Annotated in this window: 51 protein-coding genes (2 of these 51 cut by a window edge); 40 read left to right on the top strand and 11 right to left on the bottom strand. The window is 62.8% G+C overall.

What is annotated here, in order from left to right; translation table 11 throughout:
* From ACFFWD_RS43500 to ACFFWD_RS43365, 28 genes are all read left to right on the top strand, one after another.
* A protein-coding gene (locus tag ACFFWD_RS43500; protein WP_376975602.1) for a type II and III secretion system protein family protein crosses the window boundary here: on the top strand, positions 1-655 show its 3' portion. It extends 923 nt beyond the left edge of the window; only the last 655 of its 1,578 coding nucleotides appear in the window; the start codon falls outside the window, past its left edge; the stop codon is at positions 653-655.
* 11 nt (positions 656-666) lie between these two features.
* Positions 667-1,032 carry a hypothetical protein gene (locus ACFFWD_RS43495; RefSeq protein ID WP_376975600.1) on the top strand — a complete coding sequence of 122 codons (366 nt, stop codon included), beginning with the start codon at positions 667-669 and terminating at the stop codon, positions 1,030-1,032.
* Entirely contained in the window at positions 950-2,668 is a 1,719-nt protein-coding gene (locus ACFFWD_RS43490) for a pilus assembly protein TadG-related protein (RefSeq protein ID WP_376975599.1), read from the top strand. Before ACFFWD_RS43495 ends, ACFFWD_RS43490 begins: the two co-directional genes overlap by 83 nt.
* A 56-nt stretch (positions 2,669-2,724) precedes the next feature.
* Entirely contained in the window at positions 2,725-3,237 is a 513-nt protein-coding gene (locus tag ACFFWD_RS43485; RefSeq protein ID WP_376975598.1) for a TadE/TadG family type IV pilus assembly protein, read from the top strand.
* Positions 3,237-3,863, top strand: a complete 627-nt coding sequence (locus ACFFWD_RS43480; RefSeq protein ID WP_376975597.1) for a TadE/TadG family type IV pilus assembly protein — start codon at positions 3,237-3,239, stop codon at positions 3,861-3,863. The genes ACFFWD_RS43485 and ACFFWD_RS43480 overlap by 1 nt, the downstream gene beginning before the upstream one ends.
* 5 nt (positions 3,864-3,868) lie before the next feature.
* Positions 3,869-5,035 carry a CpaE/TadZ family protein gene (locus tag ACFFWD_RS43475; RefSeq protein WP_376975596.1) on the top strand — a complete coding sequence of 389 codons (1,167 nt, stop codon included), beginning with the start codon at positions 3,869-3,871 and terminating at the stop codon, positions 5,033-5,035.
* Positions 5,036-5,165: 130 nt separating this feature from the next.
* Positions 5,166-6,545 (top strand): TadA family conjugal transfer-associated ATPase, encoded by a 1,380-nt coding sequence (locus ACFFWD_RS43470; RefSeq protein WP_376975595.1) that lies wholly within the window; start codon positions 5,166-5,168, stop codon positions 6,543-6,545.
* A 7-nt stretch (positions 6,546-6,552) separates the two neighbouring features.
* Positions 6,553-7,512: a type II secretion system F family protein gene (locus ACFFWD_RS43465; RefSeq protein WP_376975594.1), complete on the top strand. Its 960-nt coding sequence runs from the start codon at positions 6,553-6,555 to the stop codon at positions 7,510-7,512.
* 62 nt (positions 7,513-7,574) lie between these two features.
* Positions 7,575-8,441, top strand: coding sequence for a type II secretion system F family protein (locus ACFFWD_RS43460; RefSeq protein WP_376975593.1), 867 nt, complete (start codon positions 7,575-7,577; stop codon positions 8,439-8,441).
* A 59-nt stretch (positions 8,442-8,500) separates the two neighbouring features.
* Positions 8,501-8,995, top strand: a complete 495-nt coding sequence (locus ACFFWD_RS43455) for a tetratricopeptide repeat protein (protein WP_376975591.1) — start codon at positions 8,501-8,503, stop codon at positions 8,993-8,995.
* 97 nt (positions 8,996-9,092) lie between these two features.
* A complete protein-coding gene (locus tag ACFFWD_RS43450; protein ID WP_376975590.1) occupies positions 9,093-9,575 on the top strand; it encodes a pilus assembly protein N-terminal domain-containing protein in 483 nt (160 codons plus the stop codon).
* A 474-nt stretch (positions 9,576-10,049) separates the two neighbouring features.
* Positions 10,050-10,562: a TnsA endonuclease N-terminal domain-containing protein gene (locus ACFFWD_RS43445; protein WP_376975589.1), complete on the top strand. Its 513-nt coding sequence runs from the start codon at positions 10,050-10,052 to the stop codon at positions 10,560-10,562.
* Positions 10,559-12,232, top strand: coding sequence for a TnsB C-terminal domain-containing protein (locus ACFFWD_RS43440; RefSeq protein WP_376975588.1), 1,674 nt, complete (start codon positions 10,559-10,561; stop codon positions 12,230-12,232). Before ACFFWD_RS43445 ends, ACFFWD_RS43440 begins: the two co-directional genes overlap by 4 nt.
* Positions 12,223-13,122 carry a TniB family NTP-binding protein gene (locus ACFFWD_RS43435; protein WP_376975587.1) on the top strand — a complete coding sequence of 300 codons (900 nt, stop codon included), beginning with the start codon at positions 12,223-12,225 and terminating at the stop codon, positions 13,120-13,122. Before ACFFWD_RS43440 ends, ACFFWD_RS43435 begins: the two co-directional genes overlap by 10 nt.
* A complete protein-coding gene (locus ACFFWD_RS43430) occupies positions 13,109-14,638 on the top strand; it encodes a TniQ family protein (protein ID WP_376975585.1) in 1,530 nt (509 codons plus the stop codon). Before ACFFWD_RS43435 ends, ACFFWD_RS43430 begins: the two co-directional genes overlap by 14 nt.
* A 484-nt stretch (positions 14,639-15,122) precedes the next feature.
* Positions 15,123-16,493, top strand: a complete 1,371-nt coding sequence (locus ACFFWD_RS43425; protein ID WP_376975584.1) for an ABC transporter substrate-binding protein — start codon at positions 15,123-15,125, stop codon at positions 16,491-16,493.
* Positions 16,494-16,607: 114 nt separating this feature from the next.
* The gene (locus tag ACFFWD_RS43420; protein WP_376975975.1) at positions 16,608-17,537 is read left to right on the top strand and encodes a carbohydrate ABC transporter permease; all 930 of its coding nucleotides are present in this window, start codon (positions 16,608-16,610) and stop codon (positions 17,535-17,537) included.
* Positions 17,534-18,493, top strand: coding sequence for a carbohydrate ABC transporter permease (locus ACFFWD_RS43415; protein ID WP_376975583.1), 960 nt, complete (start codon positions 17,534-17,536; stop codon positions 18,491-18,493). The genes ACFFWD_RS43420 and ACFFWD_RS43415 overlap by 4 nt, the downstream gene beginning before the upstream one ends.
* Positions 18,494-18,561: 68 nt before the next feature.
* Positions 18,562-18,690 (top strand): hypothetical protein, encoded by a 129-nt coding sequence (locus tag ACFFWD_RS43410; RefSeq protein WP_376975582.1) that lies wholly within the window; start codon positions 18,562-18,564, stop codon positions 18,688-18,690.
* A 4-nt stretch (positions 18,691-18,694) separates the two neighbouring features.
* Positions 18,695-19,792 (top strand): ABC transporter ATP-binding protein, encoded by a 1,098-nt coding sequence (locus tag ACFFWD_RS43405; protein ID WP_376975581.1) that lies wholly within the window; start codon positions 18,695-18,697, stop codon positions 19,790-19,792.
* Positions 19,785-20,810, top strand: a complete 1,026-nt coding sequence (locus ACFFWD_RS43400; protein WP_376975580.1) for an ABC transporter ATP-binding protein — start codon at positions 19,785-19,787, stop codon at positions 20,808-20,810. Before ACFFWD_RS43405 ends, ACFFWD_RS43400 begins: the two co-directional genes overlap by 8 nt.
* 7 nt (positions 20,811-20,817) lie before the next feature.
* Complete coding sequence (dhaL, locus tag ACFFWD_RS43395) at positions 20,818-21,438, top strand: dihydroxyacetone kinase subunit DhaL (protein WP_376975579.1); 621 nt, start codon at positions 20,818-20,820, stop codon at positions 21,436-21,438.
* Positions 21,435-21,827 (top strand): dihydroxyacetone kinase phosphoryl donor subunit DhaM, encoded by a 393-nt coding sequence (dhaM, locus tag ACFFWD_RS43390; RefSeq protein ID WP_376975577.1) that lies wholly within the window; start codon positions 21,435-21,437, stop codon positions 21,825-21,827. Before dhaL ends, dhaM begins: the two co-directional genes overlap by 4 nt.
* A gap of 35 nt (positions 21,828-21,862) precedes the next feature.
* Positions 21,863-22,168, top strand: a complete 306-nt coding sequence (locus ACFFWD_RS43385) for an HPr family phosphocarrier protein (RefSeq protein WP_376975576.1) — start codon at positions 21,863-21,865, stop codon at positions 22,166-22,168.
* Between the two features lies 1 nt (position 22,169).
* Positions 22,170-23,786 carry a phosphoenolpyruvate--protein phosphotransferase gene (ptsP, locus tag ACFFWD_RS43380; protein WP_376975575.1) on the top strand — a complete coding sequence of 539 codons (1,617 nt, stop codon included), beginning with the start codon at positions 22,170-22,172 and terminating at the stop codon, positions 23,784-23,786.
* Positions 23,779-24,204 (top strand): hypothetical protein, encoded by a 426-nt coding sequence (locus tag ACFFWD_RS43375; protein ID WP_376975574.1) that lies wholly within the window; start codon positions 23,779-23,781, stop codon positions 24,202-24,204. The genes ptsP and ACFFWD_RS43375 overlap by 8 nt, the downstream gene beginning before the upstream one ends.
* A gap of 23 nt (positions 24,205-24,227) precedes the next feature.
* Entirely contained in the window at positions 24,228-25,211 is a 984-nt protein-coding gene (gene dhaK, locus ACFFWD_RS43370) for a dihydroxyacetone kinase subunit DhaK (RefSeq protein WP_376975573.1), read from the top strand.
* A gap of 337 nt (positions 25,212-25,548) precedes the next feature.
* Positions 25,549-26,280 carry a hypothetical protein gene (locus tag ACFFWD_RS43365; RefSeq protein WP_376975572.1) on the top strand — a complete coding sequence of 244 codons (732 nt, stop codon included), beginning with the start codon at positions 25,549-25,551 and terminating at the stop codon, positions 26,278-26,280.
* A gap of 112 nt (positions 26,281-26,392) precedes the next feature.
* Here the strand turns inward: ACFFWD_RS43365 and ACFFWD_RS43360 are convergent, their stop codons facing one another.
* From ACFFWD_RS43360 to ACFFWD_RS43320, 9 genes are all read right to left on the bottom strand, one after another.
* Positions 26,393-27,979: a class I SAM-dependent methyltransferase gene (locus ACFFWD_RS43360; protein ID WP_376975571.1), complete on the bottom strand. Its 1,587-nt coding sequence runs from the start codon at positions 27,977-27,979 to the stop codon at positions 26,393-26,395.
* Between the two features lie 5 nt (positions 27,980-27,984).
* The gene (tssH, locus tag ACFFWD_RS43355; RefSeq protein WP_376975569.1) at positions 27,985-30,624 is read right to left on the bottom strand and encodes a type VI secretion system ATPase TssH; all 2,640 of its coding nucleotides are present in this window, start codon (positions 30,622-30,624) and stop codon (positions 27,985-27,987) included.
* A 104-nt stretch (positions 30,625-30,728) separates the two neighbouring features.
* On the bottom strand, positions 30,729-31,787 hold the full coding sequence (gene tssG / locus ACFFWD_RS43350; RefSeq protein ID WP_376975974.1) for a type VI secretion system baseplate subunit TssG: 1,059 nt from the start codon (positions 31,785-31,787) through the stop codon (positions 30,729-30,731).
* A complete protein-coding gene (gene tssF / locus ACFFWD_RS43345; protein ID WP_376975568.1) occupies positions 31,751-33,718 on the bottom strand; it encodes a type VI secretion system baseplate subunit TssF in 1,968 nt (655 codons plus the stop codon). Before tssF ends, tssG begins: the two co-directional genes overlap by 37 nt.
* Before the next feature lies 1 nt (position 33,719).
* On the bottom strand, positions 33,720-34,226 hold the full coding sequence (gene tssE / locus ACFFWD_RS43340; protein ID WP_376975973.1) for a type VI secretion system baseplate subunit TssE: 507 nt from the start codon (positions 34,224-34,226) through the stop codon (positions 33,720-33,722).
* A 219-nt stretch (positions 34,227-34,445) separates the two neighbouring features.
* Entirely contained in the window at positions 34,446-34,931 is a 486-nt protein-coding gene (locus ACFFWD_RS43335) for an Hcp family type VI secretion system effector (protein WP_376975567.1), read from the bottom strand.
* Between the two features lie 51 nt (positions 34,932-34,982).
* Positions 34,983-36,485 carry a type VI secretion system contractile sheath large subunit gene (tssC, locus tag ACFFWD_RS43330; protein ID WP_376975566.1) on the bottom strand — a complete coding sequence of 501 codons (1,503 nt, stop codon included), beginning with the start codon at positions 36,483-36,485 and terminating at the stop codon, positions 34,983-34,985.
* Positions 36,486-36,502: 17 nt separating this feature from the next.
* Positions 36,503-37,030 (bottom strand): type VI secretion system contractile sheath small subunit, encoded by a 528-nt coding sequence (tssB, locus tag ACFFWD_RS43325; protein ID WP_376975564.1) that lies wholly within the window; start codon positions 37,028-37,030, stop codon positions 36,503-36,505.
* Between the two features lie 127 nt (positions 37,031-37,157).
* Positions 37,158-38,471, bottom strand: a complete 1,314-nt coding sequence (locus ACFFWD_RS43320) for a type VI secretion system protein TssA (protein ID WP_376975563.1) — start codon at positions 38,469-38,471, stop codon at positions 37,158-37,160.
* Positions 38,472-38,803: 332 nt separating this feature from the next.
* Here ACFFWD_RS43320 and ACFFWD_RS43315 point away from each other — a divergent pair, with 332 nt between their 5' ends.
* The 9 genes from ACFFWD_RS43315 to ACFFWD_RS43275 are packed head-to-tail and all read left to right on the top strand — an operon-like array spanning position 38,804 to position 52,405.
* The gene (locus ACFFWD_RS43315; RefSeq protein ID WP_376975562.1) at positions 38,804-40,675 is read left to right on the top strand and encodes a type VI secretion system Vgr family protein; all 1,872 of its coding nucleotides are present in this window, start codon (positions 38,804-38,806) and stop codon (positions 40,673-40,675) included.
* 5 nt (positions 40,676-40,680) lie between these two features.
* Entirely contained in the window at positions 40,681-41,244 is a 564-nt protein-coding gene (locus tag ACFFWD_RS43310; protein WP_376975561.1) for a DUF6931 family protein, read from the top strand.
* Between the two features lie 12 nt (positions 41,245-41,256).
* Positions 41,257-42,624: a type VI secretion system-associated FHA domain protein TagH gene (tagH, locus tag ACFFWD_RS43305; protein WP_376975560.1), complete on the top strand. Its 1,368-nt coding sequence runs from the start codon at positions 41,257-41,259 to the stop codon at positions 42,622-42,624.
* Positions 42,625-42,672: 48 nt separating this feature from the next.
* A complete protein-coding gene (tssK, locus tag ACFFWD_RS43300) occupies positions 42,673-44,010 on the top strand; it encodes a type VI secretion system baseplate subunit TssK (RefSeq protein WP_376975559.1) in 1,338 nt (445 codons plus the stop codon).
* Entirely contained in the window at positions 44,007-45,539 is a 1,533-nt protein-coding gene (tssL, locus tag ACFFWD_RS43295) for a type VI secretion system protein TssL, long form (protein ID WP_376975558.1), read from the top strand. Before tssK ends, tssL begins: the two co-directional genes overlap by 4 nt.
* Positions 45,540-45,582: 43 nt before the next feature.
* Positions 45,583-49,119 (top strand): type VI secretion system membrane subunit TssM, encoded by a 3,537-nt coding sequence (gene tssM, locus ACFFWD_RS43290; protein ID WP_376975557.1) that lies wholly within the window; start codon positions 45,583-45,585, stop codon positions 49,117-49,119.
* Positions 49,116-49,817, top strand: coding sequence for a type VI secretion system-associated protein TagF (gene tagF, locus ACFFWD_RS43285; RefSeq protein ID WP_376975556.1), 702 nt, complete (start codon positions 49,116-49,118; stop codon positions 49,815-49,817). The genes tssM and tagF overlap by 4 nt, the downstream gene beginning before the upstream one ends.
* 6 nt (positions 49,818-49,823) lie before the next feature.
* Entirely contained in the window at positions 49,824-50,600 is a 777-nt protein-coding gene (locus ACFFWD_RS43280; RefSeq protein ID WP_376975554.1) for a PP2C family protein-serine/threonine phosphatase, read from the top strand.
* On the top strand, positions 50,597-52,405 hold the full coding sequence (locus ACFFWD_RS43275; protein ID WP_376975553.1) for a serine/threonine-protein kinase: 1,809 nt from the start codon (positions 50,597-50,599) through the stop codon (positions 52,403-52,405). Before ACFFWD_RS43280 ends, ACFFWD_RS43275 begins: the two co-directional genes overlap by 4 nt.
* A 9-nt stretch (positions 52,406-52,414) precedes the next feature.
* Here ACFFWD_RS43275 and ACFFWD_RS43270 read toward each other — a convergent pair whose 3' ends face one another.
* Both ACFFWD_RS43270 and ACFFWD_RS43265 read right to left on the bottom strand, forming a co-directional pair.
* The gene (locus ACFFWD_RS43270; RefSeq protein WP_376975552.1) at positions 52,415-53,443 is read right to left on the bottom strand and encodes a DUF4424 domain-containing protein; all 1,029 of its coding nucleotides are present in this window, start codon (positions 53,441-53,443) and stop codon (positions 52,415-52,417) included.
* A 49-nt stretch (positions 53,444-53,492) separates the two neighbouring features.
* Positions 53,493-53,774: a hypothetical protein gene (locus ACFFWD_RS43265; RefSeq protein WP_376975551.1), complete on the bottom strand. Its 282-nt coding sequence runs from the start codon at positions 53,772-53,774 to the stop codon at positions 53,493-53,495.
* A 159-nt stretch (positions 53,775-53,933) separates the two neighbouring features.
* On the opposite strand from ACFFWD_RS43265, the gene ACFFWD_RS43260 reads away from it, so the two are divergent.
* The 3 genes from ACFFWD_RS43260 to ACFFWD_RS43250 all read left to right on the top strand — a co-directional run.
* Entirely contained in the window at positions 53,934-55,658 is a 1,725-nt protein-coding gene (locus ACFFWD_RS43260) for a hypothetical protein (protein WP_376975550.1), read from the top strand.
* A gap of 111 nt (positions 55,659-55,769) precedes the next feature.
* Positions 55,770-57,539 (top strand): caspase family protein, encoded by a 1,770-nt coding sequence (locus ACFFWD_RS43255; RefSeq protein WP_376975549.1) that lies wholly within the window; start codon positions 55,770-55,772, stop codon positions 57,537-57,539.
* 22 nt (positions 57,540-57,561) lie between these two features.
* Positions 57,562-57,671, top strand: the 5' portion of a protein-coding gene (locus ACFFWD_RS43250; protein ID WP_376975548.1) for a DUF4384 domain-containing protein. 529 nt of this gene lie beyond the right edge of the window; 110 of the gene's 639 nt are visible here — the first part of the coding sequence; the start codon lies at positions 57,562-57,564; the stop codon falls past the right edge of the window.

Here is a 57,671-nt window from a genome sequence, read left to right as displayed (position 1 = left end):
CAACCTGGTCGCGCTTTCTGGCGACGAGGCGAGCTTCCTCGCGGGTGGCGAATTCCCTGTGCCGGTGGCCTCGACCACGCAGAACGGCATTCCGACCATCACCATCCAGTTCAAGAAGTTCGGTGTTCAGCTCAGATTCACCCCGACGGTGCTGACCCGCGGCGTCGTTAACCTGAGGATCGAGCCGGAGGTCAGCGAGCTCGATTTCACCAATGCGGTGACGATCTCGGGCACCACCATTCCGGCGCTGACGACGCGCAATGCGAAGACGACGCTGGAGATGCGCGACGGCCAGAGCTTTGCGATCGCCGGCCTGCTGTCGGGAATTAACACCAACAACATGTCGCAAGTGCCGTGGCTTGGCACCGTCCCGGTGCTGGGTACGCTGTTCCGGAGTACGTCCTACCAGCAGAAGGAGACCGACCTCGTCATCATCGTGACGCCGCGACTGGTCGCTCCTGCGGTTCCGGGCCAGCGTCTGGCGACGCCGCTCGACTCCCGCCTGCCGGGCAACGACGTCGATTCCTTCCTGCTGGGGCAGCAGGAGGTGAAGAAGGAATACAGCGACTATGTGGCGAACGGCGTCGGCATCAAGGGCCCCTACGGCCACATCATTCAGCCTGAACTCGCCCAGCCCAAGGTCAACAAGCAATAAAGGGGATTGCAATGCTTGGTCGTCTGCTCTTTGGCGCCGCTGTAATGACCCTGATGGGAAGTTACCAGGCCCATGCCTTTGACGAGTTCGAACGCTACTTTCAGCGGAAGGACACGGTGACGTTCAGCGCAGGCGATGCAAAGGAAGTCAATGCGCGTGCCCACATGCTGACGCCGTGGCCGCCCGGCGTCTACGACCGCCGGATCTTTGCCAATGGATCGCGCATGGCGCGGTCTGTCGAATGCTACGAGGCGGGCCCACAGCGGCAGCAGGGTGGGAATGGCCAGACGGCCGGTGCCGGCGGCACCATCATCAACCTCAATACCGGAAGCGGCAATCAGCAAACCGGTGCATCAGGACAACAGGGCGGCTGCTAGTCAGCCGGGCGCGGACAACGGAAATCAAACGGGGGGACGAAAGGATTTAGACAGGACGCAGATCATGTTCAGCGTAGCGTTGTCCCGTCTCGGCAAGTTTGCAGCCCGGCTCTGGAAAGACACCGACGGCATCATCTTGCCCTATGTCACGGTGATGCTGACCGTGTTCCTCGGCATGGGCGCGTTGGCGATCGATGCGACCCGATTCATGAGCTTGCAAACCCAACTGCAGAAGGCCGCCGACGCCGCCGCGATCGCTGCGGCTGAAGAGCTGGACCGTCTCTCCACATCGACGGCGAGGGCGAACAGCGCGGCAATCTCGCTGGTGACCAACAGCCCGTTGTTTGCATCCGGCAACGTTGCGATCTCGACCGTCAAGTTCATGAGCAGCCTGCCCGCGAGCGACAACACGGCCATCTCAAGCTATCTGTGCTCCGGCAGCACTTGCAGCCAGGCCAATTCGGTGGCGGCGCGGTTTGTGGAAATCACCGTGGTGCCGGTCACGATGCCGACGATCTTCCCCGTGAGCTACCTGTTCGGAACAGCCAGCAATTCGGTCACCTCCGGCGCTCAGGCCGTTGCAGGCTCGGACGGCGTGAGCTGCGCCGTCACCCCGATCTTCATCTGCAACCCGTACGAACAGCCCGGCGATACCTACGACCAGGCCACCAAGCGGCTCGAAGACGCGAACGCGAGCCCGACGACAAAAATCCAATTGATCCGAATGGCCGCTAACACCAATGGCGCCTCGGGGACCTGGGGGCCGGGAGATTTCGGCTACCTTGTGCCCTTCCCCGGCCAGCTTCCCGCAGACACCAACAAGTGCTTTTCGTCGGCCGGCAGCTCGATCGGTCTCGCCATGGCCTCGTCGAGCCCACTGACCTGTGTTCGCCAGAACGGCATCAACCTGCAGCCCGGCAACGCCACCGAAGCGTTGCGGGGCCTGAACACGCGGTTCGGCCAGTACAGCAACAATTCCTCGTCGGCGTGCAAATCGGCATTTCCGCCGGATACGAATGTGCGGACCGGCTTTGTCGACGGCCATGGAAGCGCCGGCTGGTGCAATGGGAATCCCGACGGCACCAGCAGCAACTGGCCGCCCGGGCAGGTGGGCGTTAACGGGCTCGGCGCGCTGCCGGCCGATAGCTGTCTGCTGGGCGGCGGATCATGTTCGCCGATCGCGAATCTGGGCGCCGCGCAATGGGATTGCGCGACGTACTGGAGCGTCAATCATCCGTCGAGCCACGCCGCGCCGGCGGGCTGCACAGGCACGGCAAGCATCAGCCGGTACGCGACCTACCAGTATGAGATCAGCAACAACTACCTGGCGGATCCCAACACGGCGGGCACGACCGGGGGCGCAGCGACGGGTGAAACCGGCACACCGCTATGTCCGGGCACGACCGGCGTGGCCGGCCGCCGGATCATGGACGTAGCAATCGTGAATTGCGGCTCCAGTCCCGTTCCGATCCAGAGTAACGCGACAAACGTCCCGGTCGCTGCGTTCGGTGAATTCTTTCTCACCGTCGCGGTTCCGACCGCAGGCACGTACAAGCCCTATGCCGAGTTCACCGGTCTGATCTCGCGCGGCAGCGGCGGCGGCAAGCTTTTCGACGAGGTGCAGCTTTATCGGTGACGTTCCGGTCCCGACAGCGAGCCTTCGCGTGATTTGAAGATGAGAGTTGGCTGGGAATGGCAATGAGGATTTCAGGAATCTGGCGCAACGAGGACGGCTCCGCTCTGCTCGAGGGGACCGTCCTGATGCCGTTCCTGATGACGCTGATCCTCGGAACTCTGGATTATTCCTTCTTCTTCTATCAGCAGCATCTGGTCGCGGGGGGCGTGCGTGATGCGGCGCGCTATTTGGCGCGGACATCCAACCCCTCGTCGAGCACATCGCAAACCACTGCCCAGAATCTCGCGACAACTGGCTCGCCAACCGGCGGGAGCTACCGGAGAGTGAATGGATTCGACCCCGGCAACGTTGCCATCAGTATCAGTTACGTCGGGAACGCCTTGAATGCGACAACCCATCTCAGAGCCTACCGCGAGGCGCCGCCCGAATGCGGCGGACCGGACCAGATCGCGATCATCAACGTCACCGGCAGCTTTCCTTACGCGTCTTTCGGCTTTCTCACCTATCTCGGATTGAGCTCGCCGACGGTAAGTGTGACCCACTCTGAACGATGCATAGGATTGAGCTGATGCGTCGCCTGATTCAGAGAGCGTGCAGCGAGACGGACGGGGGTGTTCTCGTCGAAACCACGGTCATGATGACGATCCTGTTCGTGTTCATATTGGGATCGGTCGATTTCCTGATGGCGATGTACCAGTGGAATGCGGCGACAAAGGCCGTTGAGATCGGCGCGAGAATTGCTGCGGTTTCGGATCCGGTCTCCAGCGATGTGTCGTCGATCACAGGGCTTGGCAGCGGACTAAATCCCGGCGACCCGATGCCGGCATTCACGCGCACCTGTAACGGCGCGACGTCGACCTGCACGGGCGGTACTTTCAGCCAGGCTGCGCTGAATACCATCGTCTATGGGCGGGGAAGCGCGGCCTGCGGAGACTCGACATCCGTCTACACGACGGGGATGTGCGACATTTTCAGCCGCATTCTTCCGGCCAATGTCGTGATCACCTACACCCAATCCGGGCTGGGCTATGTCGCCCGTCCGGGCGGACCGGTTCCCACGATCACCGTGTCGGTGCAGAACCTGCCATTTCAGTTCTATTTTCTGGGCGGGTTCATGGGCATGGCCAATACCCAGATCCCAGGACTCACCACCTCAATCACCGGCGAAGATCTGTCGTCCAGCGCCCCACCGTAATTGCCATGCAGATTTATTTTCTATCCACCGAGCCGGAGACCGATGACGCCAAGGAGCTGGAAGGCCGTTTACGAAGGAAATGGCCGGCCCTGCAGAAGATCGCGACGCTTGACGCAATCCGTGGCCGAGCGAAATCGAATCATGACGGCCATGACCAGAACTTCATCATCATTCCGGTGCTGCAGGGATTCACCTCGTTCGACCGGATCATCGAGGTCACGGACCGGCTGGAGAGCGGTTTCTTTCTGATTTTTGTGAGCGCGGAGATCGCCGCGTCCCACTACAAGCGACTTGTTCGAGGCGAGCGGGCCGACTGGGCGTCTCTCAAGGAGGCGCCGGAAGAGATCGAGGAGATCATCCTCGGTAACCAGCCGGGTGCATTGCATCACAGCGCTCCTGCGCCAGCGCACAAGCCGTTGGTCGCGGCTTTCGTTCCGAGCGCGGGTGGCGTTGGAAACGCAACCCTGGCGCTCGAATGTGCGGTTTGGCTGAAGCACGACAAGAAGACGAGGGACCTCAGGATTTGCGTGGTCGACCTGGAGATACAGACGAGCCATATCTGCGATTATCTCGACATCGAGCCTCGCTTGCGACTTGACGAGATCGTCGACGTGCCCGAGCGGCTCGACAAGCAGCTCTTCGACCTCTTCATCAGCCGTCACTCCAGTGGTGTCGATGTTCTTGCGGCTCCACGAAAAAGGGCCAACGACATCCAATTGAACATGAGCGCCTTGGATGCCTTGTTCGAGATGATCGCCGCGAGCTACGACATCGTGATCCTCGATCTGCCAACGTCCTGGTGCAGCTGGACCCCCAGCATCATTTCGGCAAGCGACGTCATCATCGTGACGGGGCTGAACACGGTTCCCGGACTGCGTCAGGTCGCCGACACTCTAGCCTCGGTGAGATCCGCTCCTTCAGCCGACAGTCAGATTGCCGTCGCGCTCAACCGCTGCGAGGCGGGACTTCTAGGCGGCGTCGTGCGCAGCGACCACATCCACAAGGTTATCGGTAGTGAGGAAGTCCTCACCGTGAGGGAGGATACGAAGACGGCGATCGCGAGCGCCAATACCGGCATTCCGATGGCGGTCGGGCAACCGTCGAGCAGGATCAGCAAGGACATCCGGGCCCTGGCGGAGCTCATCGCAAGATCACGCCAGCCGGCTCATTGATGTCCGTCGGAAACAAATGAGGGCTTTGCTGCAACAGTTAACCTGAAGATTAGATTTCTATCAGTTAATTGTTGCGGCGCCTTGAGAAAGCAGCAAGACTAAGGTTCAATTACATATTTGGTAGTTCGCTATGAGCTTCTTTTTCAATGGGAATGCTCCGCGTCCGCCGCCGAAGGAAGCGCCAGAGCCGCTGGCGACCCTGGACGGAGCCGAACTGTATCGCGACCAGATTGCATCGCGGCCGGCACTTATCGATGAGCGGGTCAAGCTTCACGCCCGGATCATCGATGAGTTCAACTTGCTCTCGCTGGAGAAGCTTCCACGCGACGATCTGACGAGGGAGGTTCGTACCTATCTCGTCGAATACGCGCGTAAGGAAAAGCTCGCGCTCAACCAAAGGGAACTGCAGACCCTCGCTGATGAAGTCGTCGACGAGATGGTGGGGTTCGGTCCGATCGAGCCGTTGCTCAAGGATCCGACGATCAACGATATTCTGATCAACACCCACAAGCAGTGCTTTGTCGAACGGTTCGGCAAGCTCGAGAAGACGTCGGTGCACTTCAAAGATGAGGCGCACCTCATCCGCATCATTCAAAAGATCGTGGCGGGCGTCGGTCGCCGTGTCGATGAATCGTCGCCGACCGTCGACGCACGCTTACCTGACGGATCCCGCGTCAATGTTGCTATTCGGCCGGTTGCGGTCGACGGTCCCCTGGTGTCGATCCGCAAGTTCTCCAAGCGGCCATTCTCGATGGAGCGGTTGCTGGAGGTCGGTACACTGCGTGCGCCAATCGCGGACCTGCTCCGCGCAGCGGTTCGGGGCCGGATTTCGCTCGTCATCTCGGGAGGCACTGGCAGCGGAAAGACGACGATGTTGAACGCTCTCTCCAACTATGTGCCGGACGACGAGCGTATCATCACGATTGAAGATGCCGCGGAGCTGCAGCTGCAGCTGACCCATGTCGGCAGAATGGAAACCAGGCCGCCCAACGCGGAAGGGAAGGGGGAGGTGCGTCAGCGTGAGCTGGTCAAGAATGCGCTGCGCATGCGCCCCGATCGCATCATCATCGGCGAGTGTCGCGGCGAAGAGGCATTCGACATGCTGCAGGCCATGAATACCGGCCACGAAGGTTCGATGACGACGGTGCATGCCAACAGCCCTCGCGATGCGATCAAGCGGCTCGAGCAGATGGTCGGCATGGCCGGCATGCAGCTCAATCCTCTCGGCGTACGCAGCCAGATCGCCTCGGCGATCCGCCTGCTGGTGCAGCTCCAGAGGCTGGCCGACGGCCGCCGCCGCCTGACGAGTGTCAGCGAGATCACCGGCATGGAAGGTGACATCGTGCAGTTGCACGAGATCTATCGCTTCCAGAAGGAAAGCACTGACGATCAGGGCAATATCCATGGCTCATTCCGCGCGACAGGCATACGGCCAACCTTCCTTGCCGACCTGAAGCATATGGGGCTGGACCTTCCGGCGACGTATTTCGATCCGAGCCGGTCGCTATGAGAGGCGGATGATGGGAAACGAGCTCTGGCTGGTCTATGCACTTGTATTCGGCGCGGTGCTGCTGGCCGTCCAGAGCCTCTATGCGTTGCTGTTTCGAGAGCGGCAAAACAAGGCCGCGATCAATCGACGATTGATCCTGTCGGTTGAGCACAACAACCCTGCCGAAGTGCTCAACATCCTGCGGCGCGAGCGCGGGCTGGATATTCTTTCAAACGTCTTGCCGTTGAGAGGACTTAAGAGCCTTCTCGTTCAGAGCGCCGTGAGAGTAAGCGTCTTCACACTGTTGTTCGCATTCTGCATTCTTGCAGCCCTGTTCGGTACACTCGTCTTTATTCCGATCGGCTCGCTCTTAGTCGCCGTCGGTGTCGCCATGGTCATGGCGGCCGCCTGTATCTACGGCTGGCTGAACATCGCACGCAGTCGACGGATCGCCCGTTTCGGTGAGCAATTGCCTGACGCACTCGACATCATCGTGCGCGGACTTCGCGCGGGGCATCCGTTCCGGGTCTCGTTGGCGCTTGTCGCACGAGAAATGCCGGATCCCGTCGGGACTGAATTCGGGATCGTTGCGGACGAAATCATGTTTGGTCTCGAGCAATCGGTCGCAGTCGACAACATCTATGCCCGGGTCGGGCAACGCGACCTGTTGTTCTTGTCAACCGCCATCAATGTGCAGCACCAGACGGGCGGAAATTTGGCCGAGATTCTGACACGCCTTTCTCGCCTGTTGCGCAGCCGTTCCAAGCTGCGTCTCAAGATTCGTGCGCTCAGCTCGGAGGGCCGCCTCTCCGCGATTGTGCTGTCGCTCGCACCGTTCATCTTGTTCGGAGTGGTCTCGATGATGATGCCCGACTATTTCAGCGCGGTTCGCAATCATCCCATCGTGCCGCCTGTGATCGGCCTGGGAGCGTTGCTCTTGATTATCGGAAACTTTGTGATGTACCGGATGGTGAACTTCAAGTTCTAGCGATGACACCCGATCTTCAAATCACCCTCGTGGCATTCCTGGCATTCGGTGCGGTGACGGCCGTGGCCTTCGTGCTCGGCCAGAATCTCGCCACGCGTGCGCGGGTGCGCAGTCGTATCGTCGCTCCCCTGCGGGCGACCGACACGTCGCGTGGCTCTGTCCTGGGTTGGAATTTCGATCATCTGGTCGAGAACTATTTCGACGAGAAGAAGTTTGGCGTTGAGGGGTCGATCCGGGCGAAGCTGCGCCGGGATCTGGTTCGAGCCGCATTCTTCAATCCCAACGCCCTGAACTACTACATCTTTGCAAGGCTCGCTTCGGTCGTCGTCATCACGGGCTCTGCCTATGTGCTCGTCGCAATGCTGATGGCAGAGTACTCGTGGCCGATCAAATTTCTGGTCGTTGCCGTCGCCATGGCCGTGGCCGTCCTTGGTCCCGATGCGTTCATTTCGCGTCGCCAGCGGATCATGCAGGACCACTATCGGTTGGATTTCCCCGATTTCCTGGATCTCATCGTCGTCTGCATCGACGCTGGGTTGAGCCTCGAGGCCGCGGTGGACAGGGTGGCGCCGCAGGTGACCGATCAGAACCGCGCGCTAGGCACCAATCTGATGTTGCTGGGCGCCGAAGTCCGCGCCGGACGCACGACGATGGATGCGCTCGATTCATTGGCCGATCGCCTCGGCATCGATGAGGCCCGGTCGTTCTCCGGAATGCTGCGGCAGTCCATCGAGCTTGGAACCGATGTCGGAGATGCGCTCCGCGTCTTCGGGGACGAGATGCGCGACCGGCGGCTGTTGCGCGCCGAAGAGCGTGCCAACCAGCTGCCGGTCAAGATGGTGCTGCCGCTCGGTATGTTTATTTTCCCGGTCATTCTGATGACCGTCTTGGTGCCAGCCATGCTGAGATTGCTTTCGGTGATGCAGTAGGTGCGGTGGGGTAGGGGTTGAATTGCGTGGGGACGAACATGCGTCGTAAGATGAACTCGATGGTGCTGATCTCGCTTGCGGCGCTGGGGCTGGCCGCCTGCCAGACAACAGCGGAAGATGCGGTGCCAACGACCGCAACGATTCAAGAGCCGCTCGACGCCAAATATTATCCGTCGGATGAGCCGCTAAAGCTCGGATTGGAACATTTCGGCCGTGGCGATTATGGCCTCGCGGAGCGCTACTTCCGCGACGCGGTCGAGAAGTCCCCGCGCGACGCCACTGCTTGGGTCGGCCTTGCGGCCAGCTACGACAGGTTACGTCGGTTCGATCTCGCGGATCAGGCCTATGCGCGAGCGATCAAACTGACGGGACCGACGATCCAGGTTCTCAATAATCAGGGATATTCGATGCTCCTGCGCGGAAACCTGAGAGCGGCTCGGAAGATCTTCCTGAAAGCTTACGAGTTGGACCCGACCAATCCGACGGTCGTCAACAATCTGGAGCTTCTCAATTCGAGCTATCGTTATGTTCAGCGGGAGCCGGCGCAGCTGTGATCGATCTCGTCGACAGGGTTCCGAAGGACAATGTCGTACCCGCATCTCATGTCAGATGAAGTGACGCAGTTAAGGTTCAGCGGAAAGGGATTTGATTATGCTGAGGCTCCTCGTTCTGACCACGATTGGCTGTCTGTTTGTCCTGCCTGCCCGCGCCCAGGATGAGCCACCCAGCAGGATCCAGATGCGCCAGGGTGGTCAGCAGATCGTGCGATTCAATCAGGCCGTGACTGCAGTCTCGGTCGGTGATCCCGAGGTGGCCGACGCGTTTCCCAAGAGCGACAAGACCATTCTGATCATCGGCAAGAAGGTCGGGACGTCCGACATCATCGTTTTCCAGAACGACCGCGATATCTATTCGGCGACCGTGTCAGTCGGCGCGCCGCAGACCAACAAGGTGACCGCGCACGCAAAGCCGGACTTGCACCAATATTACGCTTACCAGTGCAATCCGGTTTGCGAACGCATCCAGGATCAGTTTGAAGGTGCGCCGCGACCGGCGCCGATCATCGTTGAAGGCGGTAGGCCAAACGTAAATATCGCAGTGCCGCCCCAGGGCGCTCCGACAGGCAGCCGCTAACTCGCGGCGCTTTGTCCGTACGAACGTTCGCGATCAGGTGTCAGATCGAGGCCGAACTCCTGCGCTTGCCTGCGCCTTGTCGTGTTCATCGACGATCCCCTGAAGCGCGGCGGATCATCACTGGCTTTACATCGTAGCAAATGACCCGATGACCGCGACGTCCAGGCGACACCGCGGTCGCCAATCCGACGCCGCTGCTCGTTCTCGTGACGAGCGTAATGCCAATTGTCGGTGTGCCAGGTTTCGTGAATCGGCTGGCGAGCGGACCTGAGTCCGACCAAGGACTTGCGTGCATAGAGTTCGTTCCATGTTTGTGAACTGATCCCAAAATGTGCGAGGATTGCGTACTGAGTCGTTTTCCAGATGGAGGGCGATTTGCGGCGCATTCCGCTGAGCCGGCGGTCGCATGTGACCGGATTCCAGTCGCTGACGACTGGAGTGACGGAGCACGAGAGCGCGCTGGAGCGGGATTTTGTGACGCTCGCGAGCTTCATTGATGCTGGCGCGGTCATAACGGCGCAGCCGGTGACAATCCGCTTTGAACATGACGGTCGGCAGCGCCGATATACGCCGGACTTCCGGGTCATCTGGAGCGATGGCCGCACCGATATCGTCGAGATCAAATATCGGGCTGACTTGCGCGCGGGATGGCGCAGGCTCCGGCCAGCCTTTGCAGCTGCTCGGGCCTGGGCGCGCAGCAACGGTGCGAGATTCAGGATCGCTACGGAGCGCGGCATCCGGGGTCCGCACCTTGAAGCCGCAAAGCGTTTGCTTCCGCTAAGGAGCGTGCCGGTTGACGCGGTGCTTGCGGAGCAAGCGATTAGATATGCCCGCGCCCACTCGATCAATGTCGGCCAGCTTGTCGACGTGCTGCCGGCCTCGCGCGAGGCCAGCCTCGCAGTGGTTTGGCGACTGATTGCGCGCGGCGCGTTCGTCGTCGATCTCACCAAGCCGATTACGGCCGAGACACAGGTCACGGTCCCATGAGCGCGCCCGAGCTGTCCATGGTTGATGCGGCAGCCTGGGACGAGGCCCGTCGTTGTTTGCCGGTCATCCGTCGCTTGGCGGAGAATTCGATGCGCAAACGAAGCGACATCGTCGGAGCCGCGGCTGAACTTGGCTATGGACCGACCCACGTATATGCGCTGCTGCGACGCTACCTGGCCGATGCACGGCTCACCAGCCTGTTGCCGCGTCGCCGCGGCCCCGAGCGAGGCATATCCCTGCTTGATCAGGAGGTCGACGCCCTGATTAGCGAGGTGATCGACAACTTCTATCTGACGCGTCAGCAGCCGCGGATCGCTGACCTCTTTGATGAGGTCAGACGCCGCTGCATCGCAGCCGGCTTGGTTCCACCGAGCCGTAAGGCAATTACCGCGCGTCTGCAAGCGCGTCGTCCGCGAGACGTCGTGGCAAAGCGTGAGGGCTGCAAGGCCGCCCGTGATCGCTACCTTCCCGCATTGGGATCCCTTGAGGCCCACTGGCCCCTGTCGCTGATCCAGATCGACCACACGCTGGTCGACGTGATCGTGGTCGACAGCGTGACCCGGATGCCGATCCAGCGCCCATGGCTGACGCTTGCGATTGATGTCTGCACGCGCTGTGTTGCTGGATTCCATCTGTCGTTGGAGCCGCCGTCTGCGACGTCGGTCGCGCTGTGCTTGAGTCATGCAGCCCTCTCCAAGGAGAGCTGGTTGGCTGAGCGCGGCATTGACGCAGTCTGGCCGGTGCGCGGCATCCCCGAGCGCTTGCATCTCGACAACGCCAAGGAGTTCCGATCCGAAGCCTTGAAGCGCGGCTGTCAACAGTATGGCATCGCCATTGATCACAGGCCGGTCCGGACGCCGCATTACGGAGGGCACATTGAGCGGCTGATCGGCACCATGATGGGTAAAGTTCATCTGCTGCCGGGAACGACATTCTCCAATGTGCAGGCGAAGGGCGATCTGAACCCCGACAAGGCGGCTGCCATGACGCTCGATGAAGTCGAGCGCTGGCTGGGCCACGCAATCGCTGGCGTCTATCACTGCGATCTGCACCGGGGCATCGGCATGACGCCGCTGGCTGCCTGGAAGCGCGGTACACTTGGCGACGCCACGACGCTCGGCCGCGGCGAACCAACAGCGGTGGCCGATCCTCGCCGCTTCCTGATCGACTTCCTGCCGATTGCCCGCCGCATGATCCGGCGCGATGGCGTGGCGCTGAACTCGATTGCTTACTGGGCCGACGTGCTCAGCACCTGGATCGGACATCCGGAGCCAATGATCATCCGCTATGATCCGCGCGACCTCAGTCGCATCTATCTGCTCGGCCCGGACGGTACCTATTATGACTTGAGCTACCGCGATCTGCGGCGCCCGCCCATTAGCCTGTGGGAGCACCGCTTGGCCCTGAAGCGACTGCGCGAGGACGGCCGGGCTTTGGTCGACGAGACCGCGATCTTCCGCACAATCGAGGCTATGCGCACGATTGCCAACGACGCGGTCCTCGCCAGCAAGACGGCACGACGGCAGCGCGAGCGACGCAAGAGCATTGTGACCGCCAGCCAACGTTCCGATCTGCTGCCCGTCGAAATTGACGAGACGGATGCCTTCCGGCAGGTCAGCAAAGACCTGCAACCGCACGAGCAGATGTTCCCTGTGGAGGAATGGGAATGAGCGAGAAGTATGCGCATCTTCGTCCCTCGACGCGGCTATTTGCAGATGAAGATGCTGCCTCGCGGATACGGCGGATCCGCACAGATCGATGGATCGGCTACGCACGGGCGGAAGCCGTCCTGGCGGCGCTTGAAGACCTCTTGAGCTTCCCGAAGCGATTGCGGATGCCCAATCTTCTGTTGATCGGTCCGACCAACAACGGCAAGACGATGATCGTAGAGAAGTTCCGGCGAACACATCTGGCGGCCGTCGGAGAACCTGCCGAGGGCCCGGCGCTCATTCCCGTGTTGAAGGTGCAAATGCCGTCGGGTCCAGACGAAGGCCGCTTCTTCGGCGCGATCCTCGATGCGCTGGGAATGCCGTTCGGCCCCCGCGATCGGATCGCCGCCAAGCAGGACGCGGCCGTCCACCTCATGCGCGCCACCAAAGTACGGCTGCTGGTGATCGATGAACTGCACAATCTGCTGTCCGGCACGGTGCTGCAGCAGCGGCGCCTGCTCAACGTGCTTCGCTGGCTCGGCAACGAACTGCAGATCCCGTTGGTCGGGGTCGGCACGGCGGAAGCGCTGCGCGCGATCCGGAGTGACGAACAACTGGCCAATCGCTTCGAGCCTTGGCCGCTACCGCTATGGACCGACGATGAAGAGTATCGCCGTCTGTTGACCACGCTGGAGGCGGTGCTCCCACTGCGCAAGCCATCGCATCTGACGGATCCGGCCATGGCAGCCCGCATCATCTCGGCTGCCGAAGGTGTGCTTGGCGAGATTATTGCGATCGTCATTCGCGCCGCCGTTAAGGCAGTCGAGACGGGTACGGAAACGATCTCCGCGCGAATGATCGAGCGTGCAGGCTTCATCCGGCCCTCCGAGCGTAGACGTGTTGCGATCTGATCTGTTTGTCGTCACGGCGTTGCCGCCAGCTCCGGCGACGACCGGACTCTTGCCCGTGCACATTGCTCCGCAGAACGGTGAGGCCCTGGCATCCTGGATTTTGCGGCTGAGCGCTACTCTGAGAATGTCGCCGCTGGCGCTGGGCCGGAGGGCTTTTGGCATCGACGCCGACGTCGATGCGGAATGGTGGCGACGTCCGTCCATCGAAACGCTGGCGCGGATTGCAAAAAGGACCGGCATCAGCATGCATGCACTTACAGCGATGACATTTATCGGCTCGGCGAGCGCCCGCGACGACGAGGCCCCACAGCGGTTGTGCAGCAGGCACGGCTGCGCCCTGTCTTTGCCTCGCAATCCAAGTGACCGCCGGGTGAATATTTGTCCGCAATGCCTTGCTGAGGACCGGCGAGGCTATTTGAGACTGCTCTGGATGAACGGATGGGCGGGCATCTGCCCGCGGCATCGGACCGTCCTGGCGGGACGTTGTCCATCTTGTTATTGCGTACTCCGCGCCTCTGGTCTTAATGCTCGCCAACCGGTTGACCCAAGCATCTGCCGGCGATGCGGCGCAACGCTCGCAGGCGTCGCGGGCGACGGCGCGCATCAAGCGGCGCTGCGACTTCAGGAACTCCTTGTCGCGTGCAAGCAATTGAACCGAACAGAGCTCCCCGGCCTTGGCGCGCTCGACTGGTCGACCACGATGGCACTGGTCGATGTGCTTCTCGGCATGGTCTGGATCGACATCCCGGGAAGGTACCGCGATCGGCTGTTTGCTCGCATCGCTAACGACTTCGGCCTTAGCAAACACAATAATATTGTGTGGGCCTCGAACTACGGCGGATTGGCGATCCTTGCCTGGCTGCTCGAGGACCTCCCGACACGCCTCCCGGCCACTATCGCGATTCTGCACGCCCCTCGGCTCGATCGCCTGCTCACTCGTGTGCCCGACCTGTCCTCCGAGATCTGCGAACGGCTGCGCGTGATCCTGACGCGGGCAAATGCTCCTTCGCCAAGAGGACCCTGGAGTTGGCGCAGTTGGATCATAACTCTTCCGGAGACTGGAAATGAATTGCGCGACCGAGCTCTCCGCGAGCGTTACAGATTGCGTCGTCAGCGTTTGTTCGCCTTCGCGGCGGTCCGCGACGGAACGCCGGTCGAGGTTGCAGCGGAGAGCGTCGGCGTCACCAGGCAAACGCTCTGTCGCTGGCTGCACCACGCTACAACGCACGGCCTGGAAGCTGCGCTGGAGCGTCCTCGATGCCGGTCGCAACTGAGCGGAGCGCAAGCCGAGGCGTTGGGAACATGGATCGCTGCTGATCGCGCGCGTCAACGTCGCGGCGCAGTTATCAGTGCAGCGCTGACCCAGTTCGGCATCATTCTCAGCCCGGACCAGGCGTCCAGATTGCTTCGCGTCCATCGCGCCAGGCCGGGGCGGCGTCACCGTCCATGGAAGCCCAAGCCGCAGAGAGCTACGCAGGTCGCAGGATCTACTCATGATCCAGCTCCTGGTTCGTGAATCCAGTTCGCGAATCCTGGAGCCGTTTCGCGAAACCTTGCACCAGTTCGCGAAACCTCGCGCACCGACACCAATTTGCCGCTCCCGAACGGGACCAGAGCTGAATGCTGTTTAGTTGGTACGTTTAATAAACATTCGATAAATCAATGACTCATGCCATCGAATCCAGGCCGCCCTGCCGTTCCCGGACGCTTCGAGATGATGGTCTAGCTGTAGTGCAGCGATATCGTGGGATCACGGATTGGCGCGCGTGCTCCAAATTCCACTTGACGGCTTCGGGAAACTGACGTCTGATGTTTAGTAATAAACTAAACTGAACATCGCGCCGGGAGGCGCCCCCAAGGACCGTCACGATCGCGGCTGTGCGCGATCGCGCTTTCCCTTGATCAGGTCACCTCCAGCCCATTCGGGCTTCGATGCTTCAACCGCTTCCGGATCAGGCGCTCCGGACGCTGCGAAAAACGCGTCAAGAGAGGGAAGGCACATGCGAAAAACTGCGACAGGAATGTTGTCGAGATGGGCAGGCGGAGCGCTTGCTCTCTTCGCGGGCGTCACCTTGTCTGCCGTCACGAGCCAGTCGGCTTCGGCAGCGGGCAAGCAACTCACGCTCTGTTGGGCAGCCTGGGATCCGGCCAACGCGCTGGTCGAGCTTGGCAAGGACTTCACCAAGCAATCGGGCATCGAGATGAAGTACGAGTTCGTCCCCTGGACGAGTTACGCCGACCGCTTCCTCAACGAGCTCAATTCGCACGGCAAGCTTTGCGACATGATCATTGGCGACAGCCAGTGGATTGGCGGCGCCGCCGAGAACAAGTGGTACGTCAAGCTCAACGAGTTCTTCGAGAAGGAGAAGATCTCGATGGACGATTTCGTGCCGGCGACGGTGGTCGGCTATTCGCAGTGGCCGAAGAATTCGCCGAATTATTGGGCGTTGCCGGCAATGGCCGATGCCGTCGGCTGGACCTACCGCAAGGATTGGTTCTCCCGGCAGGACATTCAATCCGCCTTCAAGGCGAAATATGGCCGCGACCTTGCCCCGCCCAAGACCTACGACGAGCTGAAGCAGATCGCCGAGTTCTTCCAGGGGCGTGAGATCGACGGCAAGAAGGTCTATGGCGCCTATATCTTCACCGAGCGCGGCTCGGAAGGCATCACCATGGGCGTGACCAACGTGCTCTACAATTACGGCTTCAACTACGAGAACCCGAAGAAGCCGTATCAAATGCAGGGTTTCGTGAATTCCGCTGATGCCGCCAAGGGGCTGGAATTCTACAAGGATCTCTACAAGTGCTGCACCGCGCCCGGCATGACCAACGCCTACATGCAGGAGGGCTTGGACGCCTTCAAATCCGGCCAGGTGGCGATGCAGATGAACTGGTTCGCCTTCTTCCCCGGCCTCTACAAGGACCCGAATGTCGGCGGCGACAAGATCGGCTTCTTTGTCAATCCGGCTGGTCCGAAGGCGCACTTCACCCAGCTCGGCGGGCAGGGCATCTCGGTCGTCGCGACGTCGGAGCACAAGGATGATGCGCTCGCCTACATCAAATGGTTCGCGCAGCCTGCCGTGCAGCAGAAGTGGTGGCAACTCGGCGGCTATTCGGCGCTGAAGGCTGTGGTCGATGCGCCCGACTTCCCGAAGAGCGCGCCGTTCGCCGCGCAGTTCCTCGAATCGATGGCGATCGTGAAGGACTTCTGGGCCGAGCCCTCCTATGCACAATTGCTCCTCGATATGCAGAAGCGAGTGCACGACTATGTCGTTGCCGACAAGGGAACGTCACAACAGGCGCTCGATCTCCTGGTCAAGGACTGGACTAAGGTCTTTGGCGAGCAGGGCAAGAAGGTCGCCGCCGACTAGCCGGTGGACCGCAGCGCGGGACGACGTGGTTTCCCCGGACATCCATTGTCCGGGGAAACCGGAACAGCCAGCCAGGACAAGATGACCACGATCATTCAACCCGACCAAGCCTCGATGAACCGCGCCCAGGCATCCACCGCTTCCGCGCGTGGGTGGCAGCGAGGGCTGTCGGACCGCAGCATCGCCTGGTTATTCGTCGCTCCGACGATCGCGCTGTTGCTGGCCATCAACATCTTTCCGCTGATCTGGATGATCCGGCTGTCGTTCACCAGCCTGAATCTCAGCATGTCCTATTTGCCGCTCCGCTTCGTCGGATTGGACAACTTCTCTGATATTCTCACTGACGAGGACGTCTGGCAGCGGCTCCAGACCACGGCGCGCTTCGTCATCTGGTCGGTGGCGCTGCAGGTGGTCGTGGGTTTCGGCCTCGCGCTCCTGATCAATCGACAGTTTCGTTCGCACAGCTTCTGGACCACCATCATCCTGCTGCCGATGATGCTGTCGCCCGCGGTTGTCGGCAACTTCTGGACCTTGCTGTTCCAGCCTCAAATCGGCCCGTTCAATTATCTCGTCAGCCTGATCACCGGCGTGCCGCCGAGCTCGTTCAGCATGACTGGCGAGGTAGCGCTCGCACCATGGACCATCGTGCTCGTCGATACCTGGATGTGGGCACCGTATGTGATGCTGATCTGTCTCGCCGGCCTGCGCTCGATCCCAGACTACATCTATGAGGCCGCAGAGGTCGACCGCGCCTCGTCGTGGCGGCAATTCTGGTCGATCACGCTGCCGATGACCGTTCCGTTCCTGATGCTCGCGGTCTTGTTCCGCGCGATCGAGAACTTCAAGATGTTCGACATGGTCAACCTCTTGACCTCGGGCGGACCGGGCTCGACGACCGAGCTGGTGTCGATCACGCTCAAGCGCGCCGCGTTCGAGAAGTGGCGCACAGGCTACTCATCCGCGCTTGCCATCATCCTGTTCGTGACGGTGTTCGGTGCCGCCAATATCTACGTCAAGGTCCTCAACCGGGTAAAACAACGATGACCGCGCTCGCCAAATCAACCGCGCATTCGATCGTCGAGGCCTCGCCGCGCGCGAAGGCCATGGCCGGCACGATTGTTATTCTCTATGCCCTAATCTCCATCTTGCCGCTGCTTTGGATCGCCGCCACGGCGTTCAAGTCCCAGAGCGATGCGATCGCATACCCGCCCAAGGTGATCTTCCAGCCGACGCTGGAGGGCTACGTCAACTTGTTCACGGTGCGGACGCGCCAGACCCCGGATTTCATCGCAAATCTACCGCCGGCGACCACCTGGTACGACAAGCTCGTGCGCCAGCGTGACATGGTGATCGCCGGTCCCTCGAAGGTCGTGCCGCGGTTCGTCAATTCGCTGATAATCGGTTTCGGCTCGACGTTCCTGGCCGTGTTTCTCGGAACGCTGGCGGCCTACGCGTTCTCGCGCTTCCGGATCCCGCTGGCCGATGATCTCCTGTTCTTCATCCTGTCGACGCGCATGATGCCGCCGGTAGCGGTCGCCATTCCGATTTACCTGATGTACCGGCAGCTCAATCTGACTGACACGAAGCTCGGCATGATCCTGCTTTACACAGCAGTCAATGTGTCGCTGGCGGTCTGGCTGCTCAAAGGATTCATCGACGAGATTCCACGTGAATATGAGGAAGCGGCGCTGGTCGACGGCTACACGCGGCTGCAAGCGTTGCGCAAGGTGGTCCTGCCGCAAGCGGTGACGGGGATCGCCGCGACTGCGATCTTCTGCCTGATCTTCTCCTGGAACGAGTATGCGTTTGCAGTGCTGCTGACCAGCGGCGAGGCACAGACGATGCCACCGTTCATTCCATTCATCATTGGCGAGGGCGGCCAGGATTGGCCGGCCGTCGCGGCGGCAACGACGCTGTTTGTCGTGCCGATCGTTCTGTTCACCATCCTGTTGCGCAAGCACCTGTTGCGCGGGATCACCTTCGGAGCGGTGCGGAAATGAGCAGTTACACGATAGGTACGGGCCGATTGTCGCGCTGGTTCCGCCGCGGGCCCTGGGAAACGTTAGCCATGACGCTGATTGCGGGTGGGATCGTTATGCTGGTGCAACCGTTCTCGATCGACCTCTACAGCTATTCCTTCGTGACGATTCTGGCCGGGACGCTCGGCTTCGTCGTCGTGAGCCATTTTCCGGAGTAGGGCGATGGCTGAAATTCGCGTCGAGAACCTACGCAAGTCGTTCGATCAATTCACCGCCGTGCAAGGCTCGAACTTCACGATCCCGGACGGTACATTTTTCGCGATGCTCGGACCATCCGGCTGCGGCAAGACGACGACGCTACGCATGATCGCAGGCCTCGAGCTGCCGACCGACGGCCGGATCCTGCTTGACGGCGAGGACGTCACGTTCGATCGCGCCGCGGCGCGCGATATCGCCTTCGTGTTCCAGCTCTTTGCGCTCTATCCGCACATGAATGTGGCGGGGAATATCGGGTTTCCGCTGAAGTGCCAGGGCATGAGCCGACAGGACATCCGCGCCCGCGTAGCAGAGACGGCGCGGCTCTTGCGGATCGAGCATTTGCTGGCGAGCAAACCGTCAAAACTGTCCGGCGGCGACCGGCAACGCGTTGCGCTCGGGCGCGCCATGGTGCGGCGGCCGAAGGCCTTCCTGATGGACGAGCCGCTGGGCGCGCTCGATGCCGAGTTTCGTCACTTGATGTGCCGCGAGCTGCGCGATCTGCACGATCGGATCAACGCGACGACGATCTACGTGACCCACGATCAGATCGAGGCGATGTCGATGGCAGACACCATCGCAGTCATGAACGGCGGCCGGGTGGAGCAGATCGGTTCGCCGCAGGAAATCTACGACCGGCCCGCCAGCATGTTTGTCGCTGACTTCATCGGTTCTCCCGCGATGAACTTCCTGAAGTTCGAGGGTGGATTGCGGCGCGGCGATCGGTCGATCAACTTCCACGATGCCAGCATCCGCGTGCCCGAGGTTTGCGAGGACCGTGCGGCCGGCCCGCTGGTGCTCGGGGTGCGCCCGGAACATATCCGCTTTTCCGACGACGCGCCGCTGCGGGGAGAGGTTTTCGGTGCCGAGTATCTCGGGACCACCCAGATCGTGACCGTTGACATGGCCTACGGCCGGGTTGCGGCACGACTGCCGTCCAGCCTGTCGGTTCGAACCGGCGAGACGGTCGGGCTGACGTTCCGTCCTGAACGTCTGGCGCTGTTTGACGCTGCGAGCGGCTCCGCCATCCAGACCGCAAGTTTGGGAGATGCTACCAATGGCTGATGTCACCTTACGCAACGTCAGCAAGCGTTTTGGCGCCATTGAAGCGGTCCGGGACCTTTCTCTGTCGATCAACGACGGTGAGTTTGTCGTCTTGCTGGGGCCGAGCGGTGCCGGCAAAACCACGACCTTGCGCCTGATCACCGGGCTCGAGCAGCCGGATAGCGGGACGATCCTGATCGACGGTCAGGATGTCACCCGCGAGCCTCCCGGCGCCCGCGATATCGCGTTCGTGTTCCAGCAGTACTCGCTATATCCGCATTTGAGCGTCTACGACAATTTGGCGTTTCCGCTGCGCTCGCCGGCGCGGCGCGTTCCGGAGCCGCTGATCAAGAAGCGCGTCGAGCAGACCGCGGAGCTGCTCCACATCTCGAGCAAGCTGAAGAATTCCGCGACCCGGCTGTCGGGTGGCGAGATGCAGCGGGTCGCCATTGGCCGCGCGCTGGTGCGCGATCCCGCCATCTACCTGATGGACGAACCGCTGTCGTCATTGGACGCCAAGCTGCGCGCCGAGCTCCGGCTGGAGCTGAAGCGGGTCCAGCTCGAGCTCGGCGCAACCATCCTCTACGTCACCCACGATCAGGTCGAGGCCATGACCATGGCCTCGCGGATTGGCGTGATCAGGGATGGACAACTTCTCCAGCTCGGCTCGCCGCGCGAGATCTACGAGCGGCCCGCAGACCGTTACGTGGCATCGAGGCTCGGAACCCCCCCGATCAATTTCCTGCCCGCGCAGCTTCTTTCTGATGTGCCGACACCGCAGGGAACGGAGACGGTTGGCATCCGCACCGAGCACCTGAAAATCGGCAAGCGTAACGGCGGCCGGCTGGTTGGACGCGTGCATCGCGTCGAACATCTCGGCGAGCAGAATCATGTCCATCTCGCGTATAAGGGCGAGATGTTGGTGACGCTTGCCGATCCCCATCAGGCATTGGATGCCGGCCAGGATGTCGAGCTCAGCCTGCTTGATCCGCTCTATTTCGACGCGGCGGGAAAGAGGATTTCCGCCACGATGCGATGAGGTTCCGATGACAATGCAACCCGATACATTCAAATCCCTCGTCAAGGTCGCGGCCGAGCAGGTGGTCGCCTGCGCACCGGAATTGACGGTGCTCGATCAGGCGATCGGCGACGGCGACCATGGCACTAACATGAAGCGCGGCTTCGAGGCGGTGCTGAGCAAGCTCGACGCAATCGGCGAGATGCCGCTGAACGAAGCCTGCAAGACCATTGGGCGGACGCTGGTGATGACCGTCGGCGGCGCGTCCGGGCCGTTATACGGCTCCTTCTTCCTTGCCGCGGGTGATGCGCTGTCGCAAAAAAAACTCCCGGAGGATCTCGCCGAAGTATTCGCCACCGGCGTCAACGCGGTGAGCGCACGTGGCCGTTCGCATGCCGGCGAGAAGACCATGCTCGACGTGCTGGTGCCTGTCCTGGAGACGCTGAAGGCGGATGCCGGCCGGCCCGACCTGATCGAGCGCGTCCGGACCGCCGCAAGTGAAGCGGTCGCGCGAACGGTGCCGATGCAGGCCACCAAGGGCCGCGCGTCGTTTCTGGGCGCGCGCAGCGTCGGGCACATCGACCCTGGCGCGCGATCGAGCTGCGTGCTCCTGCACGCCGTTTGCAACAAGCTGGAGGGCCGGCAATGAGCGACATGGTCGGCATTGTGATTGTTTCGCATTCGAAGGATATCGCCAAGGGCACGGCCGACATGGTGCGGCAGATGGTCGGCAGCGAAGTCAAGGTGGCGTTCTGTGGCGGTAACCCCGATGGCGGCCTCGGCACCAGCGTTCCCTTGATCATGGATGCCATCAACAGCGCTTGGTCGTCGAAGGGGGTTGCGATTCTGGTCGATCTCGGCGGCGCCGAAACGAACAGCGAAATGGCGGTCGAGATGCTGGAGCCGGAACGGCGCAAATTGGTCGTCGTGTGCAACGCGCCGATTGTGGAGGGCGCCGTGATGGCGGCGACCGAGGCGGCAGGTGGCAGTTCGCTGGAGATGGTAAGAGCGGTTGCCGAGGAACTGACTGCCGGCTGATGCGCGCGGGCGGGAAACGATGATTGGATATGGATATGCTTGAGACCACCGCAAACGGCCCATTCGTCACCGGCAAAGTGCGGCTGGTGCATGCCGCCGGCATGCACGCGCGCCCGGCGGTGAAGTTGACTAAGCTCGCGAAGCGGTTCCAGGCCCAGATCTCCGTCCGTGCATCGGAGACCGCCGACTGGATCAATGCCAAGAGCGTCGCCAAGGTCATGGCGCTGCGCGCGCCACGGGATGCGACCATCGAGATCAAGGCGCTTGGCGAGGATGCAGAGGCGGCGGTGGCTGCGATCATCGATCTGGTCACTGCCGATTTCCCGGAGGCAGGTGGTTAGGATGCGCGCGGATATTGCAGGGATGCTCTTTCGCGGCAGAACCGCCTCGATCGGCTTTGCGCGTGGGCCCTTCATCCGTCTCAGCGCCGCCAAGAACCGAACGCGCATCGCGGGCTCGCCGCAGGACGAGGCCAGCGCGCTTCGTGACGCCATCCGGACCGCGAGCGAGCATATCGCCGAGCTCGCATCCGCCGCCGGCGGCGAGGCCGCGCAGATCCTGGAATTTCAGGTGGCGCTTCTGGAGGACCAGGAGTTTCTTGATCCGGTGTTCGCAGCCATCGGCGAGTGGACTTCTGCCGATACAGCCTGGTCGGCTGCCCTCGACGAGCAGATTGCGGACTATAGCGCCGCGTCTGACGAGTATCTGCAGGCGCGTTCGTCTGACCTTGCCGACTTGCGCGACCGGGTGCTGGGGGCGTTGGGCGGCGATGAGGACCAGACGCCGAAGATTCCCGGCGATGCCGTGATCTGCGCCGACGACCTGCCGCCGTCACGCTTCCTCGAGATCGACTGGTCCGGCGGTGGCGGGTTGGCGCTGCTGCAAGGTAGTCCGACGAGCCATGTCGCAATGCTGGCGCGCGCCCGCGGGATACCGATGGTGGTCCAACTCGGTGCCGTGCCGGATGCCGCAATCGCGATGCTTGATGGGGAGGGGGCGACGCTGGAGCTCGATCCGGACGCAGCGCGCATCGGCCTGTTCGAGCGGCGGCGCGAGGCCCATCGCAAGAGCCGTGCGTCCGCGCGCGCGATCCTGCGCAAGCCGGCGGCGACCTGGCGTGGGGAGCGGATCAGGCTTCTGATCAACATCCAGCGCGTCGAAGACCTCGAACATGCCGACGCGAAATTTGCCGACGGCGTCGGACTGATGCGGACGGAGTTCCTGCTCACTGGTCCCGACGGCATGCCCGACGAAGAGACCCAGTATCGCGCCTATGATGCGGTGTTGCAGTGGGCCGGCCAGCGCCCCGTGACCATTCGCACCTTTGACGCCGGCGGCGACAAGCCCGTCGCAGGCTTTACGCCGGATGGCGAGGCCAATCCGTTCCTGGGCGTTCGCGGCTTGCGGCTATGCCTTGCCCGACCGGACATCTTCAAGGTGCAGCTGCGGGCGTTGGCGCGCGCGGCCGTGCGCGGCAATCTCAAGGTGATGTTTCCGATGGTCACGGTGGCGGCGGAGCTCGAGGCGGCACGGGCCCTGTTTGCCGAGGTCGTGGGAAACTTGCAGGCCGAGGGCGTCAGCGCGATGCTTCCGGAGCTTGGAATCATGGTCGAAGTGCCGGCCGCGGCGATGGCGCTTGCGAGCTTCAGGGCCACATTCTTCTCGATAGGCTCGAACGACTTGGCGCAGTATGTCCTTGCATGCGACCGCTCCAATGGAGCCCTCGGCACACTGATCGATCCGCTTCATCCGGCCGTTCTGGAGCTGATCGCGCGAACCGCAGAGCATGGCCGGCACGCGCGAGCGGGCGTGAGCCTGTGCGGGGACATGGCGAGCGATCCGCGCTTCATCCCTGCGCTCCTGCAATGTGGCCTGCGCGAGCTCTCGGTCAATCCGTCCGCATTGGCTCAGATCAAGCAGGCGATCGAACGCTTGAGCAGCGGAGGCAGCGGTGAGTGAAGCGGCCGCGGATGAGGCCGGCGAGGCCGGCGCGGTTGCGGCCTACAAGCGCATCTTCAAGGATGTGCTGGACAGCCGGCCGTCCGGCATGCGCATCCGGCTTGCGCACGCCATGGGCAAGAATCGCAGCTTCGTCAGCCAGATTTCCAATCCGGCCTATCCGGTGCCGATCCCCGCGCAGCACCTCAACACGATCTTCGACGTATGCCATTTCCCGCCGCAGGCGAAGACGGCATTCCTGCGCGCCTATGCCCGCGCGCATCCGAGGCGAATTGGCCGGCTGGCCCAGGGCCCGCACGAGCGCATGCTGACGCTGCATCTGCCTGATCTTGGCAGCGCCAAGAAGAATGCGCAGCTCGACGCTCTGCTGCAGGAATTTGCCCGGCGGCTGATTGCGCTCATGCAAGACGAAAAATAGCTCTTAGGTCCGGGGAGGGACGCGTGAAGAAGTTCATCAATTCCGTTGACAGCATGCTGGCGGAAAGCCTCGACGGCTTTGCCGCAGCCCACGCCGATATCGTGACGCTCGGGGCCGAGCGGAAGTTCGTGCGCCGCAGCCAACCCAATCGCGAGAAAGTGGCCCTGGTGTCGGGCGGCGGCAGCGGCCATGAACCGTTGCATGCCGGTTTCGTCGGCAAAGGCATGCTGGATGCCGCGTGCCCCGGCCAGATCTTCACGTCGCCGACGCCGGACCAGATTGTCGAAGCCGCTACCGCCGTCGGTGGCAAGCCGGGCGTGTTGTTCATCGTCAAGAACTATGCGGGCGACCGGATGAATTTCGAGATGGCCGCCGAAGTGTTCGAGGGACCGGCGGCAAGCGTCGTCACCAATGATGACGTTGCCGTCGACAAGTCGACCTACAGCGAGGGGCGGCGCGGCGTCGCCGGGACGCTGGTGGTCGAGAAGATCGTCGGCGCCGCCGCCGAAAAGGGGCTTGATCTAAATGGCTGCGTCGATCTCGCCACGACGGTCAACGCCAGGACCAGGTCTATCGGCGTTGCTCTGACGAGCTGCACGGTTCCGGCTGCCGGCACGCCGACGTTCTCGCTCGGGGAGCACGAGATGGAGATGGGCGTCGGCATTCATGGCGAGCCGGGGCGCCGGCGTGTCACGCTGACAAGCGCCGTCGATATCGCCGAGCAGATGGTCGGTGCGATCATCAGCGATTTCGAAAGCAAGGTGTCGGGTCCCGCCTTGCTGCTCGTCAACGGCTTCGGCGGCACGCCGTCGCTTGAGCTCTATTTGATGTACAACGCGGCTGCCCGCCTGCTCCGTAAACAGGGCATCGCGGTGTCCCGCTCGCTGGTCGGCCCCTATGTGACGTCGCTCGAAATGGCCGGGTGCTCGATCACGGTCACCATGCTCGACGACAAGCTCACGGCGCTCTGGGACGATCCGGTGCATACCGCGGCGCTCAGGTGGTGAAGGTGTAGGAAGCCGAACGTGCAGCTTCTTTGCCAAGGCTAGTCCCAGCTGCCCTGGGAGGAAGCCAACACCGTTCCCGGCCTTTTCCGCAGCAAGAGCGTGTCTCGGCCTCGTCAGGCCGACGGGAACGTCCGCATTGTCGAGGCCGCAAATCTTGACAAGCAGGCCTGCGGAGGAACGCATCTCGATTCGACCGCGCTCCCGCCCGATACGCCTTCTCAAGGTCGACAACAAGGGGCGGCAAAATCGGCGCATCAAGGTGGGCTTCGTGGAATAGGGATCGCGGCTATTGGGGATCGTGAGGCGGTTCCCTTCGGGAACGCCTGTCGACGCGGCCGTGCGCGAAGAGGCCCTGACGGCCAGCGCCGAATGTCGTTTGAACCTGCAGGCCCGGAGCGCCGACAACCATGATCGGGGCGGCGACAGCGAGGGTAATGCCATGTCACTCCAGACCAGGGTGCTGCAGGTGCTCAACGGCCCGGTGGTTGCGCGTATTCGCTTCCGGTTTCCTATCCGCGGCAGCCACGTGACGATTGCGCCGCAAACGTTCCACCACGTCGCCCGCGCGATCCGGTTGGGTCAGGTCCACATCAAACGTCCGACCGATCTCGCGGCCGGCGTCGCCGCTCAATATAACGACGTCGCGCGGACGCGGGCGGACGGTACGGCGGTCGCTGCCAACACGCTGGAAATCAAGTCGGCGGCGGGGCGTTTGGACGAGGCGCACATCGTCCATGAGAGCCTGCATGCGGCGTACGATCTGTTGCGCACCGGCCTCGACGCCAATGCGGAAGAGGCCTCCGCCTATGTTTGCACGGCGCTCTATTGCCGCATGACAGGCCTGCCACGACCAGGTTGGGCCAACGGCCAGATCTACGCCAATGCCGAACTGGCCGCTCGAACGCTACTGTCCCAATATCAAAAGGGGGATCCCGGAATTCCCTGGGTCGGCGAGCATGAATGGCGGATGCTGCGCGCCGGCGTGGGCCTTCATCCAGTCTATACCAGCGGCCCCGCCGGCATATTCACCGGATGGGTCCTTGGACAACAATACACCCATGATGGCTGATTGGCGGGCGCCGCACCTGTTCCAGGCGACGGCGGGGGCTTCCGGCTCCCCATCGCCTCGTTTACAAGCCTCGGGCCAAGCAAGTCGGAGCAAGTGGGTGGGTTCGCGTGCGTCAGGCGACCAACAAGCCCAGCTTGCCAACCATCGCAAGCGAACGTTGGACGCTCTCTCGAGCTGACAACAGCAACGGTTCGGCGATCTGCCCGGCATCATCTCTTTGTTCGACTCTGGTGGTCGGGCCGAATGCTTCGGTCATTTCGGTAACGATCTGGTCGATGGTCCTGCTGCCGTCGAGCAGCTGCACGAAATGCCGGGTCCTATCGTCCTCCAATTGCACGGTTTGGTGGAGCAGGTTGGTGACCAACGGGCCGGTTTCCGCCTGTCTCCGGGCGAGCAGGCTCGCCTGCGGACGGTCGGTAACTTCCTTCACGAGAAACGGCGGTGATACCAGGAAAGAGACCTCGCCGCTGCAAGCCAGGATGTACATTGCCTCCGCCAGCGCCTGCTCGTCATCATCGGTCCGCTGACCTTCGAGTAGCGCCCGGGCACCATCGAGCAGTTCGCTGAATGACAGCGCTCGCGGCCAGGCCCGGCCGAGACAGAGGTGTGCAGCCTTCAAGAGCGGATTGGTCACGGTGACCCTGCTGCCGTCGTGGTTCTCGAATTCCATCGCGGAGCTGTCGGTCAGGCAGGCATCGGAATGAGTAGGACTGGTGGTGCTCAGCAGATGGAACCGGGTGATGAAATCGAGATCGATCTGGCGGTGCAGTGAAATGCTGTCGTGGCAGAGCAAGGTACGTCGGAAGCCGTTACCGTCGATGAAGTCCTGATACTGATCACGCGCCATGAATTCGCTGTCCGGAAAGCGTTGCAGCGTGGCGCGGACCTCCTCGGAATAGCCGGCAAGATACCGTCGTGAAAAATCCGCGTCGCTCAGATACTGCAGGCCATGCCGGCCCGCGTCTTCGACGACCTCGTGCAACAGGAAGGCAGCAGCGCCTTGGTCGAGATCATCGTGAAACAACAGCTCATCGGGTATCTTGAGGACGCGGTTGAACTGGTCGCGCATGACCGCACCGTGCACCGAATTGGCCTTCGAGCCGTTGCTGAGAAACTTCATGATCGCTCGGGCTTGTCCGACTTTCTCCTTCATGCTGGTGATGTGGCGGGTGTGATATTGCATCATGTCGCGGACCATGTTGCGAAGATGCGAAAACGGATGCGCGTTGTAGCTGACGTAGCAGACGCCTTGCGGCGCCAGGTTCTGCTTGAAGATCGTCATCATCTTCTCGCGCACCTCCGGCGGGACCCATGAATACACGCCGTGGGCGACGATGTAGTCGAACTGCCCGAAGCTTGCGTCGACATTCATGATGTCGCAATGCAGAAGCTTGACGTTGCTCAGGCCTAAGGCCGCGACATTGCGCCGGCCGCGCTCGATCGTCACGCCGCTCAGGTCAACGCCGATGAACTCGCTGTCCGGATATTGAAAGGCCATCGGCAACAGATTTCCGCCGACACCGCAGCCGAGCTCCAGCACCCGGCAACGCGCGACCGGAGCCGGCTTCATGCCATAAACGGTCGCGATTGTCGCGAGATGGTTCGGGTGCGTGAGGCCATAGACGTGGCCGGGGTAATAGACCTCGTCGTAAGGCGTCGAGCCCGTGGTCGGGTAGCGATGCTCGGTTTGAATGTTCATCGTCCTCAGTTCCACGAATAGGCAAATTTGTCGTTCACGATCGAGACCCTGGTCTGCTTGACCTCTTCCTTGGCGAGCGATTTGCTGAGGAATTCGCGCGACAGCTCCGGCAGCAGCGTGTTGGTGATGATGTTGTCAATCATGCGTCCGCCGGAATCCGGATCGTTGCAGCGTGATACGATGTGCTCGACCACTGAATCGTCGTAGCTGAAAGCTGCATCGTGGTTGTCGCGGATGCGCCGTCCGATCCGGTCGAGCTGTAACCGGGCGATGCCGGCGAGCATCTCATCCGACAGCGGGAAGTACGGAATCGAGACGATGCGCCCGAGCAGCGCAGCGGGAAACACTTTCAGCAGTTCCGGCCTCAGCATCTTTGTGAGCTCTTCCGGCTCGTTTCGATACTTCGGATCGCGCGACAGACCCATGATCAGATCGGTACCGACGTTGGTGGTCAGGATGATCAGGGTGTTCTTGAAGTCGATCCGCCGCCCGGTGCCATCCTCCATGATTCCCTTGTCGAACACCTGGAAGAAGATCTCATGCACGTCGGGATGGGCCTTCTCCACCTCGTCGAGCAGGATGACACTGTAGGGCTTGCGCCGGACTGCTTCGGTAAGACGGCCGCCTTCGCCATAGCCGACATAGCCGGGAGGCGCGCCCTTCAGGGTCGAAACGGTGTGCGCCTCCTGGAACTCCGACATGTTGATCGTGATCATGTTCTGCTCGCCGCCGTAGAGGGCTTCCGCAAGGGCGAGCGCGGTCTCGGTCTTGCCGACCCCGGACGGTCCAGCCAGCATGAACACGCCAATCGGCTTCGACGGGTTGTCCAGCTTGGCGCGGCTGGTCTCGATTCTCTTGGCGATCATGGTCAGGCCGTGGGATTGGCCGACCACTCGGCGGTTGAGTATTTCGGGAAGGTTCAGGACGGTTTGGATCTCGTCGCGCACCATCCGGCCGACGGGGATGCCGGTCCAGTCCGACACCACGGATGCCACCGACTGTTCGTCGACATGGGCATAGATCATCCGACTTTCCGGACTGATGGCCTCGAGCGTTTCGAACTTGCCGCGCAACTCCGCGCGTTTGGCGGCGGGATCGTCGCCCTCCTTGGATTCGGTCAGGATCTCGCGCAGGCTGCGGATGTCCTTGACAATCTCTTGCTCTGCGGCCCAGTCCGTCTCGAGGCTGGTCAGCTTTTCCTGCAGTGCCGCGATCTCGCTGTCGATTGCAGCAATGCGCTCGGCGTCATCGATGCCGAGATCCCTGTCGCTGACCAGCGCCGACTTCTCCGCCTCGCGGGCGGCAATGGCAACGCGGGCGTCTTCGATCAGCGCCGGCGTCGCGCTCTGGCTGATGGCAACGCGTGCCGAAGCGGTGTCGAGCAGGCTGACGGCTTTGTCCGGCAATTGTCGCGCCGGAATGTAGCGGTGTGACAGGTTGACCGCGGCAACGATCGCGGCGTCCGAAATGCGAACGCCGTGATGCTTTTCCATCGGACCGAGAATGCCTCGGAGCATGACGCAGCAGGTCTCCACGTCGGGTTCGTCGATTTGGATCGGCTGGAAGCGTCGTGTGAGCGCGGGGTCTTTCTCGATGTACTGGCGATACTCTGCCCAAGTGGTCGCGGCGATCGTGCGCAGCGTGCCGCGGGCGAGGGGAGGTTTCAGCAGATTGGCTGCATCACCGGTGCCGGCTGCACCGCCGGCGCCGATCAGTGTGTGGGCCTCGTCGATGAACAGAATGATCGGGGTGGGTGAGCTCTGTACCTCGTCGATCACCGAGCGCAATCGCTGCTCGAACTCGCCCTTCATGGATGCGCCGGCCTGCATCAGGCCAATGTCTAGGGCGCAGAGCCTGACATTGCGCAGCGGCGGCGGTACGTCGCCGGCGGCGATGCGCTGGGCGAACCCCTCGACCACGGCGGTCTTGCCGACGCCGGCTTCGCCGGTGAGGATTGGATTGTTCTGCCGCCGGCGCATCAACACGTCGATCAGTTGGCGGATTTCATCGTCCCGGCCGAGGATCGGATCCATCTGGCCGGACCTGGCCTTAGCCGTGAGATCCTGGGAGAAGCGGTCGAGCGGTGTCGTTCCCTTGGAGCCCGACTGGTCCGCGCCCTCCGTGCCGGCGCCGATCAATCCCGAGCCGTCCATCGGCCGCATGGTTTCCTCGTCGGAGCCAGCCCAGACGGCGCGGTGCTCCGCAGCCAATGCGTCGACATTTACTTTGGCGAATTCCTGCGAAATGTTGTTGAGCGCACGGCGGATGTCGTTTGATTTCAGTCCCGCCACCAGCAGATGGCCGGTGCGGATCTGAGTCTCGCCGAAGAACAGCGTGGCATAGTGCCAGCCGCGATCGAGGATATCGATGACCGAATTGGCGACACCCGGCATGTCGGTTTCGTTCTTGCGAAAGCCGTTGATGACGCCGGCGAGGTCCGACAACAGCCGCCCCCGGTCGAGCTTGTAGTGATCAGCCGAAAGGCTGAGGTCGGTGCGTTCCTGCTGCAGGATATGAAAAAGCCAGTGCGCGAGCTCGACATTGCGGTTGCCGGCGCTCTTGGCGTGCCGCAGGGCCTGAATGAAGGCGTCGTAGCCAGCCCGGTTCAGTTTGCCCGTTACGGCCTCAATGCTGATGTCGGTCATGGCGGCCCCTCCTACTCGATGCCTGCGTCAACGTTCGGCGGCCCTGCATTGTGGAAATCGGCTCGGTTTCCATGGTGTTATGACGATCGGCGGGGTGGCCAGGTTCAAATCGCGTCGGCTGCGGCGCGGCGCCGGACCCTCAAGCGCTCACCGAGGTGAAACCGGGCATCGCGGCGATATTCGTCGGTGGAGGTCCAGTTCGGTGAGACCCAGGTGGTCCATCCGAGCCGCCCGCTCTGTCCGAGCCTCACCGGGGCGACCGCTCCGGCGGGAATGGCGAGTTCCACCTCCCAGTCGAGTTCGTCGCCGATATAGAAGAAAACCGCGTCCGCCAGCGGCTCGGACAGGTTGCGGGTTTCGGTCGGTAAGAACTGCTCGTACTGGGCAAAATTCTTGACGAAGACTCGAACCCTGATCTTGTCCTCCACGCTGAACACCCGTGACCCAACAAGCATGTCGCGGCCGAGGGTGGCGTGTGTTCCGCCGAGCCGGCTGCAGTGGCTGGAGTCGAACGAGAGCCAGGAGCCGACGAACTCGTCGATCTCGACTTTGACGTCGAACAGGCCCTGCAGGAATCGCGTCAGCCGCGATGCGCACTTCGTCTTGGGCGCAATCAGCCCGGCGAAGCCGAGCTTCGCCATGTCCGGAACCGTGTCTCGATTGGTGAAAACATCGGAGCCCAGGCCGACGAAGGAACCGACGTAGGCGATGAAGCGGTCCTCGGCCGGCCGGTCATGCTGGGCGATCGGCCGCGCGTCGGCCCAGGCGCGGAAGAACAGTTGCAGGAAGCGCCCGTTGAGGAGATCGAGAAAGCGCGGAAAGGCGTCATCCCGCATCAATTGCCAGCCAACGCTCTCATCGGTGGTGGCAAGCGGCAGCGCGCCCTGCGGCCCGAGGAGCCCCAGAAATTTGACCAGCATCCTGAGCCGGCCATTGTGGTCGTCGACGGAGCTGAGGTTGGAGGCAGGAAACTCGAGGTAGGGGGTCTGGCCGAGGTCGACAAACTCCTCGCGGCGCGCGGCGCTGTCGCCGATCCGCGGTCGATCGGGGTTTGCCCGCTCAAGCTGGCGGAGCGTCAGGAAGAAGTCGAACCGCCAGGGTTCGGTCTTCATCTGGTCGATCAATGTCACAGCGGTCTCCGTGTGCCCATGCGCGCCGGCCAGCGCATGATCTCGCCGCGTTCCGGCGTCGAGATGACCGTCTGTGTGAAGGTATTGAAGCCCGAATAGTCTGCGAAGAAGCGCTCCAGCGCGGCGCCAAGCAAGAACACGCCGCTGCCCTCGAATGCTTTCTCGTCGAGCGTAACGGTGATCTCCAGGCCGCGCGCCGCGCCGCTGCCGGTGCGCTCGCGCACCCGCCGCACGACCGGTCGGCTTTCAATGCTACGCACGCCACGGATCTTGCGTTCCGTGGCGTCGTCGAACTGGTCGGCGAACAATGACAACATCTCGCGCAGCGCTGCGGCGTTCTTGCCGCCCCCGCGCTCGACGAGGCCAAGATAGTTCAGGTTCAGCATGTTGATCAGCCGCCAGCTGACCACTCCGCTGCTTGCGATCTCGCTGCGGCTGCGCAGCTGGGCCACCACCGGCTCGCGTGGCCGGGTGGGGCCGGCGACGCAATTCAGATCGAGCGAAGTGTCGTCCAGCAGGCGGAAGTCGGCGCCGCCCTGGCCGACCGGTAGGTGCTCCGTGAGGTGCCGGTTCGAGCACAGTGCCCGGACGCTGAGTTCGGCGGCTGAGGTGCCGCCGCTCAGCTCACCGGGCTCGAGCAGCGACAGGAACATGTCAGTCCCGGTGTAGTCAGAAGCTGCGCCATAGGTCTTCTCTTCCACCGTGCGGCGCCGGGGTAGCCGTCGGACGGTGAAATAGAGCCCCTCGACCGATCCGCTGGTCGGGTCGACCGCGGCCGAATACAGCGGACGCACCTGCCGTTTGTCCTTCTCTGTCGGAAAGTGCGCGTAGACTTCGAGCACCTGGTGGGGCTCGTATTCGAGGTAGCGGCTGCGGTCAGGCACCACATGATACTCATGTGTATTCGACTTGACCGGAATCCGATCGCTCGTCTTCTCGAACAGGTTGATCGCGGGCGCGGTATAGAGACTGAAGGTGTCGGGTCGCACCGAAGCGGCCAGCCGTGAATTGTGCTCGTCGAACGCGAATACGACATCGATCGACTTGCTGCGCAGCCGCGGCATCACGCCGCGCAGTCCCGTCAGGTTGAGGCCGAGGAACTTGCGCGGAAACGCGAAATATTCCCGCAGCAGCTCCGAGCCGCGAAAGATCCGGTTGTCGTTCGGAAACAGCGAATCGTTCTCGTCGAAGCCGACCTGCTGCACGCAGTCGTTGGGCGCGCGGATCACCACCGGATCGCCGAAGTCGTCGAGATGGCGAAAGTAGACCCCCACGCAGTTCGAGATCAGTTGCTCGTAAAGCGCGATGGCGTCGGATTCCGCGCCGGACAGGTAGATGGGCAGTTCGCTGATACGGCAGCCTGCGAACCACGTTTCCGGCTTGGTTCGGGCGTCTGCTTCCGGCAGCTCCTCGTCAAGCCGGGCCGCGGTGCGGTGGGTCAGCGACAGCCTGAGCCCGGCGATGACGTCGCGGCCAACCGGAATTCCAAGCGCCTGCAGCGCGCCGGCCGTCGAGAAATATTCGGCACCGGTGACGTCGAACGGCCAGAGCACGATATCGCGGCAAAGTCGAAAGCGGCAGGCGAGGCTTCGTTCCCTCTCGCGGTAGGTGGCGTCGAAATAGGCGCCGCGCGCGATCTTCTTGCCGTCGCGCAATGCGGGGTCGGCATAGGTTGGCTGCGCCTTGACGAGCATGGCCGACGGGGTCGGGGCGAGATAGTTCGGAACCAATTGCTCGAGCAGGTTTGCGGTGAACTCAGGGAATTCATGCTTGAGCTTGAGCTGAACGCGGGCAGCGAGAAACGCGGCGCCTTCCAGCAACCCGGAGATCATCGGATCCGAGCGGTCGCGGATCAGGCCACCGAGGCGCTCTGCGATGCCGGGATATTCCTCGGCGAAATCTCCTGCCTGCTCGTACAGCAGCGACAGTTCACGATTGTAGAAGTCGAGGAATTCGCGATTCATGCTAAAGTCGGTTGATCTGGATATCGCCGCTGTCGAGGTCGACGTCGGCGACGAATTCTACGGGAACGTTGAGCGGTTCGCACTTCAGGTCGGCGTGGACGATGAAGCGCAGCTTGAGCTGCTCGGGGCCGACCGAGTTGTCGCGCCGGACCCGGATGGTCTTACGGTCGAGCCTTGGTTCATAGCTCGTCAGCACCATGCGCAACGCGTCGCTGAGCTCTTCGTCCGTGACCTCGTCGATCGAACGGTGGGCGATGTCGGGGAAGCCGTAGTTTAGGATCGACGTTCGGACGCAATCCCGGCCGGTCAGGTTCAAGGTCGATTCCAGGGCAATGGTATTGAGGAGTGTTTCAAGATCTTGCGCGACCTCGCGCCGGAGCAAGGCTTCCGGGATCGGAAAGCGGCCCGCGCTGCGCCGCCCCGCGATCACCCGTTCGCCGTACTGATCGCGCAGATTCAGCTTCTTGCGTGCATCTCGGGCTTCATGAGCCGTGCGAAATGCCAGCATCAACGGTGGACAGAGCCGATCCCTCTTTGGTGTAACGGTCATTTGCGGTCCCCGGTGTCCGCCGGCGCGCGCGTAGCTTCGTGGGGCACCTGCACGCGTCCGACTTGACGTCTCGTGAGTAAGCAGTCCAGCCGCAACCGACCTGGTCGTGCAGGCCGATCGCCGCGCTTGGCGCCGGTTCCCGCTATCGGCAACCGGCACCAGGCGAGTGGCCGACGATCACGCCCATTCCTTGTTCGCCGCAACGTCCCAGCCGAAGGTCGGTGACGCGCCAGCGCCGCCTTTTTCCGTCTGGGTCTTGTAGATCATCTTCACCTTCTGGAAGTTGAGGCTCACATTCTCGGTGAGGCGATCCTCGCCGTGCGATCCGCCGGTCGATACGCTGGTGACCAAAACGTTCTTCATCTCGATCTTGAGATATTCGAGTGGATGTTCACCGGCCTTGCGGACCGTGAGGATCGCGTTATCGATGTGCTTGCCGTTCGCGCAGACCTTGAAAAGTTCTGGCGTGGCCTTGTCCACGAAATGCGTGAAATGGAGATCCTGAACACTGACCTTGCCGGCGCCGCCGCCCGAGCCGCTGTGGAAGGTGCCGGTCTGGCTTTCGCCGAAGGACCAGCTCAAAATATCGATTTCGTCCTTGTGCTTGTCGTCCAGTGACTCGCCCTTTATCGGATCGAGCTTCAAAAAGATGTCGACAGCCATAGCATGTTCCTTTCAGAGAACCTCAGTGTTGACGGTTGAGGCGATACGGCTTCATGAGCTCGGGCCCGGCAGGCGTGAAACGAGACTGAGGCCGACGTCCATCGCCTCCAATTGAAAGTGAGGACGGAGAAAAAATCGCGCGTTGTAATATCCCGGGTTCTCCTCGTTAGCTATGACCTCAACCTTCGCTGCAGCCAGCGGCTTGCGCGCTTTCTGAGCTTCTGACGACAAGGCTGGGTTGGCATCAACGTATTCATTGATCCAAGTCTGCAGCCAGACGGTCAGCTCATCCTTTTCCTTCATGGATCCGATCTTGTCGCGGACCATGCATTTCAGATAGTGCGCAAAGCGGGATACCGCGAACATGTAGGGCAGACGTGACGACAGGTTGTCGGATGCGGTTGCATCCACTCCTTTCTCGCCGAAGTATTTCTTCGGCTTGTAGAGCGACTGCGCGCCGATGAAGGCGGCCTTGTCGGTGTTCTTGCGATGGATCAGCGGGATCAGGCCTGCCTTCGCAAGTTCGTGCTCGCGCCGATCGCTGATGGCGATCTCGGTCGGGCATTTCAGGTCAACGCCGCCGTCGTCGGTCGGGAAGGTGTGTGTCGGCAGGTTGATGACCTCACCGCCGGATTGCACACCGCGGATGCGGGTGCACCAGCCGAATTCCTTGAAGGCACGATTGATGTTGGCCGCCATCGCGTAGGCGGCGTTGATCCACCCGTATTTGTCGCCGGCGTGCCCGTCGGTTTCCTCTTCGAAGGCGAACTCCTCGACAGGCTCCGACTTCGCGCCATAGGGAAGGCGGCCGAGCACGCGCGGCATGCACAGGCCGAGATAGCGCGAGTCGTCCTGGTCACGCAGTCCCTTCCACGCGGCATATTCCGGCGTGTCGAACACCTTGCCGATGTCGCGGGGGTTGGATAGCTCGGTCCACGAATCCATTCCCATCAGGGTGGGCTCGGCTCCGGTGAAGAAGGGCGCGTGTGCCGCGCCAGCGATCTTGCTGAGGTCGCGCAGCAACTGCACGTCGGTCGGGACGTGGCTGAAATAGTAGTCGCCGATCAGGCAGCCAAACGGCTCGCCGCCCAACTGGCCGAATTCGTATTCATAGATCTGCTTGAACAGCGGGCTCTGGTCCCAGCGCGCGTCGGGGTAGAGTCGCAGGTTGCGATACAGCTCGTTCTTCGAGACGTTCATCACCCGGATCTTGAGCGTGGCGTCGGTCTCGGAATTGAAGACCAGGTAGTGGAGGCCGCGCCAGGCGCTTTCGATCGCCTGGAACTCGGGCGCATGAATGATCTCGTTCATCTGCGCGGTCAGCTTCTGGTCGATCCGCGCGATCATCTCCTCGATAGTGTCGAGCACGTCCGACTTGATGACGCTCGTGTCCTTCAAGGCTTCGCGAACGAGCGTGGATACCGCGTTTTCAACTTCGGTTGCCGCACGTTCGGTGCGCGGCTTGAAGCTCTGCTTCAGCAGGGCGGCGAACTCATCGGCCTCGACGGTCCCGACCTGGGTGGTAGTCTCTTTACGACCAGCTTCTTTTGCCATGGTCCCCATTCCTTGCGTTAGTTCTCAGCGTTGGGTTCGGTCGACTGGGTGGTCGCGCGCTCCTGCAGCGCGGTCATCAGTTGCGGATCGCTGAGAAGTTTCTTCAATTGATCCTCGGCGGCGACCTTGCCGTCCATGTAGCGCAGCAGGTTGGCGAGCTGTTCGCGCGCCTCGAGCAGCTTGGCGGTAGCCGGCACCTGGCGGGCGATCGCGACCGGCGCGAAGTCGGCCATCCTGTTGAAGCGCAGGTTGACGGAAATCTTGTCGTCGGAGGCATCGCTGAGACGATCGGCGACGCGCATGGTCACGCCGGGCTGGATCGCCGCCATGCGGTTGTCGAAGTTGTCCATGTCGAACTCGAGGAACTTGCGCTCCTCGACCTTCGCCTTCTCGACGCCGGGGTTGTTGCCGGAGAGGTCGGAGAGGATGCCCATGACGAACGGCAGCTCGATCAGCCGCTCGGCATCGTAGGGATCTTCGTAGGTGATGTGCACGCGCGGTGCGCGGTTTCGCCGGATGAATTTCTGACCGCTGTCGGTAGCCATGGTTTGCCCTCCTCACGAAATCGATCCGGAAGCCGGCCTACACGTGCAGATTGGCAAGGCGCCTGAACTTGCCGTCTGCAAGGCCGCTTCCCTTCATCCCATTAGTCCCGGCGAGCGGAAGGCGGGTTCAATTCGACTTGTCGATTGTCTTCAGCGCGCCTTCCGGCAGGACGTCATTCAGCAGGCTGAGGAAGTCTCGCTGTGCCAGATCGCGCGCGCGGTCGACCAGGAACGGGATCGGGCTGGACGGCTCAGCGGCGCGGAAGAAGGACGCTACCTTCGCGAGCAGATCAAGGGCCTGCGTTCTATTTTCTATTGTAAAAACAATGTCTTGTGTGTCATTTGCGGCCGCCGGCGAGCAGGCGGTGGCAAGCTCCGCCATCCGTTCGATGGGCAGGTCGAAGACCTTGTCGCGCCCGATGTTGATCGCTGCGCTCTCCACGAGGGAGGGCACCAGCATGCGCATCACCTCGATGAACGACTTGCCGACCATTTCCTGCGCCTGACGCACCAGCAACAGCGCCGGGTTGGACGGTTCCATTCGGGCAAAGTAGTCCGCCGTCGCGGCGAGCGCCGCGGAAGCCTGGGCCGGCGAGACCACCGCGCCCGTGATCTCGACCGGAGCTTGCACGTCGACTTGGGTGGCGTCGTTAACCGGTGCGGCGGTCGCGGTCGGATCACGCGCCGCGACGAGACCCGCAAGCCAGGCGGCCATGCCATTTGCGACCCCGGACAGCCTGTCGAGGCTGAGGGGCTGCCCCGAGTTCAACTTTTCGTGCCAGATCGCCTTGATGCCCGCGATCTCAGCCGCGACCGCGGAGCAGCGCGCGCTGACGGTCTTGAGGGTGTCGAGGTCCGTCTCGCTGACGATGCGCTCGATGGTTCCGAGATCGGGCATGTCGACGTCGGCGTCGGCGGCGGGAATTTCGCCCTTGGCAACCTGATAAGCACGGTAATTGAGGCTGCCATGCCGGCGGTTCTCGATCAGCGGGAGGAATTGCAGCGGGTTGATCACGGTCGGAAACACGTCGATCGCCTCGACCGTAACGGCGCGAAGCGCGTAGTCGTCGTTTTCGCCCCGCGGATGCACCGCTTCCCACTGCTCGCGCAGCAGTACGGCGGTCGCCTTCAGGCAGCTGAGAAAGCCGTCGAGGTCGCGATTGAGGATGGAGAACTTGGCCAGCAGCAGGGTCAGGCGCAGGTCGCGGGTGCGCGCCAGAAGCGGCTGCGCGGCGGTAAACTGGCCGGCAAAATCGATCGCCTTCGGGTCGAAGCGTCCACGCTCGCCGTGGGCGTTGACGACTTCGAAATAGGACATCGGCAGCAACGATTCCGCGGCTGCGAAAAAGTTAAGATATTGTACGTCGCCGGTGGCGTCGAGATCCGGCCCGCAGGGATCCTCGGCGGTCACGGGCTGCGTTAGGAATGCGACATCGAGCATGCGAGGATCGTCCGTCTGCTGGACCACGACACCTCTGCCGGGTCCGCGACATCTGGCGGCTCATGCAGGGGCGATCAGGATCCGATCACCTGATGGGTCAGACGCACGCTAGTCCCGGTTCATTCCCGACGATCATGACAGTTTCGCGTGAACCGGCAAGCTCTTGGAGCCGACTATATGAGGGTCGGGACGTTTTTTTGGACGCAGCTGCTGTGCGTCGGGAGGGCCGTCCCGGTCGGGCTTGCCGGTGCGGCAGGCCGTGGTTCTTGCATGACGGCTTGGTCCGCTGGTCGCAGCGGGGCGTGCGGTCAACGAGGGAGTTTAACGCCCACATGGGCCAGGCGCTCACCCAGGATACCCGCCTCTGCGAGCTCAAGACGCCTCTCGGCAAGGACGTTCTGGTTTTTGTTGGGTTCGAGGCCTCGGAAGGCCTCAGCGAGCTGTTCGAATACCGTATCGAGTGTCTCAGCGAGGACGCTGACCTCGACTTCGACCGTGCGATCGGTCAGCAATGCACGCTTACCATAAAGCTCCACGAGAAGGAGCGCGAGTTTAGCGGCATCCTCACGGAGGCCCAGTGGCTCGGGGTGAAGAACGACTATTTCAGCTACAGGATCGTACTGAAGCCCTGGCTATGGCTATTGTCGCGCGCCACCGATTGCCGGATCTTTCAGGACAAGAAGGCGCCCGACATCATCAAGGAGGTCTTCAACGAACGCGGCTTCACGGACTATGAATCCAGGCTGACCGAGGAGGGCTCCTGTCCGAAGCTCGAGTATTGCGTTCAGTACCGCGAGACCGACCTGAATTTTGTGTGCCGGCTGATGGAGCAGCACGGCATCTACTACTTCTTCAAGCATGAGGGCGGCAAGCACACGCTGGTGCTGGCGGACTCCAAGTCGTCGCACTCCCCGATCAAAGGCCTCGCCACAATTCCTTACATCCCGCTGACGGGCGCCGATCGTCGTGGCGAGCAGCACATCTATGAATGGGTTTCGGAGCGCCGGTTTCGCACCGGGAAGGTCGAGCTCAACGACTACAATTACCTGAAGCCCAATGCGCAGATGGTCAGCGACGCCAAGGGCTCCGAGCACTACAGCCGCTCGGAGATGGAGTTCTACGACTATCCAGGCAAGTACAAGGAAAAATCCGACGGTGAGCGGTACGCGAAGATCCAGCTGCAGGCCGAGCAGGCGATGGACCGGCGACGCCGCGGCAATGGCGACGCGGTCAACCTGTTCCCCGGCGGGCTGACCAAGCTCGAAAAGCACTCCAAGGACTCGCAGAACGTCGAGTATCTCGTGGTGCGGGCCAACCACTCGTTCTCGATCGAATCCTATCGCTCTGGAGGGCCCAGCGACGCCGGGCAGCATGTCTATTTTGGCAGCTACGAATTCCTGCCGAGCGACCGGGCGTTTCGGTCGCCGATGATGACGCCGAAGCCGAGGATCAACGGCATCCAGACCGCCAAGGTCGTGACCAAGGACGACAATTCGAGCGAGGAAATCGACGTCGAGTCACTGGGTGAAATCTATGTCCGCTTTTTCTGGGACCGGAAGAAGAAGCGGTCATGTCGGCTGCGCGTGGCCCAGGTTTGGTCCGGCAAGCGCTGGGGCGGTCAGGTCATCCCGCGCGTCGGACAGGAGGTGGTGGTCGAATTCCTGGAAGGGGACCCGGATCGGCCGCTGGTGATCGGCACCGTGTACAACGACGAATACAAGCTGCCCTACGATCTGCCGTCCAAGAAGACGATAGCGGGCTTGAAGTCGGACTCCACCAAGGGGGGCGGCGGCTACAACGAGTGGAGCTTCGAGGACAAGAAAGGATCCGAGAAGATCACGCTGCACGCCGAGAAGGACCACGACGTGACGGTCCGCGACAGCGAGACACGTACCATCGGCGAAGCTGCGTTCGGCGGCGACACCCGCAAGACCACGCTCAAGAACGGCAACGACAAGCTCGATATCGAGCTGGGCGGTCAGCACATCACGCTGGCGATGGATCAGTCCGTCCAGGCAGGCATGAGCATTACGCTGACGGCCAACGTCAACATCACCCTGCAGGTGGGGCCGAGCCAGATCATCCTGTCCCCGGCCGGCATCGTGATCAACGCGCCGACCATCGCCATGACGGCGCAGGGCGCCATGGCGCTTGCAGCCGGTGGTCCGCTTGTGGCCCACGGCACGCCCACTCTTGTCGGCTGACGGCCATGAGCCAGGTCCGGTTCAGCACGGTGCAGGATCTGTTTCAGGCCTATCCCTTGGCGCGCCACGATGTCGGCAGGGCGGAAGCAGACAAGCCGTCGCTGGATTTCCTGCAGGAGGCTGCCGACGCGGGCAACTGGCACCAGGCCGTATCCTTCTGCGCCTACCTGCTGCCCAGGCGCGTGGCCGTTGCCTGGGGATGCCGCTCCTTGCATCGGATGTTCGACCATTTCGACGCCAACCAGAGCAGGTCCCTCAGTGTCGCGGAGACCTGGGTCCGGCAACCCGACGAGCAATCCCGGAATAAGGCGTTGGCGGTAGGCAACGCCAATGACCCTGAGCAGCCGGCGACTTGGCTCGCGCTGGCGGCCGGCTGGTCCGGTGGAAGCGTGGTTCCCGCGGAGTTTCCGCCGGTGGAAGCCAAGCCCGATCAAACGGCACGGGCCGTGCGCGCGGCCCTGCTGATCGGCCTTTGCCGGCTCCCCCGTGGCTCCGGGGACCGGATAATGACGGCATGCCTGGAGGATGGTATTCAGTTGGCACGCGGCGAACCGCGCCCTCCGCGCTAGCGAGACGACGTGATGGTGCTTCGCTTTAATATCGAGAACGAACCGAACCTTCCCGACGGCGGCCCTGTGTCATTTTCGGTCACCGGCAGGCGTTCGGTCGATATTGGCCGGGACCGTCACCTCGACTGGACGTTGCCTGATCCGGCTCGGATGATCTCGGGAAAGCATTGCGAGGTGCATTACCGCGACGGCGGCTATTGGCTGCACGACGTCTCGACCAACGGCACCTTTCTCAACGGCGCCGAGCAGCGCATGCGGGGGCCGCACCGGTTGCGCGACGGCGATCGGCTCATCATCGGCCATTACGTTATTGGCGTCTCGATCGACGCGGACGCGGCCGACGAAGGCGTCCAGAACCATGCGACGCAACAACAGGCCCCTATTGTCCAGCAGCATGCGAACTACCAGGAGCTTTGGGCGGCGGATCGTGACATACCCCCGCCGATTGATCCGCAACAGTTGAAGAAGCCGCGCGAGGCCGCGCGACCCGTCAATCCAGAGTTTCTGGACTGGGCGGCGAGCGTCCCGAAGCCTGGCGTGGATCCCGTTCGACATTCACCGTCGATGTCTCCGTACGCGCCGTCGGCGCAGGACGACATGAGCTGGGCAGCCGGTCCGGTCGCCGCGCCGAAACCGTCAGCTGAGCCGCCGCCAGCCATGCCGACGCCACGCCGGCCATCGGTGTGGAGCGATGATGAAGCCGCGACTGCCGAGCCACCGCGACCGCACATTGAGCCGCCACGTCCGGCGCGGGTGGCCGACGAGGGGGTGACCACCGAGGCGCCAGGGCGCAGTGCCGAGTTTGCTCGTCTGGTTGCTCGCGCCGCTGGACTGCCGGACAACTTCTTCGCCAACAAGACCGACGCCGAACTTGCCGAACAACTCGGCGTGCTCCTGCGCATGACCGTGGATAATTTGATGGCGCTGCTGCAGGCGCGAACCCAGGCCAAGCAGCTGACGCGCAGCACCAGCCAGACCACCATCCAGGCCATCGAGAACAATCCGCTGAAGTTCTCACCGACCCCAGAAGAAGCGATCCGCATCCTGTTCGGACCGCCGTCGCGCAGTTACCTCGACGCGCAGCGCGCCTTCGCGCAGGGCTTCAACGACCTCAAGTCACATCAACTGAAGACCTACATGGCGATGCAGCATGCCGTCAGCGAGCTCATCGCCAGCATCGATCCGACGCTGATGGCGCGCGAACTCGAGCTTCAGCGCGGTGCGAGATCCTGGCTCGGCTCGAACAAGGGCAAACTCTGGGACGAATTCCTGACGCGCTGGAAGGCGCATCTCGGCCGCGAGGACAGCGCGCCGATCGATACTTTCATGCTGCATTTCTCGGACTATTACGACCGCGCCGACAAGGCCGGCTCAAAGTGAACTGTCGATGACCAGACGGCCGTCGACGATTGCCAAGTGGATGTAGGAATGTCTTGGTACAGCAAGGTTTTCTGGTCGGAAGGTCTGTTTCTGCGACCGCACCATTTGCAGCAGAACGATCGCTACGTCGAGCATTTGCTGGAAAAACGCGTTCGCCACACAACGCCATACCCCTGGGGGTTCGCCCAGCTCGAGATCGATCACGATCTGACCCAGCAGAGCAAATTCGCGGTGCGCAGCGCGGCCGGCGTCATGCCGGACGGAACGCCGTTCGATATTCCTGCGGATAGTCCGATCCCGGAAGCGATCGACGTGCCTGACTCGGCCGCAGGCCAAATCGTCTGGCTGATGATGCCGGTCGCGGCGCCAAACACCCGCGAAGTGGACGAAGGCCGTAGCGACAGCGCCAGTCGTTATGTGCGGACCTCGGAGACATTCATCGATTCGACCTCGTCGCTGCGCATCGAAGAAGAGATCGACATCGCTTGTCCACGATTGTCGTTTGAGCTGCGCAAGACCAGCAAACCCGGCTACATGGGCCTCGGAATCGCGCGTATTCTGGAGGTGCGCGACAAGAACATCCTGTTCGACGACAAGTTTGTGCCGGCCATGCTGGTCTGTGCCGCGCACCCGGTGATCGATGGTTGGCTCAACCGCATCATCGGCTGGGTCGAGACCAAGCTCGACGAGTTGTCGCGTTATGCGGTCGATCCGTCGTCCGGTGGCGGGCTGCAGAGCGTCGATTATCTGGTCTTGCAGGTGCTCAACCGTACCATTCCCGTGCTGACCCATTTCCAGCGTTCCGGCAGCGTGCACCCCGAACGGCTGTACGAGGCGCTGCTGAGTTTTGCCGGTGAACTCGCGACCTTCGCTACGGCGGAGCGTCGCGCACGTGACTATCCCGCGTATGATCACGACGATCTCGAGAACGTCTTTGCGCCGCTGGTGCGCGACATCCAGGACTTCCTGAGCGCGCGGCTCGGTCGGCGGGCGATCCGCCTGGAGATCATCGAGCGCGCCCAGAATGCGTTCGTATCGCCGATCCGCGATCGGGCGCTGTTCCGCAATGCGACCCTGGTGCTCGAGGTCGCCGCGCGACGGCCGCTCGTGGAGATTCAGAACGAATTCCCGCACTTGTTCAAGGTCGGGCCGAACACCAAGATGAACGAGATCGTGCACGCAAACCTGCCGGGGCTGACGTTGGTGCATTTGCCGACGCCGCCACCGCACATCCGAGCGATCACCGATCACGTCTATTTCTATCTCGATCGCAAGTCGCCGTTGTGGCCCGAGTTCAGCACGGCGGCCTCGATCGGGATGCACTTCTCCGGCGACTGGCCGGAGCTTGAGTTGTACCTTTGGGCCATCCTGGAAGATCGGCCATGAGCGACAGGGACAAGCCGGTCAATCCTTTCGGTCGGGGCGAACGGACGATCATCCGTCCGAACCCCGGCGGGAAGCTGCCGCCGGCTGCTCCCCCTCAGCCCCCGGCGGGCGAACCGCCCGCGGGGCATCCGGCCTATTCGCCATCGCCCGTGCCTTCTCCTGGCGCGCCTTCGCCGCCGTCATCTTTTTCTCCCGTCCCGCCGAGCCCAAACTACGCCGCCGCGCCGACCAGCCATCCGTCCGAGGAGTGGATCTCGACGCCCGCGCAGGCCCCGGCGTCGCAACCGATCCTGCCGCCCGGGCCGCCGCTGCGCGTCGACGATCTGGTCGCGCCGAACGCCAATCCGGTGATGCGCGCCGCCGGTCCATTGCTGCAACTGCTTGGCCGGTTGCGGGTGGCGCTGATGCGTGCGTCATTCGCGAGCCTGATGGAGCAGGTCGCCGACGCCATCAAGTTCTTCGAGAAGGACATCCGTTCGGCCGGTATTTCCGAGCATCAGGCCAACACGGCTAAATACATCCTGTGCGCTACCGCCGACGATATCGTGCAACACATCCCGACCGAGGATCGTCACGTCTGGACCCAATATTCGATGCTGAGCCGGTTCTTCGGCGAGCGGGTGGGGGGCGTCCGCTTCTTCGAGATCCTCGACCATTTGAAGGCTGATCCGCTGGTCAACTATCCGGTACTCGAACTGCAGCACGCCTGCCTTGCGCTCGGGTTCCAGGGCATTCACCGCACATCGGCGAGCGGGCTTGCGAACCTGCAGGTGATCCAGCGCAACCTCTATGAAACGCTGCGCCGGGTCCGCCCCAAAGTGATGAGCGACCTGTCGCCGAATTGGCGGGGACAGGCGCTGGCTGGTCGCAGGCAGCGCATCCGTATTCCCGTCTGGATGGTGGCTGCCGTGGTTGCCGCGCTGCTGACGGGGGGCTATTTCGCCCTGCGGACGCTGCTGGCCAGCCGGGCCGAGAACGCGGCCGAGGTAGCACTGGCGCTACATCCTGGCGATCCGATCGAGCTCAAACGACGGATCATCGCGCCGCCACCTCCACCTCCACCGCCACCGCCGCCGCCACCGGACCGTATCACCCAGTTGCAGCGCATTCGCAACGCGCTCGCGAAGGAGACCACCGCCTGTGCGATGACAGCGGACCAGACCGCGAGCTTCATCGTGATCCGGGTCTGTGATCTGGCATTGTTCGCGCCGGGCCAGGCCACCATCCTCGACGCCTTCAAGCCGGTCGCGACCCGCGTCGCGGCGACCCTCGACAAAGAGCCGGGACGAATCCGGGTCGTCGGCCATACCGACAGCTCGCCGATCCGCACCGTCCGCTTCCCCTCGAATTTCGAGCTGTCGGTCGAGCGCGCCAAGGCGGTGGCCGCCACCCTGAAGCCAGGCCTGACCGATGGTTCGCGCATCGACGTCGACGGCAAGGGGCCGGACGCGCCAATTGCCAGCAATTCGACACCTGAGGGGCGCGCCAAGAACCGGCGTGTCGAGATCTTCATCGAGCGCAGCGAATAGGCAAACACGGCTGGCTCACGCGGTTTGCGATAGGTACGGCTCAATGCTTGCTAAGGACATTCTTCGCATCGTTCTCTACGGGGTCGGGCTCAGCTCGCTGGCCGCGGTCGTCTATCTCGCCGGCCCCTTCGTCGCGTTCGGCGACTGGCGGCCTCTGGAGAACCATATCGTCCGCCAGATCGTTATTGTGCTGCTCGGCGCCGCCGCTGCAGGCCTCGTTGGCCTCAATCTGTTCAAGCGGCGCAGGAGCGCCAAGGAGATCGCCGACGGTATCAGCGGTGCGGACCAGCCTGTCAGCGACGAGCCCGTGCTCAAGGAGCGCATGCAGGACGCGCTCGCGACGCTGAAGACCGCCAGCGGCAACAAGTCCGGCTATCTTTACGATCTGCCGTGGTACGTCATCATCGGCCCTCCCGGCGCCGGCAAAACCACAGCGCTGGTCAATTCCGGGCTCAAATTCCCGCTGGCGCGTGGGGCGGCGCCGGCGGCGATCGCCGGCGTAGGCGGCACCCGCTACTGCGATTGGTGGTTTACCGAAGAAGCGGTGATGATCGATACCGCCGGCCGCTACACCACCCAGGATACCGACAGCAAGGCCGACAAGGAGAGCTGGCGGGCCTTCCTGGATATCCTGAAGAAGAACCGGCCGCGCCAGCCGATCAACGGCGTCCTCGTCGCCATTAGTCTCGAGGACGTGCTGACATTGCCGAAGCAGGAGCTCGCGCTCCACGCAGATGCGATCCGGATGCGTCTGCTCGACCTGCATCAAAGGCTCAAGGTCAGCTTCCCGGTGTATGCGCTGTTCACCAAGGCTGATCTCGTTGCCGGCTTCACCGAATATTTTGCCTATCTCGGCGAGGCCGGCCGACGCCAGGTCTGGGGCGCCACCTTCCAGACCGCCGACAAGACCCAGAATCTGGTCGGGCAAATTCCACTCGAATTCGATCGCCTGCTGGAGCGCCTGAGCGAGGAGACGCTCGACCGTCTGCAGGACGAGCCGACGCCGCAGCACCGTGTGCAACTGTTCGGCTTCCCGGCGCAGATGGCGCGGCTCAAGCCCCAGATCCACGATTTCCTCAACCAGATCTTCGAGCCGACACGCTATCACGTGAATGCGAATCTGCGCGGGTTCTACTTCACCTCGGGTACCCAGCAAGGTACGCCGATCGACCAATTGATCGGGTCCTTGGCGCGCACGTTCGGCGCGGAGGAGGTCAGTGCGGGAGCCTATTCGGGGACGGGCAAGAGCTACTTCCTCGCGGATCTGATTTCCAAGGTCGTCATCGGCGAGGCCGACTGGGTCTCGACGGATCGCGCGGCGGTGCGCCGCGCATTGATCCTGAAAACCGCAGCGCTGTCCTTGATCGGCCTGGTCTCGATCGGACTGATCGCGGCCTGGCTGACCAGCTACAAACGCAATTCCGACCTGATCGAGCAGAGCCTGCAGGCGGATAACGAGTATGCGGCCGCGGGAGCGCCGCTCATCAAGCAGACGCTGATCGCCGACCGTGATCTCGACAAGGTGCTGCCGCTGCTCTATCGGCTGCGCAACGCGCCGGCGGGCTACGGATCGCGCGACGAGCCGGTGCCACTGTCGGCCCGCTATGGGCTCAGTCAGCACGCCCGACTGCTGTCGCCCGCGAAGGCGGCCTATCATACGGCGCTTGAACGCATGTTTCGGCCGCGCCTGCTGTATCGCCTGGAGGAGCAGCTCAATGCGCGCCTCGACGAACCTGCCTTCGTCTACGAGGCGCTGAAGGTCTACCTGATGCTCGGCGGCCTGCAGTCGCCGGACCGCGAGCTGATCCGCTCCTGGATGCAGCGCGACTGGGCGGACAATCTCTATCCCGGCGCGACCAACGCGGAGGGGCGGCGTCTGCTCGAGGAGAACCTCATGGCGATGTTCGACCTGGAGACCGAGCAGCCGCCGCTGGTCGAGCTCGACGGCCGCCTGATCAAGCAGGCCCAAAACTCCTTGGCGCGGCTGAGCGTGTCGCAGCGCGCCTATGAGTTTCTGAAGTCGGAAGCGCGTGCATCGACCGCCGGCGATTGGATCGTCAGCCGCCGCGGTGGTCAGGACGTGGCCGTCGTGTTCGAAACCACGACAGGGCAGCCCCTGGACGCCGTGCGGGTGCCCGAGTTCTTCACCTATAACGGCTTCCATCAGAAGTTCATCGCACGGCTCCCGGGATTGTCGGAGCGCATGAAGCGCGAGCGATGGGTGCTGGGCGATGCCGGCCAGCAGTCAGCAATCGACCAGCAGTATGACAATCTGGCCGGCGATCTGCTCAACGTCTACGCCAACGACTTCGTGACGACCTGGCGCACTGCGCTCGGCAGCCTGCGCCTGAAGAAGTTGCTCGCCGACAAGCCGAAATACGAGGTGCTGAGGGCCCTTTCGGCGCCGACGTCGCCGATGCGGCAAATCCTGGAATCGGTGCGTGACGAGACGATGCTGACCAGGGAACGCCCGAAGCCGGCGAACACCGCCGCGCCCGCCGCTCCCGCGCCGGTGTTGTTCTCCAATGCCCAGGATGGGCCGCCTGGAGCAAGGATCGAGGCGCAGTTCAAACCCTATCATGCGGTGCTCGAGGGCGAGAGCACTCACCGGCCGATCGACTCGACCATCGCCAACCTGAATGACATCGCGCAGAACCTGACGCTGATCACCGAGAATCCGCAACTAACTGCGCAGGCGACTGCTGCGCTTCAGACACAGGTCGCAGCCCTGCGCAACAATGCCTCGCGCATGCCGCCGCCGTTTTCAGATATGCTGCGAGCGGCGGCCGCGGAATTCGAGGGCAGCATCGCCGCCTCGACTGCCGGACAGATCCTGCAGTCGTTGCGCGATCAGGTCACGCCAGTCTGCCAGCAGACGGTGACCAACCGCTACCCGTTTGTACGCGGCAGCAGTCAGGAGGTTCCGCTTGCGGACTTCGCCAAGCTATTCAGTCCGAACGGTGTGATGGACAAGTTCTTTGCTCAGTTCCTGGCACCCTATGCCGACACATCGCGGTCGGACTGGGTCTGGCGCAAGGAGAGTCCGGTCGGCCGATCGTTCTCACCGGACACGCTGAAACAGTTCCAGAATGCGGCCTATATCCGCGACGCTTTCTTCCAGACCGGTGGCGGCGTGCCGGCGGTGTCGTTCGCGATCCGGCCGCCCGGCGCTGCGGGGCCGGGCGTTGTCATCAAGACCGAGATCGGCGGCACTACAATCACCAGTCCGACTACTCCGGGGCCGACCACTCCGTCCATGTTCGGTGTCCCGCAACCTGCGCCGCCGCCACCGCCACCGCAGAGCAACACACCGACCACCGTGCTGTGGCCGGGTCCGTCGCCGCGGACGGCGATCTCGGTCAGCAACGACAGCGGCCCGCCATCAGTCCTTGAACGCATCGGCCCATGGTCGCTGTTCCGGATGCTGGAGGCGGGGTCGCTGGTGGCGAAGTCGGAAACCGCAAGCGCGACCTTTATCGTCGCCGGGCGCGAGCTCAACTATCAGATCTCGACCGGCTCGTTGCGCAATCCGCTGAACCTGACGGTGCTGCGCGAGTTTCGTTGCCCGACCGGAATATGACCATGCGTTGCGGGCTGTTCGGCAAAATCGGCGCGAAGCGCGACTTCATCGCGATTGCGACCCCACGTAGCTTCCTGGAAATCTGGGAGCCATGGGTGCAGGCTGCACTGTCGGCAAGCCGCCACCAGCTCGGCGCCAACTGGCAGCAGGCCTTCCTGACCGCGCCGGTCTGGCGATTCTGGCTCGGCGCCGCAATCTGCGGCACCCCCGTCGCGGGCGCGATCATGCCCTCGCTCGACGGGGTGGGGCGGTATTATCCATTGACGTTGCACGCGGTGACGGACGAAGGGGCCTTGCTGCCGCCGCCGAGCATCGATCCGCAGGACGAATGGTTCGGACACGCGGAGACGTTCCTGCTCTCGACCCTGGATCGATCTGCAACCTATGAGCAGGTCTCCGACGCGCTGGATCGTCTCACGGTGCCGCGGCTGCAGGCGACGCTCGGCGACACTCCGCCGATCGTGTCGCTCGGCGCGACGATGGCGGGAACGGTTTCGGCGACAGATGCATTCGCCGAGTCGTTTGCCGCACTTGGCACAGCGAACCCGCAGGTCTACGCCGCTGCCAGTTTCTGGTGGACCGCCGGAGGCGAGGGCTTCCCGCCAATGGCGCTGTGTTGCCGGGGATTGCCGGACCCGTTTCGCTATTCCACGCTGTTGACCGGCGATCTTGGCCGGGCAGCATCCGCCTCGGGGTGACACGCGATGGTGCACATCCCGTCATTGTTCGATGTCGGCAGCGTCACCCATGTCGGGTTGGTTCGGACGCGGAACGAGGATTCGTGTCTGGTGCGGACCGATGTCGGCCTGTGGGCGGTCGCCGACGGCATGGGCGGCCATGAGGCCGGCGATCTCGCCAGTGGCATCGTCGTGCAGTCGCTCGATGCGATCGGAGCGCCGACGTCTGCCGCGGACCTGCTGGCGCAATGCGAGGAGCGGCTGTTCAGCGCGAATCAGGAGATCCTCGCGCTTAGTCGCGCGCGACACGGCGCCACCGTGGGCACCACGGCCGCAGTCCTGCTGGTGCGCGACGGTTATTATGCCTGCATATGGGCGGGCGATAGCCGGGTCTACCTGATCAACCGCGGCCGCATCAGCCAGGTGTCGCACGATCATAGCGAGGTGGAGGAGTTGATCGCCGGCGGCGCGTTATCGCGCGAGGAGGTCAAGGATTGGCCGAGCAATGCCATCACCCGGGCCGTCGGCATTGCTGCGGATCCGGAGTTCGAGGTGGTGACAGGTCCGGCCGAGCCGGAAGACATCTTCGTGATCTGCAGCGACGGCCTGACCAGGCATTTGGAGGACGTGGAGATCCTGCAGTACGCAGCCACGCGTGGTGCCCAGGCGGCCTGCGATGACATGCTTGCTCTGGCCCTTGATCGCGGAGGGTTCGACAATGTGACGATCGTGATCGTGCGGCTGCTGACGCCGCGGTCCTCAGAGCCGACGAGGTCGCCACTCGATCGGGAGCCGCAACCATGACGCCGAATGAACCGTTCCGATCCTCCTACCGCGGTGTGCCGTCCGGCACGCGTCTCAACGGCATCTATGAGATCGAAACGATGATCGGCGCGGGCGGCATGGGTGAGGTCTACAGGTGTCGCGAGATCCAGACCGGTGCGCCGGTTGCGGTGAAGATGCTGCTGCCCGACATGGTTGACAACGAGGCGGCGCTTGGGCTGTTCCGTCGGGAGGCTGCGGCGCTCCACAACCTGCCGCACGATGCGATCGTGCGCTACTTCCTGTTCACCGTTGAGCCGGTACTGCAGCGACCCTATCTCGCCATGGAGTTCGTGAACGGCCGCTCGCTCTCGAACATGCTCGAGGAAGGACCGCTGACTTTCGAGGCGCTGGTCAAGCTGATGCGTCGCGTCGCATCGGGACTGCAGGCCGCCCACGAACATGGCATTATCCATCGCGACGTATCCCCCGACAATATCATCGTGCCGCTCGACGACGTAAGACGGGCCAAGATCATCGACTTCGGCATCGCGCGGTCGACCCAGATGGGCGACAAGACCATCATTGGCTCGGGTTTCGCGGGCAAGGACAACTACGTGTCGCCGGAACAGGTCGGGCTGTATGGCAACGATGTCACTGCGAAGTCCGACGTCTATAGCTTGGGTCTCGTGCTGTTCCATGCACTGACCGGGCAGAAGCTCGACATGGGCGGCAGCCAGTTTCAACTGGTGGAAAAGCGCCGGCGCGTGCCCGATCTCGGCGCGGTGGACATGCGGATCCGGCCGCTGCTGGAGCGGATGCTGCAGCCCGATCCAGCGTTGCGTCCGACCATGGCGGAGGTCGCCGACTGGACGCCGACTGCTTCGGCTCAGGCGTCCGCCACACCATTGCACGGCTTCGATCCGCTGGCTCGGCCCGAACGGGCGGCGCCGGCGCCGCAGCACGGGACGCCATCAACGGCGCAGAGGTCGCGCGGCCTCTGGCTGGGTGCGGGCGTGACGGCCGTGGTGCTCCTGCTCGGCGGCGGTGGATTTGCGTTCTACAACCTGGTCTGGTTGGCGCCCCGCGTGGCGGCGTTGCCGCCACCGCCGAAACTCGCTGCGACAGCGACGCCGGCGAAAGTCGAACCCGTTACACCAGAGCCGGCACGCCGGGAGCCGGTGAAGTCGCCGGAACAGCCGACGGTGACGCCGTCTCCGGCACTCGATGCGCCCGGGCGCGCCGAGCGCATCCGCAAATATGTGGCGCAGTATGCGGGCGGGGACTGCTTCTTCATCCTGCCGGTTGCCGTGACCCCAAGCGCCGCCGTTATCGAGGGCTTTGGCGCCTCGACCGCCCCGTTCGACACCTTCGACAAGGCGTTCCGGCGGGAGCAGGGATTCGAGGCTTCGGTCGGCGTCAGGCAGGTGACCCCGGCGCAATGCCCGGCCGTCAAGTTCTTGAGCCAGGTCGGGAGCGATCAGTCACGATCGCCGCGCATCAACTTAGGGGCGACGGAGTTGAAGGCCGGCGAAACCCTGACCGGCACCATCGAGAACTTCGCCAACCGCGTGGTGGAACTGCTCATGGTGTCGGATCGCGGCGAGGTGCAGAGCCTGTCCTATCTTCTGAAGCCGGGCATCGACTCGCTGTCGTTTGCGTTCCCGATGGCGGGCGGAGCCGGTCCGCAACTGTTGTTGGTCGTGGCGACCACACGGGTTCTGGATTCGTTGCGGCAGTCGCGGCCGATGGCCGCCGACATGTTCTTCCTGCAAGCGCTGAGTGAGGCTCAGCGCAGCAACGTGACGATCACCGCGGCCGCGCGCTATGTGACGCTCACGAACTGAGCCGCTTCCTTAGAACTTCCCGATCATCAGGATTTTCAGGTCGACTTCCGGCTTGAAATCGCTGGCCGTATATTCGAGCGGGCTGCCGGTGGAAGGCGCCTTGAGCCGCCCTGGGCAGAAGCTGACCAAATGGTCGCTGCCGCCGGGATCGATAGCCAGCCTGAACGATCGGATCGGGCCGGCCCAATTCGCGCCGGTCCTGAGCACATAGGAGATGCGCCGCTCCTGCAGTTTCGCGGTATTGGCCTGGCTGTTGCCGGCGCGTTTGTCCAACTCGGCCAGGAGCGCATCCGTGACGCAATATTCCTTCCGGTAGCGCGCGACCTCCTGACTGAGTGCGCTGCTCTGGCGCAGACTCCAGCGCAGGATAGTGTCGGGGCTGGAGCCAACGCTCGGGCGATACTGGTGTTCGACGATGACCGTACGCGTCGGCGGAAACACCTGCTGGCGCACAGCCGAGGTCTTGGTTGTCCAGCCTGGCACATACCGCTGGCGGCCATTGTCGCTGGTTCCGGCCGGCATCAGCAGCCCGTCGTCCACGAGCCGGGTGCGGGTAGCCGCCGGTAGATCGGCGACCCGGATCTCGCGGCCACCGATCGGTAGCAGCGGCAGCTTGAGCTGACGGAGCAGGGCACTGACATCCTTGTTACCCACCATCGCACGCTGATCGATCGTCAGCGGCACCGGGCTGCCATCGACCCTCGTCTCGAAGTCGACGAAGTTGACCGGATCGCTTGACGGCAGCGCAATGTTCTCGGCTTCCGACAGGTCGATATCGGGCAGCGGAAAGGCAACGGTGAGCGTGACCGGCTTGGTGGTGGTGTTGGCGAACTGGTAGCGAACGCTGATCCTGTCGAGCGCAATATGAAGGTCCTCGCTCTCCATGGCCACGTCGTTGGTGCGGACGAACTGAAGCCCCCCAATCGACAATTCGGCAGCCGAGTCGTTGGCCTGCGCCGGACAGCCGGTCGCAACCAGCAGCGCCAACACCATGGCCTGCGACCGGAACGACGGCCGGCGTGACGGTCTCCTCACCATGCTAGCCTCCATGCCGCGTCGCAGCATATGCCGGCCCCCTCCGGCGGGATCAGTCGATTGCCTGATAAAGATCGCCCCACTCGGAATTCCAGACGCTGTCTGGATCGCACACCACGATCGCGACCTTCATGTCGTTGGCAAGCCGGATCGCGCCGCGAAAAGCGTCCTGGGCCGGCAACTGGCCGCTGATCTGGTCGGAGGTCAGCCGGCCCCCACTGGCGGTGGCTGGGAACACGATCGATCCGGAGGTGCCGCCATTGTCGCGCTTCAGCACCAAGGTGATCGCGTCGGGCTGGACTTCGCTGACCTGCTCAAATCTGTTCCTGGCCATGAATTTGCACCGCCTCGTTGAACAAGTTCGAACTATCACCGTCCAGTGATAGAATTGAACTCGGTTGAGATTGCTCGCCACTAATTGATGAGCCGCACTGACGCCGTCCTGGATTAGTCGATCCGATGCGGCAAACGGTTCGGGGACATTGAGGCGGACATGCTTCGTCGAACTAACTGGATCTGGATATTCATCGTCGGCGCCGCCGCATTCGCCAGCGGGGCGCATGCCGACGATACCGTGCTGCGGAGCTTCGCCGGCGGCTCGGCCGCCGGCATGGTCGGGATCGTCCCGGCCAGCGAGGACGTTGAGCTCGCTGGCCCGCAAGCGCTTAGCGCCGACGGGCAGGGCAACCTGTTCATGCTAGATCAGGTCAACGGGCGCATTCTGCAGTTCGATCCCAAGCAACCGAACGCCGAGCCCGATATCCTCAAGATGCCGGCGGACGTCCAGCCGACCGATCTCGTCGTCCGCAACGACGACATCATGGTTTGGGACGGCGGCGTGCGCACGCTGAGGGCGGCGTCAGGGCAGTCCACGCGCGGGCTCGGTGGCGACGTCATCCAGCTTGAGGAGGTCTCCACTCGCGGCGCAGACGATCAGGTCGCAGCATCGGCCTTCGCCCAGATGGGGTCGCAGCCGCCCAGCAGCGCAACCGACCTGCTCGATCAGAACACCCGCGCGGCCATCGTGAAGACGACGCGGCAGCCCGACCGGCAGTACATTGCTTCGCGCAGCAAGGGATCGGTGATCGCTGACATCATTCCGGACAAGGGCAATGCCAGCGTACGGATCGAGATCCAGACCATGGTCACCAACGAGACGATTGGTCAACTCGGCCTGCGCGTGCGCAACCAGCTTGGCACCGTGGAATTTCTCGAGATTGACAACAGCGACCGGTTCTACGTGTTGGCCGAGGACATTCCGCCCTCGGGGAAGAACGCTGCCACCTTCGTCGCGCGCTATGCCGCGAACGGGCGCCTCGAGGGAATCTACGAGCTGCCCCTGGAGAATACCCCGCTGACCAGGCGCTTCGTCACCATCTCGGGCGACGGCGATGTCTATTTCCTGCGGACCCAAACGGACCGTGTCGACGTGGTTGGCGTCGGCTTCCGGCCGTTGCGCAACGTATCGGTGATCGACGCACGGCCGTCGCGGACAGCACCAGCCGGAGCAGCCGCACAGCCCGACAGCAAGTTCAGCGCGGTAGCCGCCGTGCGGCCTTCCAACCGACAGCAGGCGATCGAGATCGCATTTGCATTTGAGGGCATTCAGTGGAAGCTGACGGCAGCGAACTATGGCAGCGATCCGGACAGCCAGTGCAGCGGCTTCAACCGTATCCGCCGGCCATGGTATATCCAAGGCAAGGTAAACCAGGAGGTGCGCGGCGTGCCCTATTGCTGGGGCTGCCACGGCTCGCTCGCGAACTTCCGGCAGCGGATCGAGGGCGGGACGCTGGCCGGCAATGTCTGCACCCGCAACGCGCCGCGGCCGGATGTGGCCGGCGTTGATTGCTCGGCGTTCGTCAGCGCCACCTGGGGCCTCTCTGTCCACTACACGACCGCCGCGATCCCCGCGATCGCAAAGCCCGTAGAAAATCCCTGGGACCTGAAGCCCGGCGATGCGCTGAACAAGCCGGGTTCCCATGTGATGTTGTTCCTGCGGTTCACGCCGGATCGCAAGGCGGAGGTGATGGAATCCTCGACCGGTGGCTGCAACGGGCGCGTCTGCCGCAACGTCTATCCGTTGGCGAGCTTGCTCGCTCGCGGCTACAATCCGGTCCGTTTTCGCGCCTTCGCGGATGATCAGACAACAGTTTCGGCGAACGCCTTCCAAGCGGCTGATGCGCCGACGGGTCGCAAGTCGGCAAATACAAGGCGCTGAACCAGCTGTCTCGTTGGTGCTACAGATGGTTATGGATTACTGCTCGCAGGTCGGCTCCTGGCTGGCGTTCCGCCGCCGTGTTCCACCGTCATGGTTGGGGGACAGGCCTGCATGACGCCGAGGTGGACTACGATGCAAAGGCCCAGAGGACTTGAGCGCTTGATCGGGCGGCTTTGCGTCGCCATCGCGCTCGCCGTGCTGATCGGTTTCCTGTCCCCGCGTGCACAAGCGGCGGGCGGACTATCGATCAGCAACCCAGATGGGGGCGCCGTGCGCGCACTCGTGATCGGCATCGACGACTATCAGCACGTGCGCAAGCTCAGGGGCGCGGTAGCCGACGCCACCGACATCGTGTCGAGCTTGAGGACGATGGGGGTTGGCGATGTCGTAGAGCTGACCAACGCCCAGGCCGACCGGGCAAGCATCCTGCGCGAGGTCAGCGCATTGGTGGAGCGGACAAGGAACAACGATCTGATCTTTCTGTCGATTGCCGGCCACGGCACCCAGGAGCCGGAGCGCGTCAAGGGCTCGGAACCGGATGGGATGGAGAACGTGTTCCTGTTGCCTGGCTTCGAAACCACGCCCGCCGGGTCGGTTCAGCGTATTCTCGGCAGCGAGTTCAATCATTTCATCCGACAGTTCGAGCTGCGCGGTGCGAAGGTGATCTTCGTTGCGGACACCTGTCACGGCGGTGGGATGGTGCGCGATATCGATCCGCGTGCCGCTGAGATGAGCTTCCGCCAAGTGCCGCGCTACACGCTGCTGGTCGACGAATTGAAGCCGGTGACAGATCGGAATGATCCGAAATCGGAGCTCGATCTCGACCACACCGCGTTCATCGCGGCGGTCGATCGCCACACCAAGGCGCCGGAAGTGCGGATCCCCGGGATCGACGGCTTGCGCGGCGCCCTCAGCTATGCCGTCGCGCGGGCGGTAGAAGGCAACGCCGACATCAACCATGATGGGAAGGTGACGCTCAAGGAGCTCTTCAGCAATGTTCGACAGGTGGTCTATCAGCTGTCAGACCAGCGCCAGAACGTCGTGACGATTTCATCGCCGGCGCAGAGGCTGGAAACCGACGTCGCCTTCGAATTGACGCGCGGCGTGGTGCTGATCCAGGGCCCGACAGCGGGAGCGGCGCCTGGTCAGACCGGAGCGGCGGCGCCCATCGAGGGACGCGCGCCCGCGCCGCTGCCTGTCACCGCAACGGCACCGGTTGCGCCCACCGGCGCTGCGCCGGTGGCCCTGCGCGTCGCGGCGCCGATCCGTCTGGCAGCGCTCGACGGGAAGACGAACTATTTCACGAGCGTGAAGCCGCAGGATATTGCGGTGCAGGCTGTTCAACCGACTGACAATCCCGACCTGATCTGGGACCCCGTGTCCCACGATGTGATTGCCTGGGGTGACGTGGTCGCCTACGGGGTGGACGTGACCGGTTTGCCGACCGTTGTTGATCGGACCGCGGCAATCCGTGAACTCAAGCGCATGGCGACCCGGTCGCCGCAGGTCATGCGTATGTGGCCGGATGATCGGCAGCAGCGCCGCGGTCAGACCGTCGAGGTTGATCTCTCCGACGTGGCATCAAAGGCCGTGTTACTGTTCAACGTGTCCGGCGATGGTACGATCCAAATGCTGTATCCGATCGGTTCTGACGCGTCGCTGGCCCGATCGGCGAACCTGCGGTTGCCGCTGAAGGTGGGGGAGCCGTTCGGCGCCGAGCAAATCGTTGCAGTGACCTCGCAGCAGCGCATGGTTGATCTGGAGAACGTGCTGATACAGCTCAACCGGCGCCGCGCGTCAGGGCAGGTGATCAAGAGTCTCGAACGTTACTTGCCCGCGGATGCGCGGATCGGGTCAATCGGGTTTTTTAGCGTGCCCTGACGTTTTCCGGGTGAAGCCGGCCATGCCGTCATCGAAGCCTATCCACAGCGGGCCACCATGGCTGGCTCTCGCGCTGCTGTTCGTTGTAAGCGGGGCCGCGGTCGCAGCGCCAGTTCCGCCGCATGTAAAGGC

Source organism: Bradyrhizobium erythrophlei (genome assembly GCF_042430365.1).
Lineage (GTDB): Bacteria > Pseudomonadota > Alphaproteobacteria > Rhizobiales > Xanthobacteraceae > Bradyrhizobium > Bradyrhizobium erythrophlei.
Note: the sequence above shows the minus strand (reverse complement) of the source record. Positions and strands in the feature narration are given on the sequence as shown.

Bases quoted from the DNA above. Each gene is read 5' to 3' on its own strand.
- ACFFWD_RS43385 (WP_376975576.1), top strand. From the start codon at position 21,863: ATGCTTGAGACCACCGCAAACGGCCCATTCGTCACCGGCAAAGTGCGG.
- ACFFWD_RS43360 (WP_376975571.1), bottom strand. From the start codon at position 27,979: ATGAACATTCAAACCGAGCATCGCTACCCGACCACGGGCTCGACGCCT.
- tagH (WP_376975560.1), top strand. From the start codon at position 41,257: ATGGTGCTTCGCTTTAATATCGAGAACGAACCGAACCTTCCCGACGGC.
- ACFFWD_RS43425 (WP_376975584.1), top strand. From the start codon at position 15,123: ATGCGAAAAACTGCGACAGGAATGTTGTCGAGATGGGCAGGCGGAGCG.
- ACFFWD_RS43410 (WP_376975582.1), top strand. From the start codon at position 18,562: ATGACGCTGATTGCGGGTGGGATCGTTATGCTGGTGCAACCGTTCTCG.
- ACFFWD_RS43470 (WP_376975595.1), top strand. From the start codon at position 5,166: ATGAGCTTCTTTTTCAATGGGAATGCTCCGCGTCCGCCGCCGAAGGAA.
- ACFFWD_RS43440 (WP_376975588.1), top strand. From the start codon at position 10,559: ATGAGCGCGCCCGAGCTGTCCATGGTTGATGCGGCAGCCTGGGACGAG.
- ACFFWD_RS43435 (WP_376975587.1), top strand. From the start codon at position 12,223: ATGGGAATGAGCGAGAAGTATGCGCATCTTCGTCCCTCGACGCGGCTA.
- ACFFWD_RS43475 (WP_376975596.1), top strand. From the start codon at position 3,869: ATGCAGATTTATTTTCTATCCACCGAGCCGGAGACCGATGACGCCAAG.
- tssL (WP_376975558.1), top strand. From the start codon at position 44,007: ATGAGCGACAGGGACAAGCCGGTCAATCCTTTCGGTCGGGGCGAACGG.
- ACFFWD_RS43270 (WP_376975552.1), bottom strand. From the start codon at position 53,443: ATGGTGAGGAGACCGTCACGCCGGCCGTCGTTCCGGTCGCAGGCCATG.
- ACFFWD_RS43320 (WP_376975563.1), bottom strand. From the start codon at position 38,471: ATGCTCGATGTCGCATTCCTAACGCAGCCCGTGACCGCCGAGGATCCC.
- ACFFWD_RS43415 (WP_376975583.1), top strand. From the start codon at position 17,534: ATGACCGCGCTCGCCAAATCAACCGCGCATTCGATCGTCGAGGCCTCG.
- ACFFWD_RS43310 (WP_376975561.1), top strand. From the start codon at position 40,681: ATGAGCCAGGTCCGGTTCAGCACGGTGCAGGATCTGTTTCAGGCCTAT.
- tssF (WP_376975568.1), bottom strand. From the start codon at position 33,718: ATGAATCGCGAATTCCTCGACTTCTACAATCGTGAACTGTCGCTGCTG.
- ACFFWD_RS43455 (WP_376975591.1), top strand. From the start codon at position 8,501: ATGGTGCTGATCTCGCTTGCGGCGCTGGGGCTGGCCGCCTGCCAGACA.
- tssC (WP_376975566.1), bottom strand. From the start codon at position 36,485: ATGGCAAAAGAAGCTGGTCGTAAAGAGACTACCACCCAGGTCGGGACC.
- dhaM (WP_376975577.1), top strand. From the start codon at position 21,435: ATGAGCGACATGGTCGGCATTGTGATTGTTTCGCATTCGAAGGATATC.
- tssM (WP_376975557.1), top strand. From the start codon at position 45,583: ATGCTTGCTAAGGACATTCTTCGCATCGTTCTCTACGGGGTCGGGCTC.
- ACFFWD_RS43420 (WP_376975975.1), top strand. From the start codon at position 16,608: ATGAACCGCGCCCAGGCATCCACCGCTTCCGCGCGTGGGTGGCAGCGA.
- tssH (WP_376975569.1), bottom strand. From the start codon at position 30,624: ATGACCGACATCAGCATTGAGGCCGTAACGGGCAAACTGAACCGGGCT.
- ACFFWD_RS43465 (WP_376975594.1), top strand. From the start codon at position 6,553: ATGATGGGAAACGAGCTCTGGCTGGTCTATGCACTTGTATTCGGCGCG.
- ACFFWD_RS43315 (WP_376975562.1), top strand. From the start codon at position 38,804: ATGGGCCAGGCGCTCACCCAGGATACCCGCCTCTGCGAGCTCAAGACG.
- tagF (WP_376975556.1), top strand. From the start codon at position 49,116: ATGACCATGCGTTGCGGGCTGTTCGGCAAAATCGGCGCGAAGCGCGAC.
- ACFFWD_RS43450 (WP_376975590.1), top strand. From the start codon at position 9,093: ATGCTGAGGCTCCTCGTTCTGACCACGATTGGCTGTCTGTTTGTCCTG.
- ACFFWD_RS43480 (WP_376975597.1), top strand. From the start codon at position 3,237: ATGCGTCGCCTGATTCAGAGAGCGTGCAGCGAGACGGACGGGGGTGTT.
- ACFFWD_RS43405 (WP_376975581.1), top strand. From the start codon at position 18,695: ATGGCTGAAATTCGCGTCGAGAACCTACGCAAGTCGTTCGATCAATTC.
- ACFFWD_RS43495 (WP_376975600.1), top strand. From the start codon at position 667: ATGCTTGGTCGTCTGCTCTTTGGCGCCGCTGTAATGACCCTGATGGGA.
- dhaL (WP_376975579.1), top strand. From the start codon at position 20,818: ATGACAATGCAACCCGATACATTCAAATCCCTCGTCAAGGTCGCGGCC.
- ACFFWD_RS43280 (WP_376975554.1), top strand. From the start codon at position 49,824: ATGGTGCACATCCCGTCATTGTTCGATGTCGGCAGCGTCACCCATGTC.
- ACFFWD_RS43260 (WP_376975550.1), top strand. From the start codon at position 53,934: ATGCTTCGTCGAACTAACTGGATCTGGATATTCATCGTCGGCGCCGCC.
- ACFFWD_RS43275 (WP_376975553.1), top strand. From the start codon at position 50,597: ATGACGCCGAATGAACCGTTCCGATCCTCCTACCGCGGTGTGCCGTCC.
- ACFFWD_RS43255 (WP_376975549.1), top strand. From the start codon at position 55,770: ATGACGCCGAGGTGGACTACGATGCAAAGGCCCAGAGGACTTGAGCGC.
- tssB (WP_376975564.1), bottom strand. From the start codon at position 37,030: ATGGCTACCGACAGCGGTCAGAAATTCATCCGGCGAAACCGCGCACCG.
- ACFFWD_RS43265 (WP_376975551.1), bottom strand. From the start codon at position 53,774: ATGGCCAGGAACAGATTTGAGCAGGTCAGCGAAGTCCAGCCCGACGCG.
- tssK (WP_376975559.1), top strand. From the start codon at position 42,673: ATGTCTTGGTACAGCAAGGTTTTCTGGTCGGAAGGTCTGTTTCTGCGA.
- ACFFWD_RS43400 (WP_376975580.1), top strand. From the start codon at position 19,785: ATGGCTGATGTCACCTTACGCAACGTCAGCAAGCGTTTTGGCGCCATT.
- ACFFWD_RS43335 (WP_376975567.1), bottom strand. From the start codon at position 34,931: ATGGCTGTCGACATCTTTTTGAAGCTCGATCCGATAAAGGGCGAGTCA.
- ptsP (WP_376975575.1), top strand. From the start codon at position 22,170: ATGCGCGCGGATATTGCAGGGATGCTCTTTCGCGGCAGAACCGCCTCG.
- ACFFWD_RS43485 (WP_376975598.1), top strand. From the start codon at position 2,725: ATGGCAATGAGGATTTCAGGAATCTGGCGCAACGAGGACGGCTCCGCT.
- tssE (WP_376975973.1), bottom strand. From the start codon at position 34,226: ATGCTGGCATTTCGCACGGCTCATGAAGCCCGAGATGCACGCAAGAAG.